Here is a 57,671-nt window from a genome sequence, read left to right as displayed (position 1 = left end):
CTGAAACCAAGGCGAAAGACATCCAACCTGAAGATGTTTCTGAAATCCTGCGTCATTGCATCAGTAGGAAACCTGCTTCCAAAGGACGTGGAATCCGCAAGACGGAGGCGAGCACGACGAATGGCAAGCTCACTGCGGCTAATCGACTTCGGGCTTATCTCCGAGCTGCGTTTTCGTTCGGCTTAAAACACGATCTCAACCCGTTAAGGGCTGGCGATGCAGTGCTGTTCGGGCTCAGATTCAACCCGGTTGCAGATCTGCCCACCATTGAAGGTGCGGAGCGTGCCAACACTGAGGCCCTCACCAAGGAGGAGTTGAGAGAGGTGATGCGAGCCGTCAACTCGCTAGAAGGGAATCGGCAGGCGATAGCTAGGGCGATGATCTATCTGGCAGGGCAGCGAGTGGAGATGCTCATGCGCTCGACTTGGGCTGACCTAATTGAAGATGCTGAGCACGGAAAGGTTCTTCGCTTGATTGACTATAAAGGTGGGAAAAACACCCCTCCGAGGGATCATCTTCTACCAATCTCTGGAAGGGTCGGTGAAATTCTCGAACCGCTACTGGAGATTCAGCGGGCGCCAGGGCCATTTTCCCTAAACGGTACCAGGCGGATGTCTGTAAACACGGCTCTAAAGATATTCTCCGGGCTCGGCGCGACATTGTCCAAACGGGGCCTAACTCGCTATTTCACCTGGAGAACGATGCGGGTAACCATCGAAACCCATTTGGCAGTGCTTGGAGTGGATGAGCAGCGAAGGGCATGGTTGCTCTCTCATGGGCGAAGTGGAGTCCAAGCAAAACACTACGACCGTTACAGCTACCTAAGAGAAAAGCGCGAAGACCTGGCCAAATGGGCTACCTACCTAGATGCAATGGTCGAAGGCATTGAGTAGGACTTGGGTTCACTCAGGCGCGCTTGTAGCATCAGGAAGCAGGCCAGCCGTTTAGCGTTGGCCGGAAAAAGCCAGCCAACCTCACGGGTGCGAAGATGAACTCAGCCTCAATGCTTCTGCTTGCCATTGGTTCCGTGCTCCTCACCATAACGGCGACTGGCGTGATCGGGTTGCTGCTGACAAAGCATTTAGACAAAAAGCGCTCGTCCCCCGGTTCGCTTAAAAAACACTAGATAGCTATTGCTCAATGCCGTAGCGCTTGGGTTCTAGTCCGCTACCGCTAGGATTCAGTTCTTGGCTAAGGAGGTAGCGAATCATGTCCCACGTGTTTTGTAACGGTTGCAAGCGGCTGATGGTTCCACGAGTAATCTTTAGTCGTAGCGTAGCGGGGGGCTGGGGATGGCGAATTGGTGGGGGAAAGCCAATCTCCAGCTGTTGCCCCTTTTGCTTGTCTGAGCATTGGAATGGGGCCGTCCAGCCAAGCCCGCGACGTGGCGGCGTGCTGATGAAAGTCCTGAGTGTTCCGCTGACCCTGATTATGTTCACGCTGCTCATCGGTGGTGCCAATGAGTTATCAACCTATCTGGGTGGGTCGGCAATCGTCCAGTGGATTGGCTTTATTGGAGCGGTCGTGGCGACTTACAAGTTCGGGCGCTGGTTCGTCAACTGAGCCCACCCAAGGACGTGTTAGTGGGCCAGTTTCGCCTGAACGGTGGGCGATACGCGCAGGCCGTGGCCGCACGTGGTGCCCGCGTAATGGCCGGCATCGAATCCGAAGCTCTGCGCGACGGAGTACACCGGGCGAAGCTCAATCATTTCACCGTGGAAGTTTAGAGAGCCTTGTCCGGTGCGGCTTCTGAGCTACTTCCACTTCCGTTTTCCATCTCGTATCGTTCACGCTAGAAGTTAGCAGCGTCAGGGCGGCCTGAAATTTCACCATGGAAGTTGTGGAGGCCCCATGTGGCGCGCGTTCCAGGCAACTTCCACAGCGATTTTTGGCGTGGAAGTGCTGACTCGAGAAGTTGGGGCGGGCCATAGTCGAAATTTTCAGGCGTGGAAGTTCTAGGAAGCCCGACTTTCGGGGCTTCCAGCTACTTCCGCCCCATTTTTCTATCGTGGAAGTGATTCATGTTGCTTGGGAAGTTGGGGCACCTTCCACATCTGGATGGAAGTTACGAAAACCCAGCAGCTACGGGGCTCTCAGCAACTTCCACTCTCTCTGACGGTGATAGTGGAGAGCTTCTCAGATGGCGAAAAAAGGGGACCCCATTCCGTACAGATATTAGAGGAACTCATTTTTTTGCATTCCCAGGGTGTCGCGAAGCGAAGTTATGGTGGAAGTAGCCGACACGGCCGAGCGGAAAGCGATGCGCTTGCGGCGTGTCTGAGCGATAGTGGCGTGGGACTACGGAGCGGCTGAACTAGCTGCGCGGTTTCGCTCCGCATGCGAGCTTTGCATCAATTCTCGATTGACCAACTATACGGGTCTCAATATCGTGAATGGTACGGTTTTGAAATCTGTATCCATACTCGTAAATCTATTTGATGGTCGCTGCACCGTAGCGCCACGTAAAGCTCTCACCGTTTCTCTAGGAAATGATGTGCAGGTACTCCGTGAGCGAGTCTTGGCATCGCTCAGGTGCATGCGCAGATGCGATGAACGACTGACGTTCGTCAGGTGTCTCATCACTGGGTAGACAAAAGCGATAGATGCTGATTGACTCACCCACCGGGATACCTATAATCCCGGAACTTTTTTAAGGCGTCCTTCGTGACGCCTTAAGCATGCCCAAGACACGCGCACAAGACGTGTCACTGGGCTATAGCGCAGAGATTCCAAGGGAGCTGAACGCGATGACGACTGATCGGTTGTTTGACAAGATTCGCAATCGGGTTGGCGAAACCCGAGACATGCGTGAGAACGCAGCGCGCATCCGCATGAATGCGCTCAACGAAAGACTAGAGCGTCAGCTCACTTCTCAAGCAATGACTCCTGAAGTGCTGGCCAAAGCCTGCAGCCTTTAAATCCTCTTGTAAAAAAAAGCAGCCAAACTGGCTGCTTTTTTTTTTGCGCGATCATATGACTCCATATCTCGTTTCTAGCTTTCAAATGGCAACGCTCAGCGCTCTGATCCGCGAGTGCTTCGGCTACGACTTCGCCGACATTTTCCTAAAGGACCAGGTCACTTATCTATTTAGCTACCTCAAGGGGAGTGACTGCGTCTCCATGCTACTGGAGCCGGAGTATATTGATCGCGAGTTTCTGGAGGACTATTCCCGTTACTACGTGAAGCGTTTCGGCAACGACAGCTATGAGTGCGGACGGATCCATTTTTTCAGCTGCAGCATTGACCACAAAAACCTGGATCTGCTTCTACAGGGGAAGGGTTCTGATGACCTTAGCCCTGAAAAGCTTCAGAAGCACTACCTAGGTTTTATGGTGGTGAAACCTCTCAGCCGCACATTCGTTGGTAAAACCTGCCTACAGCTCAATGGCGACAAAGGCGCTGGGGATGGCACTAAGAAGAAAATCGCCAAGAGATATGATGTCAACCTATTTGGGATCAAGCTTTTCGTCGAGTCGATCGCCTTTCAGGAGCAGGACAAGGTTGTAGCTGCTTGTGCCACCACGGCCATATGGACTGCACTGCACGCGCTTCCATGGAGAGACGTCAAGAGTGTGCCCTCTTGCAGTGAAATCACCATTAATGCGCTGAATTTTGTTGAGGGCTCCAACAACGGTTTTCCTAACAAGGAGCTAACCAACAAACAGATTCAACGATCCTTGGATGTGGAGGGCCTTCGCTACCATTCGACGCAGTTGCTGAAAGAAAACCGCGAGTGGTTTCAGGCATGTGTCACCTCCTATATCGATAGCGATCTGCCGTTAGTTTTGGTGGGAGATGTCCACACGCTCAGCCGACTAGGCACACCAGATGAGGAACGGTTCACCCTGAGCTGGAAAGGTGGTCATGCTGTGACTGTGCTTGGCTACGACTTTCGGGTCGGCTCAAACATTCTCTATGTGCATGATGATCGACTCGGGCCCTATGCGCGTGTAGAGCTAGTTGAACTGAAAGATTATCTGTTACCCGACCCTTTGGGCGAGCCAGAGGAGCGTTGGGCCTTAGCATTTCGCAAAACGCCCGACTTCGGTAAGACATGGTCGCAACCTTACGAAGTATTGGTTCCTGACGCTTGCATCGTGCCCGCAGAAAAGAAGGCCCGTCTGCCGTTCCAGTATGCCCACGGGACAGCCCAAGCCATTGCTGAGCAGGCCAATCTCTGGATAGAACCTTTGCTGGAATCCAAAGAGAACCTTCTTTCACCGGGCCCCTTAAGATTCAACATTAAGCTCTCTTCGATTTCCGAGGTGAGAGAGCACGTACGCGAACACACGTTGAAGTATAAGGGGGGCGAAAAGTTACTGGTTGAACATGGTGAGTGGCTCACTTTTACGGAGACGGACCTTGAGCGATGGCAAGAGCAACGCATTCGTATACTGACGATCCCAATGGCTAGGCTTCAGTGGGAAATTGATTTTTTCTGGGGGAGCAAGGAGATCTTCAAGGTTCTCTTGGATGCTACAGACATCCCACTGGGTGATGCTGTGTCCGGCGTGTACTCCAGCGATCCACTTTACGCTGAATTGTTTTTTGGGCTATTTCGCACTACAGCGAAAGCTGGGCGCGAGGCCGATAAAGCACATTTCTACGGATCGTTCTTAAAAGCACTGGAAGAGCTCGATCTCGATTATGAAAGTCACCTCAACAAGGCATACGGAGCGCTACGAGCGCCGCTCAGGCTGGAGGAGAGTGAGGTATCTGACACAGGGAAGGGCTTGAATCCGACACTGAAGCATTATTACGATCCCCAGGGAGAAGAGCTTGCTGCGGTATTTCCTGACATCGTCAACGATCCACTGAACAAGAATTTAATCTGGGCTATCGGACGCGATGGGAGTTTGTTCGTGGCTGAGGATATTGCCGAGCCCAAGCAGGGGCATCCGAGCATGACGGGACTGCAAGCTGCCAGAATCGCGGGCGAAATATGGTGGGCTCAGGAAAACGGGCAGGATGTCTGGCATGTCAATCATTCCTCAGGCCGGTACAGCCGAGACTACGCTGTACCCGAGAAATACCTCCACAACGCGGTGAGAAAAATTGCCTCGTTCTTTGAAGACAAAGCCGCTTTCGTATCCAGGGGAATCACTCGCCCCGACTTGGTGGAGCAACGGTTGCTGGGTAGCGCTGCGCAAGTTGAGTCCCAACCTATTCGGTAGCTCAGGCACGGAATTAGCCATTGGTGCGTGAAGGTATTTAACTCGTTTTCGTATTGAAGATGTGGCTAGTCGTTGGAGCCTTTCGCGACCAGCCTGACGCGGCATTTCACACAAAGCTACCTCTTGGCGATGCCAGCCATCCTCAACAGCTTTTCAGTTTCTCTCGAGGAGGCTGCGCTCGGGGTTCGTCTAGTTGCCCTATACCCTATCCATACATTCCAAAACCCAGCTCCAAACTGTCTGGATAGGGTCGGTAATCCAGTAATTTGGCATCTGTCCGACTGCCTTCAAAATCCCAGCCATACATATTCCTCAGGGGAGCAGTATGCGCGGACAACGGATCGGCTACATACGGGTCAGTACACTCGACCAGAACCCGGATCGACAGTTAGATGGCGTTCAGCTGAGCAAGGTGTTCATCGACAAAGCCTCCGGCAAGAACACTCAGCGTCTACATCTTGATGCGCTGCTCAGTTACGTCCGTGAGGGTGATACCTTGGTGGTGCATAGCATGGATCGCCTGGCTCGTAATCTGGATGACTTGCGGCGCATAGTGCAGCATCTCACGGGGCGGGGAGTGCGGATCGAGTTTGTGAAGGAATCGCTGGCATTCACCGGGGATGATTCACCGATGGCTAACCTGTTGTTGTCGGTCATGGGGGCGTTCGCAGAGTTTGAGCGAGCGTTGATTCGCGAGCGCCAGCGGGAGGGAATTTCTCTGGCGAAACAGCGCGGTGTCTACCTGGGTAGGAAAAAGGCTCTGAGCGACAATCAGGTTGAAGAGCTGCGGCGCCGTGTTGAGTCCCGAGAGCCGAAAGCTGCGCTGGCTCGGGAGCTCGGCATCAGCAGGGCCACCCTTTATGAGTACCTGCGGGCTGGGAAGTAAATTAGTACACCTTTCCTTGGTAGGGAAAAGCTCCCATCCAGAGAAGAGCTTGAGCCCAGTACTTCGGTGCTGTACTAAGCCAGGCTGCCTTTGTGTCGAGCGGTTTTGGGCACGGCTTATTGTCCAGGCGCACGCACAGCTTCGAGTTTGCTCAAGTAAGTGCCGCTATCCACGCCCGCGTTTGTTTAAGCGGCAAGCTAGCTTGCAGGCAAAGAGATGGCGGCGAGAACGTCATCTAGTGCTTAAGGCAGCTTACACGTAGCCTGTGAATTAGTAAGCGGAATGCTATGGGGCTCTTGAAGAATGGTGAACAGCGCTGACTTGATCATCCGAAGAGGCGTCGAACGCAAACTCTGGTACAAGTCCGACGACAGCCGAACCGAGCTGACGCAAGACGCCCTGCGTACGCGCACCGAGCCGCTGGTGATTCTCGGTGAGGCCGGGATGGGGAAGTCTCATTTGCTTGAATGGCTTGCAACCTTTCCGGGTTATGCACGATGCACGGCACGTCAGCTCATCAACCGTCATGAGCCAAGAACATTGCTGGGCGAAGCCCAGGTTTTAGTGATTGACGCCCTTGATGAGGTGAGCACACATAACGACGGCGATGCGGTCGACCTTGTGCTGCGCCAGCTCGGCAAACTGGGCTACCCTCGCTTTGTTCTCTCGTGCCGTGTAGCAGATTGGCGCAGCGCCACCGGGCTCGAGACTATTCTCGAACAATATGAAGACGTTCCCCTCGAACTGCACCTACTCCCTTTCAGTGAGGATGATGCCGTTACGTTCTTAAGCGCTGCGCTCGGGTCAGAGCCAGCCAAAGTAGTGGTAGAACATTTTGTATCACGTGGGTTGGAGGAACTGCTCGGTAATCCTCAGACTCTTGAGCTCATTGCCCGAGTCGCTGGGACGGGTAAGTTGCCTGAGACGCGCAGCGAACTCTATGGTCGCGCAGTCGAGATTTTGCGGGTCGAACATCGGGATGCAAAGGCCGACTATCAGCTCGCTCGAGAGGTAGGGCTTGATGCCGTTGGCGCGGCGTTTGCCGGTTTGATTCTTACAGGCTCAGAGACCATCGTCCGATCATCTGCGGCTAACACAGCGGAAGGAGAGTTACAGCTCGCGGACGCTATTTGTCTTCCCGACGGGGCACACATAAAAGCTATGCTTGGCACTCGGCTGTTTAAGGCTGATGATGCCGACCGATTCAGTTATCCGCATCGACGTCTCGGTGAATATCTTGGGGCTCGATGGCTTGCGAGGCACGCAGATACCCAGCATAAACGTAGGCGCCTTTTTTCGCTGTTTCACAGCTATGGACTCGTACCAGCAAGCCTACGCGGTATTCACGCATGGCTTGCTCGGGATCCCGCGCTTGCCCATGCGGTGATCACCGCTGATCCGATGGGCGTGATCGAATATGGCGACGCTGACGATCTTACGGTCGATCAGGCTCGCTCGCTAATCGATGCGCTGAAGCTGCTAGCCGCTGAAAATCCTCGCTTTTGCGATTGGGGTCCTTACTCGGTGCGCGGCATCGTACAGCCCGAGCTCATAGATGAAATACAGAGGCTGATCATCGCGAGGCAGACACCGTTCCGCTTACGGCTCCTTGTGCTTGAGGCTATCAGGGGGAAAACAACTGCTTTAGGGCTGAAGGAAGATCTGCAGAGAATTTTCCTTGAGCCACAGGAGATTTTCGCGATTCGAAGAGCAGCTGGAGAAGCGCTTGCCGGGTACGACTGTGACAGCGACTGGCCAGCCCTCCTTCGTGCCTTACACGATTACGACGACGAGCTCTCGACTAGATTGGCCATCGAATTGGCGCACGATGTCGGCTATGAACGGCTCGACAATAATCTGCTAGTCGATCTCGTGATTAACTACGCCCGAAATGATGGTCGTACAGTTGGCGTTTTGTTGGGGTTGGAAAAACACCTTCCGGAGCACAGGATCGCCGGCGTGCTTGATCAATTGGCTGTAAGGATGAATGCGCTTGGTAACCAGTACGAGCGCATCGGCAACGACACGCTAACCGGTTTTGCGTATCACCTAGTAGCTCGTGCTGTAGCGGCTGATGGCGTCAGCCCTGAGAGGTTGTGGGTTTGGTTAGAGCCATACGATTTCGATGTTGGGTACCGCCGAGAGTCCCGTCAACAGCTAGATGCCATCATTCGGAGCGATGAACGCATTCGCCGATCCATACAGCGGCACGTCCTGCTTGAGCTGCCCAGCGAGCACAGTCCCTGGGAGCTAGCGTGGCGGTTGAAGCAGCGGCTCCCCGCTTTCTGGCCGACTGCCGCGGATGTAGTCGCGTTACTTGAGGCGCTGGATCCTCTCGATCAAAGCGACGAACGTTGGCGTGATGTTATTCAGCTCACTCAGCATAGCGACGAGCTAGGTGCAGATGCTCGTACGGCAGCGAGGCCCTTCGCGGCGAACCGCCTTGATCACTTAGAGTGGATCGACAAGCTTGCCGCGCCCGTTGTACCCGAATGGCAGATCAAGCAGGCTGAACGGGAGCGCGTCCGACTAGAAGAACAAGCTGCTGCGCACGCTGAGCACCGTAAACATTATTCAGCTTGTATTGATCGGATGCGTGCAGGGGAATACAGCACGATCGTTGTTCCCGCCAAAGTTTATCTCAATCTTTTTAATGACGTGGGACCAGATGTGCCCGCCCATGAGCGCGTCTCGCAATGGCTTGGAAGTGATATTGGCATCGCCGCGCATATGGGATTCGAAGCTTTTTTGAGGGTCGATCCTCCTACGCCCACAGCGCGGGAGATTGCGGCGAGTCTTGCGCAAGGTAAGAGCTACCAAGCTGGATATATCCTGATTGCCGCGCTCGCCGAGCGTCTCCGAAAAGGCGTAGGTTTTGACGATCTGGCGGATGAGCGCTTGATGGCGGGTCTGTTCGAACTTCGCCATAGCTGTGTCGAAGATCACGCAGGAATCGTCGGGCTCAGAGAGGCAATCGAGGCCGCTGTTCAGGCTCGCGGTATCTGGGCGGAAGCGATGCGGCTTTATCATGAGCCTCAACTTCAGGCGCGGCGAGAATCTGTAGACGGCCTCTACACACTATTGCGAGACGAAGCTCATTCTGAGCTTGCCACCGATTTAGCTGCTGATTGGCTTGAGCGTTTTCCAGACATTCCGGCTGGCCCAGAAACAGAATTGATTGAGCGGGTCATCCGCTCAGGACGATTCGAAACACTACGGCGTGCCGCGTACGGTCGCACGGGGCTGATCGACGACGAGCGGCGGCGAACTTGGGATGCAATTGGGCTGATCGTTGATTTTGAGCAGACTGTAACGCGGCTTGAGACGTTGCCAATCGAACCTGAGTTGCTTTGGCATATACGGCACCGAGCTGGAGGACGTTTCGACGAAGGTGCCAATATTCCACTCAGTGCTGAGCAACTTGAATGGATCATCAAGACCTTCCGCCTGCTTTGGCCAATGGAAGACCGTCCTAATACGACCTCTTGGGGTGATACAAATCCCTGGAATGCTAGCGAGCATATAGTCCACCTCATTCGCCGTCTGGGTAACGACGCCAGCGAGGGCGCTGTCGCTGCGTTGAGACGTTTGATGAATGCGGCCACTGACAGCTATTCCGAATCGATCAGGATCGTATCTGCCGAACAAACACGCATTGGTGTCGAAGCTGCTTATGCCCCTCCCAGGCTTGAAGCGATTGGTGCAATCACACGTAATCTCCCTCCTGTATCAGCCGCAGATTTACAAGCGCTCGTACTTGAAGAGCTCTTAATCAGCCAAGCGAAGATTAAGAGCGACGACGCCGAATCATGGCGCGGCTTCTATGACGACAACGGTCTCCCATTCGAAGAGGAGCGCTGTAGGGATCATCTTCTCGGGCTGCTTCGCCAAGGGCAAATAGGGATCACGTTTGATCCAGAGGCTCATGTTGCCGCCGACAAGGAAGTCGATATCGCTTGCTCAGTAGGTGTACTGCGGATGCCAATCGAGGTGAAGGGGCAGTGGCATTCAGAGCTCTGGAAGGGTGCAGATATACAGCTAGACAGTCTCTACACGTGCGATTGGAGAGCGGAGGGACGAGGCATTTATCTTGTCCTCTGGTTTGGCGATCAGAAGAAGCCGAATAAGAAACTTAAGAGTTTTGGCCGAGGGGCAACGCAGCCACGGACAGCGGAAGAGCTGACAAATATGCTGATCGCCACGAGCAAATCGGCACGTGAGGGACGTGTCGCTGTCTTCGTACTAGACCTGACGCGGGTTGAGCAATGAGCCCTTGTCGCGGCGACAGCGGCGACAAAGGCGACATGGCTGATAGCTTACGGGGAGCGCGCGTAGCGACAGGGTGGCGACAAATGGCGACCGCTAAAAATTGTCGCCTGTAGTCGCAAGGATGTCGCCAGCCCAACCTCTCGGTGTCTCGGGTTTCGTCGCCAATGTCGCCGCTGTCGCCATTGGGTTGATTTGGAACTGTCGTCCGTCGCTGCTCAGAAGGTAGTGATGCTCCACCAGTACGGATAGCAGTTGGTCACGCTGTGCGGCGCTCTTGCGAGCGAATCGCGGCCCCTCCCGTTGTAATGCTCGCGACTCGAAGCTCTGCCAGCCTTTGGCGAACAACCAGTCGAACAAACGTTGCGCCTGTGTGAGGTGAGGTTCCGCCTTGGCAGGGCTGCACAAGCGCAGCGCTTCCGCGAGGTACCAGTGCACCAATGCAGCGGCGCGCTCAACAATTGGCTGCGTGATTACACCGGTCTGCTCGATGACGGCTAGAACGCCAGCGATGCGTAGGACATTCTCCGCACCTTTGGCGGCAGTTGGCTTGATCTCTTGCAGGTCACCGCCCTTGCCGAGTTCACCCTCGATCGCGTCATGGGTGGAGATCCAGGCAGCCAGCGCCCCATGGTCCAACGGCAGGGCCGGGGGCGACAGCTGACCCGATTCGTCAAGCGGCAGGGCGAGCGATAGCAGGTACGCCATGCACTGCCAGTAGCGCACCAGACGGGCATCTTTCAAAGGGTCTGCGTTGCGGTAGAAACGAGTTCCCGCGAGTGATGGAGGCCATGCCACTAGGAAGCGTGCCAGGATGCCTTGTCCTTGCATGATCGGACTAGCGAGCACCTCTTGCGCGACGATTGGCTGAATCATCATATGCAGGCTTAGGCGGCAGCCGCTGCGGGATGCGCTTTCACCTTCTGCGGCGCGAGTACGGGCGATTGGTGCACCGTCCCATAGCTTGGACAGGCCGGCAGCGGTTTTGAGCAAGTTCTCAGGCCTGCTGGCATGCCCGCCGAAAAATTGTCCACCCTCATCGCTGAACAGCCCTTGTGAAGGATGTCCGTGCAGCAATGACTTCTGCAGACCTTCCAGGGTTGGCTCCTCAGCCAGGATGAACGGCATCAGCGGCGGGGCCGGCTCTTCCAGCTTGGTCAGTTCTTCGGCCATAGCCTCAGGCGAGACCTTAGCCTTATCGAGCATCAATTCGCGGCAGCGCTGGTAGGCGTCGCGCTTATCGCGGTAACTCTTCTTCTCCGCTTTGTAATTGTCCAGCAACCGGCGTTGCCGGTCATGATGAGCACTCAGCGCCAGACGGTCGGCGGCGCTTTTTCGGTCCCCGGACTCTGCAACGGTCAGGACGAACAACGACAGCGGAATAACTTGCCCAGCACGCAGGACATTGGCGTGGGGCTGAGCCGCCATCGCGGCGGCAGCGAGGACAGATTGCGCGGCTAGCGCATCGGGAACTTGTACGGCCTCGATAATGGCAGCGGTAGCGCCTCCCAGCAGGGGGCCGAGGGCTTGCAGCGGATAGGGCTTGGCGGCATCCAGAGAGGGTTGTAACGGTATCGGCTCAGGGTATGTCGGCGCGGTCAAAAAGGCAGCGGTCATGCGTTGGCCTCCTGGCGCAGGCGCAGGTTTTGAGTTTGCAAAAGGTTTTGGCTGAGGCCATGCCCACGTCGCGAATCGAGCGTGTCTTCACGGACGTAGTTGGTAACTTTTCCGTGAGGGCGCAGCCGTCCGTACTGATGGCGCAGCAACGTTGCGTTGCTGCGGTCACAGATGGTTTGGGCTAGGTTCGAAGCATGGCGGTTAGCGGATGAGGCCTAGAGCCCGCTCAACCTGCTCGCGGTTCCATAGCATCCTGCGGCCAATTTGGAATGGCGGAGGGAAGCCGGGGGTCTTTCTGCGCATGCGCCATAACGTGGTTGGGCTGCAGTGCAGTAGCTTGCAGATTTCGGCGATGGTCAGGTAGGTAGGTTGTGACATGGCAGGTGCTCCTCGTTGATTTCTGGAAACACTGTGCCAATTCGTGAAATGGTTTTGGGCGTCAATCTGACCAGATTGTTGTCGGTTTAGAATTTAACCGAATCGGAGGACGAATCAGCCTTTGCGGAGCCTGGAAAGCGCGACTCTGGACTGTAGGAGTGCTGTCTAGCTATCTCGCTGGGTTCGTTTCCAAGCGTTGAGCAGCATAGAAGTGTTGAGCAAAGTGTTGAGCAAAAACGAAAAAGGCCCACCTTGCGGTGAGCCTAAGTCGTTGTTTTATATGGTGCCGGCACCAAGAGTCGAACTCGGGACCTACTGATTACAAGTCAGTTGCTCTACCAGCTGAGCTATACCGGCTAAAAGATGGGCGCCATTATAGCCATTGCTCGCGGCGAGTAAACTGTTTGTTGCCAGTTACTTGCAATGACCTCATCAACTCGCGGTGCGAATATCGAGCTCAGCAATCAGTAGCAGATTACGTGGGGTCAACTCTGTCGGGCAGAAGGTGCCCAGACGCACCGCATAACCGTTCTCGGCGAGCAATAGTGCGCGGTCGAGCAGCAGCCAAAGCTCCAGCGGTCGGCGGAACAGGCCGCGCAATAATTCAAGGTTGCGCACTTCGGCGAGGCGCTGCCAGCCACGTCGTTCGAGTTGGGACCATGCCTCGTTCTGCGGCGGGGGAAGACCTTTGAGCGTGGCGAGGTCGCGGCAGTATTGCTCGAAGCTTTTTTTCAGCCAGGTGCTTGGGAGCGAGGGTGTGGGTAGATAGCTATCTTCCCCGCGCAGCGCTCGTTGCAGCAGATCGAAGGCCAGGCGCCAGGCCATCGAATGGTCGCGTTGACGGCGCTCGCGGGCACCGGCGGTGACCGTTTCGCTGAGTGGCAGGCCGAGATCCTCTCGCGACAAGGTAAGCGATGACCGCCGCGCGATGCCGGATAGCGCCTGGTAGTTGCCGTCCTGAATGCGGTTGTAGCAACACGGTGCGACCGCGAGTTGACGGCAGCCTTGCTCGATGCCGAGCCGGAGCAAACGTACATGCAGGTCGCCACACGCGTGCAGGGCAATCGGTGTGTGTGCTGGGCCCAAATGCTGCGCCACCGCATCGCTCATTACATCCTGCTGCCGATGGTTCGCCTCGATCCCTAACCGCTGACTCAAGCGGGCACCCGCCTCGACCAGCCTGACGTCACGCTCCAGACAAGTCAGGGTTCCTCCGAGCGCGGCCAATTGGCGACCCAGATGGCCTTTGCCGGCGCACCAGTCCAGCCAGTGCTGCGGGCGTTCGCTGAAATTGAGCGTCGAGCCGAAAGCCTGGATCTGCGACCATTTGCGCCCGGGTACGTCCACGGCTTGGCGGGCATCGATGCTTGGGTTTCGTAGCGTGGGCAATTGATCTACGCGACCGAGCGCCATCGCTTGTTCGGCCAGTTCCGGGAATGGGGCAGGCGCTGCGAGCTCGGTGGGATGGTTGTGGGCGGCTTCGGCGTCATCCAGCGAACGGCTGCGCAGCCATTGGGCCAGATGCGGGTGGTCCGCTTCCCACGGTAGTTGCATATGGGTGAAGGGTCGCGGCCGCCACAGTGCTTGATGCCGCACAAGAAACGCGTCGAGCTGCCGGAAACGTTCGGCGAGTTGCGAGTAGCTGAAGGAATTGGAGGACATTGAAGATGTTCGATTGGCGACTTCGAACTATATGATCGCGCTGAAACCGCTGGCCGAAAAGCGAGACGCCCGTCGAAACGGGCGTCTGCGTGCTGCTATTTGCCGTAAATCTGTTCTGGCAGCCAGGTGATCAGGCCCGGGAACTGGTAAGCGATCACCAGCAACAGGAGCTGAATCAGGATGAACGGCACCACACCTTTATAAATGGTGCTGGTAGGAACCGACTTCGGTGTGACCCCGCGCAGGTAGAACAGGGCGAAACCGAAGGGCGGCGTAAGGAACGAGGTCTGCAGGTTCAGCGCGATCATCACGCCAAGCCATACCGGGTCCAGCCCCATGGCCAGCAACACCGGGCCGACGATCGGCACCACCACGAAGGTGATCTCGATGAAGTCGAGGATGAAGCCGAGCAGGAAAATCACCAGCATCACCAAGAAGAACGCCCCAAGGACGCCGCCTGGTAGTTGAGCGAAGACGTCTTCGATCAACACTTCGCCACCGAAGCCGCGGAACACCAGCGAGAACAGCGACGCCCCAATCAGGATCAGGAACACCATGGCGCTGATTTCGGTTGTGCCGTAGGCCACGTCGCGCAGTTGGCCGAAGTTCAGCTTGCCCTTGTAGAACGCCAGAACCATTGCACCCAAGGCGCCTAGCGCGGCGGCTTCGGTCGGGGTCGCGTAGCCGGCGAGGATTGAGCCAAGTACGGCGCTGATCAGCAGTAGCGGGGGCACCAGCGCTTTGATCAGCTTGCCCCACTCGATCGGCCCGAGTTCTTCCTGCGGCAGGGCCGGCAGTTTCTTCGGCTGAAAGATCGCCACGCCGATGATGTAGAGAATATACAGGCCGACCAGCAGCAGGCCGGGGAGGAAGGCGCCGACGAAAAGATCACCGACCGATACGGTCTTCGGCGAGAAGATGCCCATTTTCAGCTGCGCCTGCTGATAGGCGCTCGACATCACGTCACCCAGCAGAACCAGCACGATCGAAGGTGGAATGATCTGGCCCAGCGTGCCGGTAGCGGCGAGCGTACCGGTGGAGATTGCCGGGTCGTAGCCGCGGCGCAGCATCGTCGGCAGCGCCAGCAGGCCCATGGTCACCACCGTGGCACCGACGATACCAGTGCTGGCGGCGAGCAGTGCGCCGACCACGCAAACGGAAATCGCCAAGCCGCCGCGCAGGGTGCCGAACAGCCGAGACATGGATTCGAGCAAATCCTCGGCCACCCGGCTTTTTTCCAGCATCACACCCATGAACACGAACAGTGGCACCGCCAGCATCGTCTGGTTGTTCATGATGCCGAACAAACGGTTTGGCAATGCACTCAGGAAGCTGCCGTCAAACGTGCCGGTGAGTATGCCAATACCGGCGAACAGCAGCGAGACGCCACCCAGCGTAAAGGCCACCGGATAGCCGGCCATCAACGCCACGCAGATACCGACGAATAGCAGAATCGCCATCAACTCAGCCATGCTTCACCTCCGGCTCCGGCAGGCGTCCGGTAACGAGGTAGGCAGCCTTGATGATTTCGGAAATGCCTTGCAGCGCCAGAGTGAAAACCAGAACCAGGATGATGCTTTTCTGTACGAAAACGAACTTCAGACCGCCCGTTTCGCTGGAAGCTTCCAGCGTCGCCCAGGAATTGCTGACGTAATCCCAGCTGGCCCAGCCGAGAAACAGGCAGACCGGAAGCAGAAACAGCAGCGTGCCGAGTACTTCGACCAATGCCTGGTAGCGGGCGCTGAAACGCTGGTAGAAGATGTCGACGCGAACATGGCCGTTGCGTTGCAGGACCCAGGCGGCTGTGCCCATGAAGACCAGCGCGTGAGCGTAGAGAACGGCCTCCTGAAGTGCGGTTGCGCCGATGCCGAAGCCATAGCGCAGCACTACCACCAGGGCGGTACCGACGACCAAAAACATGGTTAGCCAGGCGCAGGCCTGACCGAAGCGGGCATTCGCAGCATCGATAAGGTGTGCGACACCTAGCAAGGGAGGGGCGTGTTTCAACATGGCAGATCCTTTATTGTTATGGCCCAGACGGCCCGCGATTCTAGGCGGCTGCACGCTGGCGTCGCAACCGGCAGTACTACGTACGTAGTCTTTGTACGTAGTCACGGTGCTTGAGTGATAGATAGCCATATGATAGCTAGAACTACCTGAATTCGGGGTTCCGGTATTCAGCCATACAACAACAAGGAGTTACTCATGAAACGTCGTCAAATTCTGGCCGCCGCGGGTGTTGGTCTGGCCGCTACCGCATTGGCCGGTTGCAACAAGGAAGCCGAAACCGCTACTAAGTCCGAAGGCAGCGCAAGCGCCGAAAAATTCACCTGGAAGATGGTCACCTCCTGGCCGAAGAACTTCCCAGGTGTGGGCGTCGGCGCTGAGAATTTCGCCAAACTGGTCAATGAGATGAGCGCTGGCCGTCTGACGGTCAAAGTCTATGCTGCTGGCGAGCTGGTACCGGCGTTGGAAGTGTTCGATGCGGTATCCCGTGGCACCGCCGAGATGGGTCACGGCGCGCCGTATTACTGGAAGGGTAAGGTTCCCGCCGCGCAATTCTTCTGTGCGCTGCCGTTCGGCCCCAACGCCCAGGAAATGAACGCCTGGCTGCATTACGGCGGCGGTATGGAACTTTGGGAAGAGGTTTACAAGCCGTACGGCGTTCTGCCGATGGCGTGCGGCGCGACCGGCGTGCAGACTGCTGGCTGGTTCAACAAGGAAATCAACTCAGTCCAGGATTTCCAGGGCCTGAAAATGCGTACCCCGGGTCTTGGCGGTGAAGTGCTGACCAAGATGGGCGGCACCGTGGTCAACATGCCCGCTGGTGAAATCTTCACCGCACTGCAGACCGGTGCCATCGACGCCACCGAGTGGATCGGCCCGTACAACGATCTCGCCCTAGGTCTGCACAAGGCATCGAAGTATTACTACACGCCGGGCTGGCAGGAGCCGAACGTCACGTTCGAGCTGGACGTCAACCTCAAGGCCTGGGAAACCCTGCCGGACGACCTCAAGGCGATCGTTCGTGCCGCTGCCCGCGCCGTCAACGGTGACATGCTCGACGACTACAACGCCAAGAACATGGAAGCGATGGAGCAACTGCGCGAGCAGGGTGTTGAAGTTCGCCGTCTGCCGGACGACGTGCTGGCTCGTTTGAAGGAAGTCGCTGCCGAAGTGGTAGACGCGTCCGCCGCCGCCGATCCGGTCGCGGCCAAGGTCTGGGAGCAGCAGAGCGCCTATCTCAACCGTCTGTACGAATACGCCGAGCTGAACGAGAAAGACATCTACAACATTCGCGGCTGATTCGCGCGAGACGCAACACGAAAGCGCCGCCCAACCGGGCGGCGTTTTTCATTTCTGGGTAATCAGCTTTCCAGGGTCGCGCTCAGGCTGATCTGCGCATTGAGCACTTTGGACACCGGGCAACCTTCCTTCGCCTGATTGGCGATCTGCTGGAACTGGTTGTCGTCTGCGCCTGGAACTTTGGCCTTCAGGGTCAAGGCGATCGCGGTGATGGAAAAGCCCTCGCCATCCTTATCCAGAGTGACTTCCGCGGTGGTGTCGATACGCTCGGCGGTGAGCCCGGCCTGACCGAGCATCATCGACAGCGCCATCGAAAAGCACCCGGCGTGAGCCGCGCCGATCAGCTCTTCGGGGTTAGTCCCAGGCGCGCCTTCGAATCGAGTATTGAAGCCGTAGGGATTGTCCTTCAGCGCGCCACTCTGGGTGCTGATGGTGCCTTTGCCGCTTTTCAAGTCGCCTTGCCAGACGGCGGATGCGGTTTTCTTCATGATTCCTCCGAGTTCTTCGAATGAGCGGCGGTGGTTGGTCGACGCGTGAATGATCGCGGCAGCGCGGCCGCTTGCCGGCCGGCGCTGCTTCGGCGGCTACTGCTGTTCGGCGGCGAGAAGTGCGCTCGCCAGCTCCATGTCGCTGGCTTGGAGCTGCGGCTGCTCGCTGCGCACTTTCAGGAGCATGGCTTCGAGGTAGGGACCCCGGATGGCGCCATCGCTGGCGACGAAGCTACCGGCGTCCTCGCGTGCGGCAGTGACCTGTTTGTCGTCGCGAAAGGTCATGTAGGTCGAAGCGGTGGTCGCTCCCGACGAAAGAATCTGCCGGACAAAGCCGTCGTCCGCCATCACCGTGCCGAAGGGAATGCAACTCAACGCTACGGTTACCAGTATCGTTTTACGCATGGTCGATGCCTCCGCTTGATCGTTTTCTAACTTGATCGTCCATTAGAAGAGTATCGAGCGATCAGCAGAGTTCCTGGCGAGGCGCTATCCGCTGCGCTCGATCAGCTGGCGAACCTTGGATCCAAGCATGTCGATGCTGAAGGGTTTGGCGAGCAGATCCATGCCAGGTGCGAGGAATTCGCCGCGAACCTCAGCGTTCGGTGCATAACCGGAGATGAACAGTACCCTCAGGTCAGGCCGGTGCTGACGGGCGATCTCCGCCAATTGACGGCCGTTGATGCCTGGTAGGCCGATGTCGCTGACTAGCAAATCGATACGCCTGTCGCTCTGCAGAAAGGGCAGCGCGGTGTCGCCGTCCAACGCTTCGAGCACTCGATAGCCGAGCTCCACCAGTACCTCGACTACGAGCATGCGCACCGCGGCTTCATCTTCCACCACCAGCACGGTTTCGTTGGCCTGCGCGCCCTGTGCCGTCACCTCGGTACTTTCGCACTCAACGAGCTGTTCCGGCTGTGCCTGATTGCGCGGTAACAACAAGGTGATCAGCGTGCCCTGGCCGAGCGTACTATCGATGCGCACATGGCCGCCGGTCTGCTTGACGAAGCCATATACCATCGACAGCCCTAGGCCAGTGCCTTGGCCGATGGGTTTGGTGGTGAAGAACGGATCGAAGGCCTTGGCAGCCACTTCCGCCGGCATGCCGGAGCCAGTGTCCGCCACGCTGAGGACGACGTAATCGCCCGGCTCGGGGCTGTCGGGTTGTGAGCCGTTGATCCGCACACAGTCGGTCTGAATGGTCAGCCGGCCGCCGTCGCTCATGGCATCGCGGGCATTGATCACCAGATTGAGCAGGGCGTTTTCCAGTTGATGAGCATCGGTAAAGGCCAACCAGGGTTCCGGTTGCAGGCGAGTCTCGAATTGGATGTGCTCGGCCATGGTACGGCGCAGCATTTCCTCCATCGACTGCACCAGTTGGTTAACGTCCACCGGCTTCGGGTCCAGCGATTGGCGACGGGCGAAGGCCAGCAGGCGGTGGGTCAGGGCTGCGGCGCGGTTGGCCGAGCTGGTGGCGGCATCGACATAGCGGCCGAGATCGTTCACGCGACCGCTGGCGACACGGCGCTGGATCAGATCGAGCGCGCCCAGTACGCCGGTCAGCATGTTGTTGAAATCGTGCGCCAGGCCACCGGTTAGCTGGCCGATGGCTTCCATTTTCTGTGCATGACGCAGGGTTTCCTCGGCACGCTCACGCTCACCCATTTCCAGATGCAGCAGGTGGTTGATTTCCGCCAGCTCGCGTGTGCGCTCGGCGACGCGTCGTTCGAGGTTATCGTTCAGCTCGCGCAGCGCTTCTTCGGCTGCCACCTGAGCGGTGATGTCGGTGTTGGTGCCGAACCAGTGGATGACTTGGCCGAAGTCGTCGCGAATGGGCAGGGCGCGCGAAAGGAACCAGCGGTACTGGCCGTCCTTGCCACGCAGTGGGAAGGTTTCCTCCCAGATCGAGCCAATGGCCACGGCGCGCTTCATCGATGCGCTGACCCGGACGTGATGATCAGGATGATGCACTGACCGCCAGCCCAAAGCGCGCATGGCTTCCAGCGTGGTGCCGGTGTAGTCGTACCAGCGCTTGTTGTACCAGTAGATGCGGCCCGCCGGATCGGCCATCCAGGCGAACTGGCTCATGTTGTCGGCGAGGGTACGGAACTGCTCTTCGCTGGCGCGCAGCGCACGTTCGGCACGCATGCGCTCGTCGGCGGTCCAGGCGCGGTCGGCGACTTCGCGGATGAAGGAGATATCCTCCTCAGCCCATTGCCGCGGGTGGTCCTGCAGCAGGATCAAGGCGGCGCTCAAGCGGCCCTGTTCCTGCAGCGGCACACAGACCAGGCTCTGGATGCGCCGCAGCCGAAGGCTCGAGGCCTGCGCGGCGGTGCGGGTGTCGTGCAGCACGTCTTCGACGACCACCAGCTCGTCGTTTTGCAGGTCGTAGATGAAATCACCGTATTCGGCGAAGCACATGCGCTCGCTGTAGTCGCCCAGCGCGCCATCGCTCCAGTAGCGCTCGACGGTGGCGTATTGGCCGCCGGGATCGATACTCAGGAAGGCCGCTCGGGTCACGTTCAACGTCATCCCTAGCGCACGCACGGCAGCGGTGACGATGGTGATGCTGTCCGGTTGGCCGCGCAGCAGATCGCCCAACTCCATCAGCACCGATTGGCGCTGCTCGGCCTGTTGGCGTTCTCTGATCTGCTCCTCGAGCAGGGCATTCATGCGCAGCAGTTTCAGTGCCGCGTTGCGCTCGGCGGTGATTTCCCGCGCGGTGCCAAGCAGACGGGCCTTGCCGTCGGCATCGAGCAGGCGGCGGCCTCGGTTGGTCAGCCAGCGGAACTGGTCGATGGCCTCGTCATAGACCCGATAGTCGAGATTAAGCTCGCCGCCACCGACGCCTTCGAGGGCGTTGCGGAACGCGTCGAGCAGAGTGCGCCGATCATCTGCGTGCACGCGCGCGAGGAATTCATCGACGGTCAGTTCCGCTTCGTTCGGGGCGACGCCGGCGAGTGCCTTGAGCTGTGCATCCCAATGCAGGGAGTTACGCTCGAAGTCGTATTCCCAGACGCCGATCGAGGCGATTTCGTTGGCCAGGCTTACCCGCTGTTCGGCTTCGAGCAGGGCCTTGCGCGCCCGCGCGCGGTCGGCGGCGGCACGGATGCGTTCGGCCATTTCGCGGACAAGCGAAGTATCCGTCTGGCTCCAGGATCGCGGTCGTTTGCTGCCGAAAAGCAGGAAAGTGCAGTCCGAAGTCTGCTCCAACAGGGGGGCCAACAGCAGGCTTCGATGGCCGAGGTGCTCATGCAGGGCGCCGCAATTATCGCGGCAGCCGGTTTCATCGAGCAGGTCCTCGAAGGGCACGACGAGGCCTTGCGATAGACGCAGGCGCAGGGCCTGCGCGCAACCGCCGAGCGGGTATGGTCTGGTTCGATCGGCTTTCGTTGCTTGAGGCCACTGCTGTTCGATGATGAAGCTATCGTGCTCGTCGAGATGACCACGGGCAATGCACTCGACGCCGATCAGCTCGGCTAGCCGCTCGGCCATCACATCCGTCAATTCGATGCGATCGCCAGCGTCCTGTAAGTGATCGCTGAGTTCGAGCAGATAGCTCTGCTGCGCTTCGCCGCGGGCCCGTTCGCTGATGTCGGTAAAGGTGCAGATTGCACCCTGCAGCACCCCGTCGCGGTACAGCGGTGCGACCCGGTACTCCACCGGCAGACTGCTGCCGTCCTGGCGAAAAAATAGCTCGTATTTGATATGTGCCGGCTCGCCAGTCCTGGCGGTACGCTGAATCGGGCAGTCTTGCTCCGCATAGGGCGAACCGTCCGGATGACTATGGTGGATGACTTGGTGCAGCTGGCGGCCCAGTACCTGATTCTTGCTGGGAAAGCCGAGCAGCCTGACGAACGCCTCATTGCACAGCGTGACAAGGCCGCCGGTATCGATGGAGTAAAAGCCCTCGCTCGCCGAGTCCAACAACCGACGGGTGAACGCCTCGCTCTCGAGCCGCTCGATCTCGGCACGGCGCCGCTCATGTATGTCCTGAGCAACCAGCACCCAGTGCAGCAGCTGCCCGTCGCAGTCGTATACCGGTGCGCCACTGCCCTGGAACCAGCGAGGATCGCCATCGACTCCAAGCAGCGGCACTTCGAAGTTGCCGGGCTTACCGCTTTTCAGTGCACCGCGCCATTGCTGCATCACAGCGTCGCGGTGATCCTGCGCGACCGCTGCCAGCCAGCCCATGCCGGCCGACTCTGCTGCCGACAGACCGGTGAATTCGCACCAGTAGCGATTGCAGAAAATCAGCGAACCGCCGGCGTCGCACTGCCAGATCACCTGGGGGCTTAGATCGACCAAGGCACGGTAGCGCTCTTCGGCCTCGCGAACCGTTGCTCGCTCGTGCAGCCGTTCGGTCAGGTCGCGCAGGATTTTGACGAAGCCCTGACGTTGGCCCTGCTCATTCTTGAGCGGCATCAGCACGCCGCTGGCCCAGAATTGACTGCCATCCTTGCGTCGATGCCAGCGTTCGTCGATCGCCGAGCCGTCTTGGACTGCCGTCTCCATCTCGCCTTCCGGCACGCCTTTGGCGATGTCTTCCTCGGTGAATATCCGGCTGGTATGACGGCCGATGATCTCCTCTTGCCGCCAGCCGAGGATTAGCTCGGCGCCCTGATTCCAGCAACTGATGATGCCTTGGGAATCGGTGGTGAGAATCGCGTAGTCCACCGCGCTGTCGAGGATCTGCCGGTTGCGCTCGTTGTGGTCACGGCTGCGGCGCAGCTCGAGCAACGCCATGACCTGACGGGCCAGCGCCTGCAGGTGCGCCAGCTGCCGCTCCGACAGTTGCCGCGGCTGGTTGTCCATCACACATAGGATGCCGAGCGGAATACCTTCCGGGGTGCGCAGCACCACAGCGGCATAGAAGCCGGACAGACCATCTGCGGACGGCTCGTCGGCGAGATTCTCGATGACCAGCGGTTGCGAGCAGGTGATCGCGCGGGCGCAGAGCGCTTGATTGAGCGAACCGACGATGTCGTCGAAGCCGACGAAGGCCTTGGTCCACTGGCGCTCCTTGTCGATGAATACAATGGCCGCGACGGAGCTGCCACACAGCTCCGTCGCGAGCAGTGCCAGGTCGTCGAAGGCCTGTTCCGACGAGGTATCGCGAATGCGATAACGGGCTAGCGCTGCCAGTCGGTCAGCTTCGTTCCATGTGTTGACACTGTTTTCGGCGTTCACTTCTGCTCGTCTATCCGTGGCGGCAAGAGGGTGGTGTCCCAGGCGGGAGCACCGGCATGTGGCGGGTGCAATTATCTGCAGGCTGTTGTCGTTGCGAAAGATACCTGGGGCGGAACTTGTAGTAAGTAGACCTCGGTCTACGGGCCGTCTGCCAGAGCCGTCGGTCTGGTCGTGAACGGCTGTGGTCCTGGCTGATTTTAGTCCGGTTGGCAGGCCTGCCAGCATCGTTCATCGCAGCGGCTCTTCGAGTAGTTGATGCCGGTCGGCAGCCTGGAGCGCGGCCAGCAGATCGGGGTCGCGGCTGTAGATGTCCGGACGATAGCGCGGCTGACCCGTGCTGTCCGCTTCGGCTGTCCAGTAGGCGAGCAATACCGGCGTCGGCTCGGCCAAACGAAACTCATGGGTCTGGCCTGATTCGAGCAGGCGGGCGAAGCGTTCGCGCTCGCCGTCCGTGAGTAACAGGTCGACCAACTGCATCACCGATTCGACCCGGACACAGCCGGAGCTGAACGCCCGCTGCCAACGGGCGAACAGGCCTTGGCTAGGGGTGTCGTGCAGGTAGATCGAGTAGGGATTGGCGAAGCGAATGACCAGACGACCGAGCGGGTTGTCCGGCCCTGCCGCCTGACGCAGAAGAATGCCGCCGGGGTTGCTCCAGTCGATCTGCGAAGGGTCGAGCAGGTTGCCCTGGTAATCGAGGACCTGCATGTTCTGTTGCGCGAGATAATCCAGGTTCTCGCGGATCTTCGGTAGCTTGTCCTCGCGCTGGATCGTCGGCGGCACTGTCCAGGTTGGGTTGAGCGTAAGCCGGGTGACACTCGACTTGATCGCTGGGGTTTGCCGTGTATCCCGGCCGACCTGGCTTCGCGCCTCCCATTGCGGCCGGTTGTTGCGAAAGTAAATGACACGTCCGCCGGCAATATCCACCAGCAGCGAACGCGCCTCGATATCGCGAGACAACCAGCGAAACCGCTCGAGATTGATCTTCAATTGGTTCAGCCGATCGCTTGGCGTGGCGTTCAGCGCGGCAAGGGTGTCGGCGCCCAGCACCCCGTCGTCCTTCAGTGCATGGCGGCTCTGGAACGCCATGAGCGCATGCTCCATGGATTGGCTATAGAGCGACTCAGGGTCGCCTGCGGGGAGACTGTCGTCACGCAGATAACCATCGCTAACCAGCCGCTGGCGCAGCAGGGGCACTCGCGGATCCAGCATACCGGGACGCAAGGTCTTGCCTGGCGGGATCGGCAGCCACTGCGGCGGGTCTTCGGTACGTAGCCGGAAGTGGGCTTTGCGCAGGTTGTGGTACTGCTCAAGGGAAGGGCGCGCCTTGGCGAAGGCTTGCTCGATGTGTTGCAGCCCGTCGTCAGCGACGTTCAACAACTGCGCGTCCGCCTCCTGCTTGGCCGCTGCGTCGGCGCTGCGCCAGACCGGTTCGAGGCGATCCTGCGGCAGGCGGCCATGGGCCAGGTGTTGTAGCGCCAGAAGATAAGCATGGGTGGCGAGCATGTCGCTGCACTCGCGATGCAGCGGCTCGGTCGTGGCGGTCTGCATCGCCCGACGAATGGCTTCGGGGTGGTAGATCGCCGGGTTCAGGCCGTCATCGACCATCCCGTCGAGCTGGGCGAGCAGTTCGTCGAGCTGCGCGTAAGAGGTCCACAGCGCCTCGAAATGATGCCGGTGGTAGAGCTCGGTCAGCCGTTGCAGAGCGGTTTGGTCGAGATCGGCGAGCGGTTTTCCGCAGGCGCTGGGTAGCATCTCGAGTGCGTTACGGATGGGGCTGTTCTGTTCACTGCTGGGCTCTGCCGCTGCCAGCAAGGGCGCAAACAGCAGGACGCTAAATAGACGAAATGCATGTTTTTTGTACAACGCTTCGCTCCCGGCCATCCCACCGACTGCTAGACTGCGCCGCTGATCCGGCTGCGGCTTCTGGGAAAACCAGGCCCATTCGGGCCCTACAACATGTTCTGTCAGACGTAGTGGGACCGTTTTCGGTCCCGTCTGACCTGTTTCGCTATTGCCTGCTCGGGCCTGGTAGCGAGTATGGGCGTCGGTCGAAAGGGAAGTTCGGCATTGGCGTCGGTGAGGTAGTTCAACACATGATGGTTTCGCTCCGACGCCTCTGCCTTATGGCAGGCCTGCTTTTGTCAGCTCCGCTTCTGGCCGCCAACCTTTCCCCTTCAACCCCTTCGTATCAGCCTCTCGTGGACGATTTGTCCCAGGTGGCGCCAACCTTGAATCTCCAGGTTCTTACCCACGCTGTGGCGGCCATGCAGTGCGCCGTAAACAATGGTGCCAGCCCGGCACAGCGGCTGGCGGTGATCGATTTTTCCCTGCCGTCCTCAAAACGCCGGCTCTGGATCTTTGACCTGCAGCGGGGGCGATTGTTGCTGAAAGATTTCGTCGCGCACGGAATGAAGTCTGGTGGAAACCTCGCTACCCGCTTCTCCAATGTAGTCGGTAGCCATCAATCGAGCATCGGTCTGTTCCGCACCGCCGAAAGCTATAGCGGCAAGCACGGCTACTCGCTGCGCATGGATGGTCTCGAGCCCGGCGTGAACGATCTGGCCCGCGAGCGCGCCATCGTCATCCACCCGGCCGATTACGTGAATCCCGCCTGGATCGCCACCCAGGGCCGCATCGGCCGCAGCCAGGGCTGCCCGGCGGTCCGCCCGGAAGTGGCACGGATGGTGGTCGATAGCCTCAAGGGTGGGCAGTTCATGTTTTCCTGGTATCCGGATCAACAATGGCTGCGGTCATCGGCGTACCTGAATTGCGAGCCATCGCGGGTCGCGGGGATATTGGCAGCGCGGCAGGGGTGACTCAGCGGCGAGGCTGGTAGGGTCGAACTCGTTCGACTTTTGCAAAGCTCGGCCGAATGAATTCGGCCCTACGGTGACGGCAAGACGGCAAGACGGCAAGACGGCGAACGAAGCGCCAGTCTGGCGTAGGGTGGATCACGCTTCATCGATCCACCGGGTGGCGATCCATCGGGGCGGAGTCTTGGTGGATGTAAAAAGCGACATCCACCCTACGATTTGTCCAGCCTCCAGCTGCTTACTTTTGTTCACTCTGCGGTGTCACCCGCAGCACTTCTTCCAAGGTTGTCAGCCCTGCCGCAATTTTCTGCGCGCCGGACAGGCGAAGGCTGTGCATGCCGTCCTTGAACGCCTGGCGGCGCAGGGCGATGAGGTCGGTGTCGGCGGTAATCAGCGGCTTGATCGCATCGTTGAGCAGCATGATCTCGTAAACGCCCGCACGTCCTCGATAGCCGGTATCGCGGCACTCAATACAGCCGACCGCCTGTTGCGCATGGCTCGGCAGCGGCGCGTTCCAGGGCTTGGTCAGAGCTTGCCAGTCATCCGCGTCGAGCTGTATCGGCGCCTTGCAGTGCGGGCATAGCGTACGCACCAGGCGCTGGGCCATGACGCCAAGCAGTGTGGCGCGTAGCAGATAATGCGGCACGCCCAGTTCCAGTAAGCGAGTAATGGCGCTCGGCGCGTCGTTGGTGTGCAGGGTGGACAACACGAGGTGCCCGGTCAGCGCCGCCTGTATCGCCATCTCCGCGGTTTCCAGGTCGCGGATCTCGCCGACCATGATGATGTCCGGGTCCTGGCGCATCAGCGCGCGCACGCCACTGGCGAACGTCAGGTCGATGTTGTGTTGCACCTGCATCTGGTTGAAGGCGCCCTCGATCATCTCGATCGGGTCTTCGATGGTGCAGACGTTCACTTCCGGCGTCGCCAGTTGCTTGAGCGTGGTGTAAAGCGTGGTGGTCTTGCCCGAGCCGGTGGGGCCGGTGACCAGGATGATGCCGTTGGGCTGGCCGGTCATGCTTTGCCAGCGACGCAGATCCTCGGCGGAAAAGCCCAGCTGGTCGAAGCCCTTGAGCAACACGTCCGGGTCGAAGATTCGCATCACCATTTTCTCGCCGAAAGCAGTCGGCAAGGTCGACAGCCGCAGCTCCACTTCGCTGCCATCCGGGGTTTTGGTCTTGACCCGGCCGTCCTGCGGCTTGCGCTTCTCGGCGACATTCATCCGACCCAGGGTCTTCAGCCGGCTGACCACCGCCATCGCCACTTGCGGCGGGAATTGATAGACGTTGTGCAATACGCCATCGATGCGAAAGCGCACCGTACCCTGCTCGCGCCGCGGCTCGATGTGGATGTCGCTGGCGCGCTGGTCGAAGGCGTACTGAAATAGCCAATCGACGATGTTCACCACGTGCGCGTCGTTGGCGTCCGGTTCCTGATCGCTGGCGCCGAGGTTAAGCAGCTGCTCAAAGTTGCCGGTGCCGCTGACCTTCTGGTCGTTGGCCGAGGCACCGCTGACCGACTTGGCCAGCCGGTAGAACTCCACAGTGAAGCGCTGCAGGTCCACCGGATTGACCACCACCCGCTTGATCGGCCGCTTCAGTACGTGAGTGAGGTTCGCTTCCCAGCTTTTTACGAAGGGCTGGCTGCTGGCGATGGTCACCGCCGAGCTGTCCGCTGCTACCGCGAGGATCTTGTGCCGCTGGGCGAACGCATAGGACATTAACGGGGTGACGGCTGCGACGTTGATCTTCAGCGGGTCGATGCGCAAATAGGGCTGCCCGGCCCGCTCGGCGAGCCAAGCGGTAAGCGTCTCCAGGTCGAGCTTCTTGCCCGGGCGCGTCAAGTCATCGAATTGCTGCGCGGCGAGAAACTCCAACGGATGCTGCTGGCTGGCCGCCGTGCTGCGTCGCAAGGTCAGGCACTGCTCGGCTGTCTCCTGGAGCAGGCGCCCCTCGGCGACCAGGTCGCGCAGCAGGTCGTTGAGGTCGAGGAAGCGATCCTGAGCAGCTGAGTTCAATACGGACATGGGCTCTTCGGTCGTGGCTGGAGCGAAGGTCAAGCTTGCCGCGAAACGCGCGTTCTGTCTCTCTAGCAGTTCAGCTTTGCGGATTCGTCGGTGCGTCGCCGATGAATGACGGCGCCTCTGGGAATGCCGTGGGGAAAACAGGGGAAATGCTGCTTTTGGCATCGTCCGTGACCACCGCTCGATGAGTGTCACCGGTGGATCGGTGAAGCGAGATCCACCCTACGTTTACTCTGTTTGTAGGGTGGGCTTCAGCCCACCAGAGTCGCGGCGGGCCTGCAACAGGCAGGCAAGGCTTTGGTCACGGCAGCGTGTGCGAACAGCGGTGGGCTAAAGCCCACCCTACGCTTTGGCCCCCACACAGTTTCGTAGGGTGGGCTTTAGCCCATAAGAGACGGGGGCATAGGCCAGGTGCCGATAAGGGCGCTTTACGATAAGCGGTGGGCTAAAGCGGAACGTCGTCCGGCCCACCCTACGCTTAGCGCCAGTCTCTAGCGCTACGCCTTCTTGAGCAACTGCTTCCAGGGTTTGAGCGTCCACACCGTGCGGGCTTGTTCGATGCGTGCTTCGAGCAGTTCGTCGTTCAGCGGCTGCTGAGCCAAGTCGTAGAGCTTGGCCAACTCTCCATAGAGACGATCGGCTTCCGGCAATTCCAACGTCGTGCGGGCCAGATGCAGCCAGACCAGCAGCCGCTCCATGCGCGGACGCTGCTCCGCCAGGTCCTCCGGTTGCTGCTGGTAGCGTTGCAGCTGCAGTGCCTCGGCTTCTTCGCCCAGATGGCGTGGCAGCCAGTTGCCCAGCTCGGCAGCGCCCTGGCGATTACCGCGGTTGTTACGTTCAGCGGTCCAGCCACGTTGAAGCAGCCACAGCGATGCTGTCAGCGAAAACAGGCCCCAGCGCGGCTCGGCTAGCTCAGCGGCGAACTGCTCGGGCGCCGCCTGGCGCACGCTTTCGTCATCGCGGCCGGCTTCGATTCGCGGGCGCCAAGCCTGAATCAGCGCGTCGAGCTGTTCGCGCAGTTCACGGCTGGTGGCGCGCGGTGCGGCCTGACCGAGGCTGCCGAGCAGGGCCCGGAGTTCGATCAGTTGCTGCAACCATTCCCCGAGCAGCTTCCAACGGCCATTGAAGCGATACTGCTCGGCCAGCCGCTGGCTATTGCCGAGCAGCTGCCAGGCCAGCGCGGCAAAGGCGTCATCCAGTGGCATCATCGCCTCGAGGTGCGGTGCCGGCAGGCTCAGCGAATAGCTGTCGGTGTCGTACAGACGGTAGCCGCGCTCGGCCTTGCTGATATCGCAGGGCATGAGCGCCAGGTCGGCGGCGAGCTCAGCGGCCAGTTCCAGCAGCGCTTCGGGCTCGCCTTGGCGAAGCTCCAGCTCCAGCTCGCAGATTTCCTCGCTCTGCTTGCCGACCACCACTTTGCCCAGGTCCAGTGCCGCTTCGATGACGACCTTGGCCTTGCCGCGGCCCCAGGCGATCTCCGCTTTCTCACGAACGAAATCGGTGGTGAAGATCGGCTTGAGTGTCTTCTTGTCCAACTCGGCAAGACTGGCCGGCCAGCAATCATCGGCGAGTTTTTTCAGATCGAGCTTGGCCTTGTCCAGGTACCAGTCCCACTCGTTGCGCTCGGACAGCCCGGCAACGCTCTGACCGCGGCTTTTCAAGGTCTGGATGAACTGCTCGCCATCGCGGCGCAGACGCAGCGCGACCTTTGCCTGAGCAAGTTCGCGCTCGGGCGTGTCGTAGTACTGGTTGAACAATTCGTGCCGCTGCCAGCCGCTCTTGTTGCGTTTCTTCAGCAGCGGATGGTCACGCAGGGCCGCGAGAGTTTCGCGACTGGCGCGCAGTTTGATTTCGGTTTCTTTCTGCATGGTGCCCAGATGATGCCTATGTTTGAGTGTGACCGTTGTCACGCGGTAGCGGCCCTTTGAGGTCATCCGTATACTTGCCGCCTTCTGAAGCCGGGGTGTTCCCTATGCCAATCAATCCTTTCGTCAGCCTGTTCGGGCGTTCGCCAATCGGTCCGATGCAACAGCATATGGCCAAGTCCCACGAGTGTGCCGCCAATTTGGTACCGCTGTTCCAAGCGATCACGGCAGAAGACTGGGAACGGGTCGAGCAGATCCAGAAAGAGATGGCCCAACTGGAAAACGAGGCCGACAAGCTCAAGAAGAGCGTGCGTCAACACCTGCCGAAAAGCCTGTTTCTACCGGTGCCGCGCTCGGATCTGCTGGAGCTGCTGAGTGTACAGGACAAAATTGCCAACCGCGCCAAGGACATCGCCGGGCTGATGCTGGGTCGCTGTATGACCGTACCGCCGGCCATGCAGCCTGAAATGCTGGCCTTCGTGCAGCGCAGTGTGGATGCCAGTTGCCAGGCGTTGAAGGCGCTCAAGGAACTGGACTCGTTGCTCGAAACCGGCTTTAGCGGCCGCGAAGCCACGTTGGTTGAAAGCATGGTCGAAGAAATTGGCGAAATCGAGCGTGAGACCGACCGCATGCAAATCACGGTGCGCCGCGCGCTGTTCAAGCTGGAAAAGGAATTGCCTCCAGTAGACGTGATGTTCCTCTACAAGATCATCGAATGGATCGGTGACGTAGCTGACCGAGCCGAGCGTGTCGGCAACCGTCTGGAACAACTGCTGGCGCGCTAAGGCGCCAGATCCTTTCTGGGTCCCAAAGGTAATTTTTATGTCTCTTATTTCGGACTACGGCCTCGTACTCCTGATCCTCGCCTGCGCGTTTGGTTTTTTCATGGCCTGGGGCGTCGGCGCCAATGACGTGGCCAATGCCATGGGCACCTCGGTGGGCTCTCGGGCGCTGACCATCAAGCAGGCGATCCTGATCGCCATGATCTTCGAGTTCTGCGGGGCCTATCTGGCCGGCGGCGAGGTGACCGAAACCATCAAGAACGGCATCGTCGACGCGGAAGTCATATCGCCGGATCTGATGGTACTTGGCATGATGTCGGCTCTGCTGGCAGCCGGGACCTGGCTGCTGATCGCCACCACGAAAGGTTGGCCGGTCTCCACTACCCATTCCATCGTCGGCGCGGTAATCGGATTTGCGGCAGTCGGCGTGTCCATGGATGCGGTGCAGTGGGACGCCATCGGCCCGATCGTCGCCAGCTGGGTGGTCACGCCGCTGCTGTCAGGCATTGCTGCTTTTGGCCTGTTCATGAGCGTGCAGAAGCTGATCATCAATACTGATGAGCCTTTCCGCAACGCCAAGCGCTTCGTGCCGCTGTACATGTTTCTCACTGGCTTCATGGTCGCGCTGATGACCGTGACCAAGGGCCTCAAGCACGTCGGTCTTGAGCTGAGCAGCAATCAGGGCATTTTGCTAGCGTTTGGCATAGGCCTGCTGGTCATGCTGGCCGGCATCGCGTTGTTGTCGCGTATCCAGGTCGATACCGAGGCGGACAAGACCTTCCACTACGCCAGTGTGGAAAAAGTTTTCGCGGTTTTGATGGTCTTTACCGCCTGCTCCATGGCTTTCGCTCATGGCGCTAACGACGTGGCTAATGCGGTCGGCCCGTTGGCGGCCGTGGTCGGTGTGATCCAGTCCGGGGGCGCTGCGGAAATCGCGGCCAAATCGGCGGTCCCTGGTTGGGTGCTGTTGCTGGGCGCGGTCGGTATCGTCATCGGCCTGGCCACCTACGGCTACAAAGTCATCGCCACTATCGGCAAGGAAATCACCGAGTTGACGCCCAGCCGCGGCTTCGCTGCTGAGCTGGCCACCGCGACCACTGTTGTCGGCGCCTCGGCCATCGGCTTGCCGGTATCAACCACCCACACACTGGTCGGTGCGGTATTGGGCATCGGTATTGCCCGTGGTATCGGTGCGTTGAATCTTGGTGTGGTCGGCTCGATCTTCATGTCCTGGATCATTACCCTGCCGGCCGGCGCCGTCCTTTCGATCATTTTCTTCACTATTCTTCAGGCGATCTTCGTCTGATCTCCCGACCGGTCTCGGTCCGCCACGGCAGTTTTTACCCGAACGGGCACGCTGCCGTGGCGTGTTTCATGTTTCACTGAGCGCCTTCGTTTCCGTCTTTCAGGAGGCTGTCGGTGCCCATCCCCTCGCTCAAAGGCCAATTTGCCGCGCTTGTGGCCGCACCTTCGGTGAGCTGCACCCAGGCGCATTGGGACCAGACTAACCGCCCCGTGATCGACCTGCTCGCCGGCTGGTTGAGCGATCTCGGTTTCAGCTGCGAAGTCCAGCAAGTCACGCCCGGCAAGTTCAACCTGCTCGCCAGCTATGGCAGCGGACCGGGCGGCCTGGTGCTGGCCGGGCACAGCGACACCGTGCCCTTCGATGCCGAGCTGTGGACTGCTGACCCGCTTCGGCTGCGCGAGGCCGACAATCGCTGGTACGGCCTCGGCAGCTGCGACATGAAGGGTTTCTTCGCGCTGATCATCGAAGCCGTGCTGCCGCTGCTCGATCAGCCGTTCAGACAGCCGCTGCTGATCCTCGCCACCTGCGACGAGGAAAGTTCGATGTCCGGCGCTCGGGCTCTGGCCGATGCCGGAAGGCCGCTGGGGCGCGCGGCGGTAATCGGCGAGCCCACCGGTTTACGGCCGGTTCGCCTGCACAAGGGCATCATGATGGAAGGCATTGAAATTCATGGGCAGAGCGGCCATTCCTCCAATCCCTCTTTCGGCCATAGCGCGCTGGAAGCCATGCATGACGCCATGAGCGAGCTGATTACGCTGCGGCGCGAGTGGCAGGTGCAATACCAAAACCCGCTGTTCGACGTGCCCCAGCCGACCTTGAATCTTGGTTGCATCCATGGTGGCGACAACCCCAACCGAATCTGCGGCCACTGCTCGCTGGAATATGATCTGCGGCCTCTGCCCGGCATGGAGCCGGAACATTTGCGCGACGCCATTTCCCAGCGTTTGCGCCCTGTGGCCGAAAAGCATCAGGTGAAGATCGATCCGGCACCGCTGTTTCCCAGCGTGCCGGCGTTCGATCAGCCGGCGGACGGCGAGCTGGTCAAGCTGGCCGAGCGCCTGACCGGCCATGCCGCCGAGGCAGTGGCCTTTGCCACCGAAGCGCCTTATCTTCAGCAGCTCGGCTGCGAGACGCTGATTCTCGGCCCTGGCGATATCGCCTGTGCCCATCAGCCGGACGAATACCTGGACCTCGACAGAATCGAACCCACCGTGAGGCTGTTGCGCGGAATGATCGAACACTACTGCTTGCAGCCAGGCCGAGGATAGGAGCAGGTTCGGCGGTCTTGGATCGCAACATGAATCTGCTCCCTGCATCCCTCACTCGACCCGGCTTCCGGACTGAAAAAGCGGTTACCTAAGGCTTCTGCAATGCACGATTACGTCACCTGGCTTCGCGACTCATCGCCCTATATCAATGCGCACCGCGACGGTACCTTCGTGGTCATGCTGCCGGGCGATGGCCTGGAGCACCCTAATTTCGCCAACATCGTTCACGACTTGGTACTGCTGCACAGCCTTGGCGTGCGCCTGGTACTGGTGTTCGGCTCGCGCCCACAGATCGAAGCGCGCTTGACCGCTCGCGGCATCGAACCGCGCTTCTACCGCGACCTGCGCATCACCGATTCGGCGACATTGGAATGCGTGATCGATGCCGTTGGCCATATGCGCATCGCCCTCGAAGCACGTCTGTCGATGGATATGGCTGCCTCGCCGATGCAGGGCGCGCGGCTGCGTGTGGCCAGTGGCAATTTCGTCACGGCGCGCCCGATCGGCGTAGTCGATGGTGTGGACTTTCACCATACCGGCGAAGTCCGCCGCGTCGATCGCAAGGGCATCGGACGTCTTCTCGACGAACGCACCATCGTATTGCTTTCGCCGCTGGGCTATTCGCCTACCGGAGAAATCTTCAACATCGCCTGCGAAGACATCGCCACCCGCGCCGCCATCGATCTGCAGGCCGACAAGCTGGTGCTCTACGGCTCCGAGCGCGGTCTGCGCGACGCGAACGGCAAGCTGGTGCGTGAGCTGCGCCTGCAGCAAATTCCGGCGTATATCGACCGTCTCATCGGGACCTATCAAGCCGAGCTGCTCGACGCCGCGGCACAGGCGTGCAAGGGTGGCGTGCGCCGCAGCCACATGATCAGCTATGCCGAAGACGGCTCGCTGCTGAACGAGCTGTTCACCCGCGACGGCGGTGACGGCACATTGGTCACCCAAGAGCAGTTCGAACAGCTGCGCGAGGCGACCATCGAAGACGTCGGCGGCTTGATCGATCTGATCACGCCGCTGGAAGAGCAGGGCATTCTGGTGCGCCGCTCACGTGAGGTGCTGGAGCGCGAGGTGGAGCAGTTCAGCATCGTCGAGCGCGACGGATTGATCATCGCCTGCGCCGCGCTTTATCCGATCGCCGATTCCGACTCCGGTGAGCTGGCCTGTCTGGCAGTCAATCCCGAGTACCGCCATGGTGGCCGCGGCGACGAACTGCTGGAGCGCATCGAAGCGCGGGCGCGCCAGCTGGGGTTGAAAACCCTCTTCGTGCTCACCACGCGCACAGCGCACTGGTTCCGCGAACGTGGTTTCGAGCCCAGTGGGGTCGAGAGATTACCGGCGGCGCGAGCCTCGCTGTACAACTTCCAGCGCAACTCGAAGATCTTCGAGAAGAAGCTGTAAAAAGCATCAGCCTGTAGGGTGGGCTTCAGCCCACCAGGAATCGCTGCCGGCGACAACAGGCCAGGCGAGGCAATGATAGGCGCGTAGAAGCAAGCGGTGGGCTAAAGCCCACCCTACGAGGCTTGCAGCTGCGGTTATTGCGTCAAACTGCGCTGGTAATCCTCGACGAAACTGTCGAAATCCTGCGCATCTCCTTCCATCTCGGCTTGCTGTGCCAGCGAGTCGTGTGCGGTGGTGTCGAACCAAGCCATGTCGGCTTCAGGCAACGCTTGGCTGCGGAAGTATTCGGCGTGCTGGCGGGTTTGGCGCAACGAGAACTGGCTGAAACTTTCGCCGCCACGGCGCAGCTCTTCGAGCACCCGAGCCGAAGGAGTCAGGTTGCTATCAGCGACCTTCGCCTGTTGCTCGGCGAGCGCCTGCGCGTGGTGATCGCCGCCATGGCTTCGATCCAGCAGCTCGGCCACCTTGTCGATCTCGCCGATAAGCTCGGTCGCCCAAGCCTGCAGGCCGACGTTTTCATTACCGCGGCGCAGTTCCAGTTCTGGTTTGCGGCCTTCCTTGACCACCTTGAGGAAGTTGTCGTTGCTGGCGCCGCACTCGCTTTCGACCAAACAGGGACTCTGCTGTAGCGTGCAAAACAGCAGGAAGGCATCGAGAAAGCGCGCTTCGTTGACGTCGATACCCAGAGGAAGAAAGGGATTGATGTCCAGACAGCGCACTTCGATGTACTGGATGCCCCGGGCACGCAGTGCATGCAACGGACGCTCGCCGGTTGCGGTAACGCGCTTGGGGCGGATGTTCGAGTAGTACTCGTTCTCGATCTGCAAGATGTTGGTGTTGAGCTGCTGCCAATGGCCTCCGGCGTCCTTGGTGCCCAGCACCACGTACTCTGGGTAGGGCGTCGAGACCGCCTTATGCAAGCTGGTCGTGTAGCTCGGCAGATCGTCGTAGCAGGGTGTCAAGCCGGCCTGGGCATTGCTCTGGTAGCCCAGATCACTCATGCGCAGGCTGGTGGCGTACGGTAGATAGAGAGTCTGGTCGTCGAGCTGCTCGAGCTGGTGCGGGCGGCCGCGCATGAAGCTGGCATCCAGCGCCGGCGAGGCACCGAACAGATACATCAGCAACCAACTGTAGCGGCGGAAATTGCGAATTAGCGCGATATAGCGCCAGGACTGGTAGTCCTGCTGCGGACGGTCGTCCCCCTCATCGGCTTGCAAAACGGACCACAACGCCTCGGGCAGCGAGAAGTTGTAATGGATGCCGGCAATGCACTGCATGGTCTTGCCATAGCGTAGCGCCAGGCCTTGACGGTAGACGTGCTTGAGCCGGCCGATGTTCGAGGTGCCGTATTCGGCGATCGGAATCTGCTCCTCTTCCGGCAGATGCCCGGGCATCGACGGACTCCAGAGGAATTCGTCGCTCAGCTTGCTATAGGTGTAGCGGTGAATGGCGTCGAGCTCGGCCAATGTCCGCTGCGGATCGGTTTCGGTGCCGGTGATGAACTCCAGCAGCGCTTCGGAATAGTCGGTGGTGATCTTCGGATGTGTCAGCGCCGATCCCAGCGTGCGCGGATGTGGAGTCATGGCGAGTTCGCCGTCGCCATCCACGCGCAGACATTCGCGTTCGATCCCGTGCAGGCATTGCGAGAGCAGCGACAGGTTATGGTGCTCGGCCAGCAACGCCAGGCGGTGGGAGAGAAGATCGCTCAATTGGGAATTCCTTCACGCGTCAGTCGGCACAATATGAGGGTGGATCGAACGCTCTACAAGGGCCCGCAATACTTCGACCGCGCACCGCTGCAGAGCGTTTCCAACGCAACCCCACGCCAGGCGTGCCGGCGCACGTATCAAAGGCAGGCGAAGGTCGATTGTGCCTTGGCTACGAGCTTCTCGCCTTGGTGTACTTCGGCCTCCAATACCTGGGTACGACGCCCGCTATGCACCACCCAGGCGCGGCAGGTCAGCTCGCCCTCGGTGACCGGGCGGATGTAGTTGACCTTGCACTCGAGGGTCACGCTGTTCGGCTCGCCATCATTGAGGCTGTGGCTGGCTTGGCCCATGGCCGTGTCGATCAGCGAAAACAGCGCGCCACCGTGCAGCTTGCCGTGCAGGTTGCGTAAGCCGTCGTGCATCTCCAGGCGTAGCACCGCTTCGCCATTCTCGGCTTTGAGAATTTCCAGGCCCAGCAGGCGCCCGAAGGCGCTGCTGCTTCCTATTTTTTCGACTTCGCGCATGTCACTTCCTCAGGCTCTTGGCGTTGGCGAACAATGCCGCCATCGCGTTGTTTGCAGGCGCCGGCTTGGTTTCCGGTTTGGCTGGCTTGCGCTCGCCGCGCGCCTGGCCACCACGGTTGTTGCCACCGCCACGCATGTTGTCCGCTTTCTCACCGGGGGTGTCGCTCATGCGCATGGACAGGCCGACGCGTTGACGTGGGATGTCCACTTCCATGACCTTGACCTTGACGATATCGCCGGCCTTGACCACTTCGTAGGGGTCTTTGACGAACTTCTCCGACAGCGCGGAGATGTGCACCAGACCATCCTGATGCACGCCAACGTCGACGAACGCACCGAAGTTGGTCACGTTGGTCACGACGCCTTCGAGCACCATGCCGGGTGTCAGGTCGCTGAGCTTCTCGACACCTTCCTGAAACTCGGCGGTCTTGAACTCGGGACGCGGATCGCGGCCGGGTTTTTCCAGTTCCTGAAGGATGTCGCTGACCGTCACGAGGCCGAAGCTCTCGTCTGTGAACTGCTTCGGATCGAGGCGCTTGAGGAAGGTTGAATCGCCGATCAGCGAACGGATGTCGCGGCCAGTGTCGGTGGCGATGCGCTTGACCAGGGGATAGGTTTCGGGGTGGACGGCGGAGGCGTCCAATGGATTGTCACCGTTCATCACACGGAGGAAGCCGGCGGCTTGTTCAAAGGTCTTGTCGCCCAGGCGCGGCACCTTCTTCAGCTCGCTACGTGCCTTGAACGCGCCATTGGCATCACGGTAGGCGACGATGTTCTGCGCCAGTGTGGTGTTCAGACCGGAAATACGCGCCAGCAACGCCACCGAGGCAGTATTGACGTCGACGCCGACGGCGTTCACGCAATCCTCGACGACTGCATCCAGCGAGCGCGCCAGTTTTAGCTGGGAAACGTCGTGCTGGTACTGGCCGACGCCGATGGCCTTGGGCTCGATCTTCACCAGCTCGGCCAACGGGTCCTGCAGGCGCCGCGCGATGGACACCGCGCCGCGAATCGAGACGTCCAGGTCCGGAAATTCCTTGGCCGCCAGTTCCGAAGCCGAGTACACCGAGGCGCCCGCTTCGGAGACCATCACCTTGGTCAGCTTGAGGCCAGGCACCTGCTTGATCAGGTCGGCCGCCAGTCTGTCGCTTTCGCGGCTGGCGGTGCCGTTGCCGATGGCGATCAGATCGACGCTGTGCTTGGCGCAGAGCTTGGCGAGGACGGCCAGCGTGCCGTCCCAGTCATTGCGTGGTGCGTGCGGGTAGACAGTGGCGGTATCCAGCAGCTTGCCCGTAGCGTCGACTACCGCGACCTTGCAGCCGGTACGCAGACCCGGATCGAGACCAAGGGTGGCGCGCGGGCCGGCCGGCGCGGCCAGCAGCAGGTCGTGCATGTTACGGGCGAAGACGCCGATGGCATCGTCTTCGGCCTTGTCACGCAGCTCACCGAGCAGGTCGGTTTCCAGATGAGTGTAGAGCTTGACCTTCCAGGTCCAGCGCACCACTTCGCCGAGCCACTTGTCTGCGGCACGGCCATGGTTGGCGATGCCGAAGCGCTCACCGATCATCACCTCGCCCGGGTGCATGGTTCCAGGTGCCTCGTCACCGACTTTCAGGCTGACGCTGAGCACGCTTTCGTTGCGTCCGCGGAAGATCGCCAGGGCGCGGTGCGACGGCGCGCTCTTGAGCGGCTCGTCGTGCTCGAAGTAGTCGCTGAACTTGGCGCCTTCGGCTTCCTTGCCCGGAACGACACGAGCGCTCAGGGTCGCGTTGTGGGTGAGGAAATCGCGCAGCTTGGCCAGCAGGTTAGCGTCTTCGGCGAAGCGTTCCATGAGGATGTATTTGGCGCCTTCGAGCACTGCCTTGGTATCGGCGAAGCCCTTCTCTGCATCGATGAAGCGCGCGGCTTCGCTTTCGGGATTTAGCTCGGGGTCGGCAAAGATCGCATCGGCCAGCTCGCCGAGGCCGGCTTCCAAGGCGATCTGGCCTTTGGTGCGGCGCTTCTGTTTGTAAGGCAGGTAGAGGTCTTCGAGGCGGGTTTTTGTATCGGCGAGGTCGATCTCGCGCTTCAGCTCGGGGGTCAGTTTGCCCTGCTCCTCGATGCTGGCGAGGATCGACGCGCGGCGGTCATCCAGCTCGCGCAGGTAGCGCAGGCGCTCTTCGAGCAGGCGCAACTGGGTATCGTCGAGGCTGCCGGTGACTTCCTTGCGGTAACGGGCAATGAAGGGCACGGTGGAACCTTCGTCGAGCAGCGCTACGGTGGCGGCAACCTGTTGCGGGCGCACGCCCAGTTCAGCGGCGATACGGGAATTGATGCTGTCCATGAACCTACCTGGGTCAGTCAAACCATGCAGGCCGAGCCTGCGCGAAAGGGCGGGATTAAAGCAGCGGCGAGCCGCCAGCGGCAAGCGCGGAATGACCAGCGCAGGCGCTTGAGGACGAGCTGTGAATGACGCTGCCTGCTTGCTGACGAAAAATCTGCTAACAATGGCCGTCAGTTGCGCTGTCACTACTGTGCGCATAATGCGCCGTTGATATTTCTGGGAGTTTCCATGAGCAGCACTGCGCCCGCCAGCGAAGGCGAAAAAATCCTGATTGTCGATGACGACGCGCGACTGCGTCGTTTGCTCGAACGCTTTCTCGAGGAGCAGGGCTATCGCGTGCGAACCGTGGAAAGCGCCGAGCAGATGGACCGCCTGCTCAGTCGCGAGCTGTTCCATCTGGTCGTGCTGGATTTGATGATGCCGGGTGAGGATGGCCTGTCGGCTTGCGCCCGACTGCGTGAAAGCGGCAACCAAATTCCGATCATCATGCTCACCGCCAAGGGCGACGAGGCCAGCCGCATTCACGGACTGGAGCAGGGGGCCGATGATTACCTGGCCAAGCCCTTCAATCCTCGCGAGCTGCTGGCGCGCATCCGTGCGGTGCTGCGTCGACAGGCGCCGCAGGTGCCGGGCGCACCGGGCAGCGAGGACGAGACGGTGTCCTTCGGTGATTACGAATTGTTCCTCGGCACCCGCGAATTGAAGAAGGGCGACCAGGTACATATGCTCACCACCGGCGAATTCGCCGTGCTCAAGGCCCTGGTGCAGCACGCACGCGAACCATTGACCCGCGACAAGCTGATGAATCTCGCGCGTGGCCGTGAATGGGACGCGCTGGAACGTTCCATCGACGTGCAGATTTCCCGTCTGCGCCGGTTGATCGAGCCCGACCCGTCCAAGCCGCGTTACATCCAGACGGTCTGGGGCGTGGGCTACGTGTTCGTGCCGGACGGCAACAAGTAGGTCGGCCGCTTCATGTTCGTAGGATGGATGCCGTGCGCATCCGTTCTGGTTTCACCCGTCGGCCAGTCGCTCTGGGTCGCTCGCTATATGGCCTTCGCGCCGTTGCTCCCGTATCAAGTGTCGTAGGGTGGGCCGGGCGGCGCTCCGCTTTAGCCCACCGCGCTCGCTCGACTTTGCAGGCTGAAGCGGAGCGCCGCACGGCCCACCTACACGTGAAAGCCCACGTCGCTGTGCTTTTTCGTACAGCTTCTAGCGTTCTTAATCGGCTTTTATTTATGAAAACCCCGCTCTGGTTCCCGCAAAGTTTCTTCGCCCGCACCCTATGGATGGTGTTGATCGTCGTGCTGTTCTCCAAGGTACTGATGCTGGTGTACCTGATGATGAACGAAGACGTCATGGTCGATCGCCAGTACAGCCACGGCGCCGCGCTGACCCTGCGAGCCTATTGGGCGGCCGACGAAGAGAACCGCGAGCGCATCGCCGAGGCAGCCGGGCTGCAGCGGGTAACGACCGAGGAGGTGCCGCCCAGCGAATACCACTGGCCCTACACGGAAATTTTCCAGAGACAAATGCAGGCCGAGCTTGGTGTCGAAACCGATGTGCGGGTGCGTATCCAGCCGCAGACGGCGATCTGGGTGCGCGCGCCGAGTTTGGGGCCGGACTGGCTCCAGGTTCCGCTCTACGCCTATCCACTGCGCGGGCAGCGGATCTGGAGCGTACTCGGCTGGTTCCTCGGCATCGGCCTGCTATCCACCGCCGCGGCGTGGATTTTCGTCAGTCAGCTCAACCTGCCCCTCAAGCGCCTGGTCTACGCAGCCCGGCAGATCGGCAAGGGCCGCAGCGTGCGGCTGCCCATCAGCGACACACCGAGTGAGATGACTGAGGTCTACCGCGCTTTCAACCAGATGGCCGAGGATGTCGAACAGGCCGGTCGCGAGCGCGAACTGATGCTTGCGGGGGTCTCCCACGACTTGCGGACACCTCTGACCCGCCTGCGCTTGTCGCTGGAGCTGATGACCAGCGAAGCCGAGCTCACCGAAGACATGGTCCGTGATATCGAAGACATGAACGCGATTCTCGACCAGTTCCTCGCCTTTATCCGCGACGGCAGTGACGAGCCGGTGGAAAGCGTCGATCTCGGAGAGCTGGTTCGCGAAGTGGTAGTGCCCTACAACCAGTATGGAGAGACCGTGCGCCTGTGCGTCGAGCCGATGCCGCAACTCGCGCTGCGACGAGTATCGATCAAGCGCCTGCTGGTTAATCTCATCGAAAACGCTTTGCGTTACGGCGGACACGGCGTCGAGGTCGCCGCGCATGTGTCCGGCGACAGCAACGCCCCGTACGTGGTACTCAGCGTGCTCGACCGTGGCACCGGCATCGATCCGAACGAGCTGGGGGAAATCTTCAACCCCTTCATCCGCGGCGATCGTGCGCGCGGCGGCCAGGGCGCCGGCCTGGGGTTGGCGATCGTCAAACGCATCGCTTCGCAGCATGGCGGTGTGATTGAGCTACGCAACCGCGAGGGCGGCGGGCTGGAGGCGCGGGTCAGTTTACCGCTCGGGCTAGTGCTGCCTCGCCAGGCGCGACCCTGAGCGCCAAAAATCAGGCGCCATTAATAACTTCATTCATGATGCCAATGTAATGTCAATATAATGGCAAAATGATCTTCCTGAATTTGTAAAGTTCCTAGAGAATACGCTGCCCAGGGGACGGATCAGCGAGACTCACCATGGCTGTCAAGCGTAATTCTTCGTTTCGTCGCAACAGTCGCGGTATTAATTCTCAGCGGTTTGCACCTAATCGCATTACCGCTGCGTTGATCGCTTCTTTCGGAGCGTTCCCTGTCGGAGCCCTTGCTGGCAACACCATCACCCTGCATAACGGCAGCTATGCCAACCCCAATACGGGCGTTCTGCTCAACGATCTCAAGACCCAGACGACCATAACCGTTTCGGGTGCGGTGACCGATATCACCACTCAGTCGGTGCGCGGTCAGACCGGCTTCAACTCCTTCGGTCGCTTCGAAGTCGACACCGGCAACACCGTTAATCTGCATGTGCCGGGCGGTGCGTCCAACCTCGTCAACCTGGTGCATGACGCCAAGGCTGTGGTTAACGGTACGCTTAACGGCCTGAAGGACGGCAAGATCGGCGGCAATATCATCTTTGCCGACCCGCACGGCATGGTCGTCGGGGCCAGCGGCGTAGTGAATGTCGGATCGCTCACCGTGACCACCCCGAGCACCCAGGCGATGACCGACCTGATGCTCGCCGCAACGGGTGCGAAAGTGGGCGGCGTCAACATGGTCAGCGACAGCGCGACCGCCGATCTGGTCGATGCACTCAAGGACGGCACGCTGGACCGCTCCTCCAATGGTGCGGTCGAAATCCAGGGCCAGGTCAACAGCAATGCCAGCATTAATCTGTTCGCTGCATCCGCAGTGATCGGTGCTGCCGCTCAGCTCCAAGCAGGCACCGATGCGGCCGCTGCCGTCTTCGCCAGCACCGTGAACGTCGACGACGTCGCCATCGGTGCCGGCGTCGCTCTGGAAAACGGCACGATCAAGATCGTTGCCGCTGACAGTGTGGAGATCAGCGGCGAGCTGGCCGCGTTGATGGCCGACAACAGTGGCGGCAGCGTTCAGGTCAAAGCCGGCAAGCGCGTTGAACTCAAGGGCGACGCCAAGCTGTTGGCCAACGGTGAGTTCAACAAGAACGGCGGTAACGTCACCGTCGAGGCACCGTCGATCACCCTCAGCGATCGAGCCCAGATCAACACCCGCACCACCGGTACCGGCAAGTCCGGGAATATCACCCTGACCGCCAACAGCGACCAGAGTTTTTCCGGCGACGAAGCGCAGACCGTCGAGGAGCTGAAAACCCAGTTGGCCGATCAGGCCAAGGTCATCCTGGCCGCCCACCTGGGCAAGGCCGAGGTCACCATCGGTAAGGACGCCAAGCTCGACGCCGGCCATGCCAACGGCACGGCCAACGCTGGTGACGTCACTGTGACCGCGGTCGGCTTCGACAAGCAGATGAGCGGCTACGCCGATGCGGCGGCCTCCATCGACGTAGCCGGGAGCATCACCGGGCGCGACGTCATTCTGCGAGCTGCCAGCGAATCCCGCGTCACCGGTAGCCTGCTGGGCAGCCTGTTCAGCAGCGACGCGTTAGGCGCCGATTTCGCCAAGCTCAAAGAAGCCAACAACTGGAGCGACGCCGAAACCTGGTCGAACATCATCGACACCCTTGGCGATGCCAGCAGCCAGACTGCCCAGGCCAGTGATCTGGGCACCCTCGGCCTCGATCCGACCAACTGGAGCGAATTGGCCGCGCTGTTGCCATTCCTGACGGCCGCCATCGCCAACGCCGATGCCGATGTCACGATCGACTCCTCGGCCGTGATCCAGGCGCTCCGCGACATCAAGGTTCAGGCCGACAGCACCCGCTACGTCGACACTTCCACCGGTGCGATCCCGGGACTCAGCGGCAAGCTGCCGTTTAACCTCGGCGCTGCCTACGGTCGCCTGAGTGGCACCACCCAAGTCGATGTCGCCAGCGGCGCCCGCCTGACCGCTGGCCAGGATCTGGTCATCAACGCGCTGAGCGACAATACCCTCAAGCTTGAATCGACCGCGACCAATTCGAAGGATGGCGACGGCAAGCAGACCAGCACCGCCGGCTTCGCCTTCGGCATGGCCCACACGGACATCGACACCCTCGCCACGGTGAACAAGGGCGCAGTACTGAGCGTCGGCCGTGATGCCTCGCTGACCGCGCTGACCGAGCAGGAGCTGAGCAACCAGGTCACCTTCAAGTCCATCGGCGAAGGCGCCGTCGGCGGTCCAGCGATCGCGCTGACGCTGTTCGACAGCACCACCCGTGCGGTCTGGAATGCGGACCTTGCCGGCACGCGCAATCTCGACGTGTCGGCCATTAACATGGTCTACGAGCAGAGCAACAGCTCGAGCGTGCAGGCCGGAAAGGCCCTGGAAAATTTCGTCACCACCAAGGCGATCAATACCGCCAAACCGCTCACTGACTACCTTGCAAGCAAGGTAAAGCCGCTGTTCGGGATGAGCCCCAATCCCAGCGAAACCAAGCCGACCGAGAGCAAGTTCCGCCTGGCCTCGGCGCTGGCCATCGGTATTGCCGATCACGAGGCCGAGGCAATCATCGGCAGCAACGGCACGGCGCCGACCCTGTCGCTGACTGGCGATCTCAGCGTGCAGGCGCTGCAGCAGCAGAGCGCGCTGCATAACTCGGCGGAGAGCACCGTCAACGCCAATGCCGACAAGGACGACGGCACTAAGGTCTCGCTCAGCGTCGCCGCGGTCTACAGCCAGCTGCAGCAGCAAACCCGTGCGCTCATTGGCGACGGCAGCACCATCACCGCCGGGCGCATCGGCCTTGGCGCGCAGAATATCCAGCTGCTCGACCTCAACGGCCTGGACCGCTGGGGTTCGCTGAACGACATCTACAGCAACCTCAAGCTGCTCGCCGGCAGCCTGCCAGACGTGCCCGGCATGCTGTCCACCAGCTACGCCAACTCCACCGGCGAAGCCGACAAGCTATCGATGACCGGCTCCTTCTCGGTGCTGATCAACGACCTCGATGCCACCGCCTGGGTCGGCGACAACGTCAAGCTGACCGCTACCAATACCAGCGCGGACAGCTGGAGCAACAAGCCGCTCGATGTGCTCGACAAGCTGTACGACGAAGACGGCGATGAGCTCGACCGCCGCAAGGACCTGCGGGACCTTAGCTGGACCTGGGCCGGCCCGCTGGCTGTACAAGCCAAGAACGAGGTGCAGCAGCTCGGCATCACCGGCAACCTTTGGTGGTCACTGTTCAACAACAATTCTGACGGCGGCGCGGTCGGTGCCGGCGTTAACGTCCAGGTCTCAGGCAACCAGGCCATTGCCGGCATCGGTGCCAACGGTACGCTCAAAGCCAAACGGATTACGGTAAACGCCGAACAGGACGAGCTGCTGATCGGCATCAGCCCGTCGGCGGGCAAGGGCGCCAGCGTCGCCGGCAATGGCGCGGTGGTGGTCAACGTGGCTGATGCCACCGTCCATGCCTCGATCCACAACAGCACCGCCGTCGATGCCGATCAGGTCAGTGTCGAAGCCAATCACAAGCTGGGCATGTGGAGTGCCGCCGGGGCGCTGTCCTCGTCGGAAAACACCGGCGTCGGTGCCAGCGTGGCGGTCAATTACCTCGACACCGATGTGCTCGCGCTGGTTGGTGACAACCGGGCCTGGCGTCCGTCCGACGTGCTCGGTTCAGGGATCAACAGCCTGACCAAGGCCACTTGGAAAGTCGACGAAGTGCTGGTCAACGCCGAGAGCACCGGACAAGTCGGCGCCTTCTCGGTGGCCGGCGCGATGGCCAAGACCGAAGAAGAAAAGAAACAGCAGGAAGAGCTGGCGGCAAAGGACGGCGGTGGGGATTCCGGCTCGACGCAACTGGCCAGCGGTCTGGGCGATGCGTTGCTACAGACCCTGACCAATGGCATCACCGGCGTCACTGATGGCTTGTCCGCGGCGAAGACCGAGGCGACCAAGGTCAAGGACACCATCGTCGACGTGCCGGACAAGCTCAAGGGCTATTGGGACAAGTTCACCGGGCTGTTCAGCAAGGACAGCGGCGGCAGCGACTCCGGCGGGCAGGAACCCGGCAGCAAGCTGACCCTGGCGATCGCAGGCTCCGGCAGCGTCAACGTGTCCGGACAGAAGACCCGCGCCCATCTCGGCGACATCGTGCTCGATCCGCGTGACCCGGCCAAGGGCAGCAAGGTCACCGTGCTGTCGCTGAACCAGACCAACCAGTTCAGCGGTTCGGGCGCCGGTGCGCTGACCCTGGCGGGCGGCAAGAAGAGCGAATTCAGTTCGGCCATTTCCGGCGCTGTCGCCTACAACCACCTGTTCAACGTCACCGAGGCGCTGCTGACCGGTGCCACTTTGCACAGCAACGACCTGCTCAAGGTGCAGGCGGCCAGCGGTGGCGACCAGATCGCCATGGGCCTTGGGTTGTCGGTGTCCACGGGCGGCAACACCAATGTCGCCGTGGCGCTTTCCGGCTCTGGCGCCGTGGTCGCCAATACCACTCGTGCGGCGGTAGAAAACAGCCGCGTAGAGCAGCGCAGCGAATCGGTCGACGGCATCGCCGTAACCGCCTATGACCGCTCGCGCCTGCTGATTGGCGGCGGCGCGTTCGCCGGCAGCAATGGCAAGGGCGGCAGCGCTGGCGGTGCCATGGCGCTGGGCCTGGTATTGAACAAATTGCAGGCCGAATGGCTGGGGAGCACGGCGACCGGCTTCAAGCGCCTCGACGTCTCTGCCAACAGTGCCTCGCGTGTACTCGCCGGTGCCGTCGGCGCGGCCATCTCCACCGGGCAGGAAAGCGGCGCCGGCTCCGGCGCACTGTTCGTCGTGGTGATGAACAACGACGTTACCGCCAAGGTGGATGCCAAGAACGGTACCGCCTCGTCCCTGACCGGCGGTGCGGTAAATGTGAACGCTCAAAGTGTGTCCGGTGCACAGGCGCTGGACAGCCTGTTCAGCACGGCCGCGCAGACCTCGCTGGCCGACGCCGGGCTGGACCTTGATGGTTCGAGCACCACCGAGGGCATCGACGGTCAGGTGGCCACCGACGACGACCTGTTCGATGAAGGTGGCGACGCCGGCACTACCAGTTCACACAACCTGTTCACTGGCGAGCTGGCCGGCGAAGCGGTGCTCGGCATCGCCGGCAACCTCGCAGCCACCGGTGGCAAGGCCGCGGTCGGCGGCGCGTTGGGCGTGGTCTATACCGGCAGCGACTACAGTGCCAGCGTGGCCAATACGGCCATCGACCTGACCGGCGACCTGAATATCGCCGCCAGCAACAACACCGACGTACTGGCCGCCGCCATCGGCGCTGCTGGCGGAAACGGCACCGCGGTGTCCGGCTCGGGCACCATCGTCATCGCGCGCGGCAGTGTCGAGGCCACACTCGACATGACGGGACGCACGCTCAAGGCCGACGACCTGAGCGTCACGGCTGTGAAGAGCGGCGGCTCCTATTCGCTCGCCGGCAACATCACCGGCAGCAGCCAGAATGCCTCAGTCGGCGGGGCGTTCAGCCTCAGCGACATGCAGCAGACGGTCGATGCGCGCATCGCCAACGGCACCTACACCCTGACCGGCGATGCCTCCCTGCGCGCCGGCATGCAGAGCCGCATCATCACCGCCGCATTGTCCGGCGCAGTCTCCGGCAGCGGTGTCGCCGTGGGCGGCGCGTTGACCTACAACCGCATCGCCGACACCACCACTGCGCTGTTGCAGAACGCAACCATGAGCGCGCGCAACCTGGCCATCGCCGCCAGTCAGCCGGATCTGGGCGCCAGCATCTGGTCGGTCGCTTTCAATCTCGCCGCGGCCGGCGGTAGCGCCGGGGTCGGCGCGGCTGTGGCGGTCAACCTGATCGATGCCGAGCGCACGGCCAAGCTGGCGGATAGCACCGTCAACCTCACCGGCGACGCCACCTTGAGCTCCGCGCTGGATGGCGAAATCTGGGGCCTGGGCGTCGACGCGGCCGGCGGCAACACCGCGGGCGTCGGCGGTTCCTTCGTGGTCAACAACATCAACGGTAGCGACACCGTTTCGGTGGAAAACAGCACGCTGACCACCAGTGGCAGCGGCAAGGCGCTGACCGTGGATGCCAGCGGCGGCAATGGTCTGACCATCGCCTCGCTGACCGGCTCGATCACCGGCGGCGGCACCGCGGCGGTGGGCGGCGCGATCTCGGTCAACCGCATCGGTGCTGACCGCACCGCGCTGGTAAAAGGCAGCACCATCAGCGGCTTCTCCAGCGCCAGCCTGCTCAGCGGCGTCGAACAGACGATTTACGCCATTGCGGTGGCCGGCGGCGGTGCCGGTACTGTCGCGGTAAACGGCTCGTCGACCAGCAACATCCTCGACGGCGACGAGCGCGCAGCCATCGAAGGCGGCACCTTCACCGTGGGTTCGCTGAACGTTTCGGCCGCCGTAGGCGAGCGCACCATCTGGAGTCTGGCCGGTGCAATCAGTGGCGCCGGGACCACGGCCGTGGGCGTGGCCAATGCCAACAACATCATTCTCGCTAAGCGTGACGCGGAAATCCTCAACGCCACGCTGAATCTGACGGGCGCGCTGCAACTGGAAAGCGGCGGGGCGGCGCACATCCGCTCGGCGGCGGTCGGCGGCGGTGGTGCGGGCACGGCGGCGGCGGGTGCCTCCATCGCGGTCAATGTCATTCAGGGCGAAGAGAACGCCCTGCTCAGCGGCAGCACGGTCAGCGGTGCCTCGGCGGTCAACGTCGAGGTGATCGAGGGCGACGCCGACATCAAGACCCTGGCCGGCAACGTTCAGGGCGCTGGCACGGGCGCCGGGGCCGGTGCAGTCGCCGTCAGCACCATCGAGCAGAAGCGTCAGGCCAAGGTGGTGGACAGTCTGCTGACCCTGTCCGCCACGGCGCCCATAACCGTGCAGGCGGCCACTCGCGCCCGCATCGACACCGTCGCGGTATCCGGCGCAGGTGCCGGTACGGGCGCTGCGGTGTTCTCCAACACCAGCAATAACATTGCGGCAGTCACCCTCGCCAGCGTCGAAAACAGCGGCGGTACTGCCGGCAAGCTGAGCCTGCTGAGCAGCGACAGTTCGACCATCAACGCTCTGGCCGGCGGCGCCGCTGGCGCCGGTACTGTCGCAGTCGGCGCGGCTACGGCAATCAACCGGGTCGACAGCGAGATCGAATCCAGGCTGACCGGGAGCAAGGGCACCGGCTGGGACCTGTCGACGCTGCTGGTGGACGCCGATTCCGCAGCGACCATCCGCTCGGCCGCCATCAGCGGCGGCGGCGCCGGCAACGTGGCCGTGCTCGGCTCGTTCGCTACCAACATCATCCAGACCCAAGCCCGCGCCCACCTCGGCGGCGGCGCCAGGGTCATCGCGCAGAACAACCTCGGCGTCAGCGCCAGCAACCTCGACAGCATCATCGGCATTGCCGGCGCCGCGGCCGGTAGCGGCAACGCCAGCGTCGGTGCTTCGGTCACCGTCAACCTGATCGAAAGCCAGACCAGGGCCTACATCGACGGCAGCACCACCGAGGTCAGCGCCCTCGGCAAAGACGCCAGCGACACCCTGGAAATCGACAGCGGCGAGCTGCTAAACGCGCCGTCCGACGATCACGAATACTGGGCCAGCAGTGGCCAGTTCAACCCGGTACCGAACCTCGGAATCGGCAAGCGCAACATTACCGGCCTTGCGGTGCAGGCCAGCTCGCTGCAGCAGGTCGGGCAGATGTCGGTGACCGCCTCGGCGTCCTTCGTGCCGCTCTACAGCGGCGCAGTCGCCGGCCTGAGCAACACCAGCGTGATCGCCGGCAGCACCAGCGCCTACATCGATTCGGCCAAGGTCAACCAAGCCAGCGGCGCGGGCAGCGCGCAAAACGTGCGCGTCGGCGCCAACAGCCACAGCTTCGGCGCCAGCTATCTGGCCAGCCTGTCGTTCTCGCTGGGCGTCACCGCCTTGTCCGGCACTCTCGACAGCACCGTAATCAGCCGCGAAACCCGCGCCTACCTGCGCGGCACCACGCTGGCCAGCAAGGGCGCCGCCGAGGTCAACGCCGGCTCCAGCCAGTACGCCAGCAGCGTGATCGCCAGCGCTGCCGGGGGCATCACCGGTGGCGCCGGCAGCGCCGGCCTGCTGGTGCTCAAGGGCACCACCGAGGCGCTGGTCGATGGCGGCAGTGCGCTGACCGTCGGCTCGCTGAAGGTGAAGGCCTCGGCCCTGCAGCAGCTCTCGCCGAGTGCGGTGGCCATCGCCGGCGGCGCGGTGGGGGCGGGCGGCACCTTCGTCATGGTGTACAACCAGAGCCAGACCCGCGCCTGGGTCGGTGAGGCGCTGACGGCTCCGTTGGCCAACGCCAACACCACGGTGCAGGGCGCCGGTGCGGCGGTGAACATCGAGGCCAGCAACGACACCCGTCTGCTGCTCAACGCGGCCGGTGCCAGCGGCGGCGGTGCCGCACTGGCCGGTTCGGCGGCCATCAGCGTGATCGAAACCACCACCGAAGCCGGCGCCAGTCAGGCCGACTTCGGCACTGACGCAGCCAAGCTCGGCAGCCTCACCGTTAATGCCAAGGACAGCGTCAGGGCGATGAGCAATGCCGGTGCCGCCTCGGTGGGTGCACAGTCCATCGGCGGCAGCGCCAACGTGCTGGTCGCCAACAGCGCCACCCGCGCGCTGTTCGACCGCAGCAGTCTGAAGGCCACCGGCGCGTTCAACGTCAAGGCGCTGCGCGAAGGCGATTTCCAGCTCAACACCGTCACCGCCGGCGCCGGCTCCACCGCGCTGGGCGGCAGCATCGGTCTGTTGCTGCTCGGTTCCGGCTCGACCACCGTGACGGCCGGCGGCCAGACCAGCAACCCGCTGGACGAACTGGACAAGGGCGGCAACGGCACCCTGAGTCAGGCCAACAGCCTCGGCAACGCCGACAAGTCCGGCGACCTCAGCTATCAGGATTACGTGTGGAACTCGACCAGCCAGGAGTACGAACTGGTCACGGTCAAGGACGGCGCTGCGAAAACCTCGGTCAATAGCAGCAGCAAGAACGATCTGGTCGATCGCCTCAGCGCCAGCAGCACGCGCAAGCACGAAACCGTGGCGCGGGTCAGCGACAGCAGCATCACCGCTGGCGGCGCCAGCGAGGTCAGCGCCCAGGACAAGCTGTACAGCCGCAATCTCGCCGGCAACGCCGTGCTCGGCATGGACGCGGCTGCCGGCGGCGCCTTCGCCTTCACGCTCTCCAATGCACTGGTCACGGCGGAAATCCTGTCCAGCACGCTGAACACCGGCAGCCTCTCGGTGAAAGCCGAAGCGCTGGGCCTGAAGAGCGACCCGGCAGTGACCGTGCAGAGCCTCAGCGGCAGCGCGGGCTTTGGCGTCGGCCTTGGCGCCTCGGTCGGCGTCGCGGTGATGAACAACAAGGTCAACACCAACCTCGGCGGCAACCTGACCGCCAGCGGCGCGCTGAATGGCAGCGCCAGCGACACCCAGGCGGTCAAAGTCGATGCGCTCGGCGCCTCGGCCGGCGTCGGGGTCGGCGCGGGGTTGGTGCTCGGCGTCGCCGCGCATGACAGCCAGGTCGGGCTCAGCGTCAGCCCGAACGCGGTACTCACCGCCAACAGCATCAACCTGTCCGCCACCTCGGCCGGTCCTGTGACGCTGACCGCACGCGGCGCGGCCGGCGGCATCCTCGCCGGCGTCAATGCCAGCATTCTGGTCGCCCGCGATCAGAGCAAGGCGAAAGTGGACGTCGGCACCAATGCACGACTGCTGGCCAGCAATGGGCTGACGCTGAAAGCGTTGGCGATGCCGAAGGTCAGCGCCGAGGCACTGGGGGTTTCCCTCGGCGGCTACCTGTCCGCCGGTGCCACGGTGATCGATGCCCTGGCCAAATCCGAAGCGCTGCTCAAGCTGGGCGCCGGTGCGCGCCTGCAGGCGGCGCAAGCCAGCCTCACCAGTCAGGTGGCCCGCAATGGCAATGCCGATTCGGTGAATGTTGACGGCCTCGGCGTGGCCGGCGGTGTCGGCGTTTCCGCCAACGCGGTGGTGGCCAAGGCCCGTAACGAGAGCTCCAGCCAGCTGATCAGCACCGACTCCACGGAGTTCGTCGGCGTAGGCAACGCCAGCCAGTGGAGCTTCCTGGCCGCTACCGACATCCGTCAGTACGCGGAAACCACCGGCGCGGCACTCGGCCTGCTCACCCTCGGTGCGCATGTCGCCGAAGCCAGCGCCAACGCCACCACCCAGGCGCTCGTCAATGGTCGCTTCAGCGGCGGCATCGGCAAACTCAGCGTGGCCGCCAGCGCCTCGGTGGACAACGAAGCCCATTCCACCGCCGGCCAGGGCGGTCTGGTCAGCGGTGCGGCGTCCATCGCCAACACCGATGACAACAGCACCACCAAGGCTTACCTGTACGCGCGCGGCACCGGCAGCAGCCAGGCCAGCCTCGGCGCGGTCACCCTGTCGGCGCTGCATCAGTCGCGCTTCAACGCCTTCGTCAACAGCGTCAACGCCGCGCTGGTCGGCGCCAGCGGTGCCCATGCGCAGAACCGCCTGGACCTGAAGACCAGCGCCGAGCTGGCGAGCAATTCCTACCTGACCAGCAGCGCCTACGACCAGAGCGCGCGCGCCGAGGTCACCAAGCCCGACAGCGGCGGCTATAACGTCGAGTCCGGCTCCGGCGGCGTGGTCGATGCCGCGGCGGCACTGAGCACCACCACCATCAAGCTGACCACCCAAAGCCTGGTCGGCAGCAACGTGCGGCTGCGCCTCGATGGCGACTGGCGTAACCCCGAGCACCTGCGCATCCAGGCGTTCAACAACGTGTTCGCCCGCGACAAGGTCAAGCTCGACAGCGGTGGTGCGATTTCCATCGCCAAGGCGGTTTCGCAGATCGACGTCAGCCAGGCGAATGCCAAGGTCGACATCGCCAGCAGCGCTGACATCTACAGCGTCGGCGACCTGATCCTCTCGGCCAGCGGCAACTACGACATCGACGCCCGCGCCAACGCCAAGACTTACGGTTTGGCCGGCGCCGCCATGGGCGAAAGCCTGGCGAGGGTCAGCGCCCAATACGACGTTCTGGTGGGCAGCAACGCCAAGCTGTTCAGCTATGGCGACACCAAGTTCTATGCCGGCTACAGCATCGCCGGCACCATGAACAAGGCGACCCTGACCGCGCGCACCGACCTGTGGAACAACACCGCCTTCCCGGTGGTGAACGACCCGGAAGCGGACGCCACCTATATCCGCAACAGCAACGTCACCGTTTCCAGCGGCGTCAGCGCGCGCAGCGTGGGCGACATCTACGCCTACGCCGGCAAGGGCTACAGCGTGCTGGTCGGTCAGGGCGTGGGCAAGGATCTCTACCGCGAAGCGGCCGCCGCGCTGCTCAACGCACTGGGCGGCAATGTGTCGCTGGACATCACCGGCGGCTCGACCAACAACGGCGGCACCGCCAACGTGACGGTCAACGGCCAGTTCGACACCGGCGTGTACAGCAAGCAAAGCCTGCAAATCGACGGGCTGAAGTACTACCTCAACGGCGTCGAGATCAATCCGGCCAACGCCGGCAGCATCGACCTGCAGGACTCCGACGTGGTCACTGTCGCGCCGATTGTGTCGAAGATCAGCGATGGCATCACCTACAGCATGCGCAGTGGCGAATACTCGCAGCTGATCAGTTCGCGTATCGAAACGCTGCGCGGGCAGATGGCCAACTACGGCCTCTCACCGTTCGAGAAGGCTGCCTTCCAGGCGGAGTTGAACCTGCTGCAGCAGACGCTGGCGAAGATCTACGAGCAGATGGGCGGCAACCCGGCCACCGGTTCGCTGCCGGGCAAGCTGCAGGTGTGGATCCTCGACGTCGATCCGATCCTGGCGCGGCCGGGCAATATCTATGTCACCGGCGACGCGCTGGTCGGCTCCGGCAAGCTCAACGCGCCGGGCGACGCGAAAATCGAGATCGTCAACAACAGCGCCGCCTTCCTCAGCCTCAAGGGCCTGGAGATTCCGGATCGCGAAGGCGGGCAACTGCTGTTCAACGACGTCAAGGTCGGCAGCAACGCCAACATCAACGCGCTGAACAAGACCCTCTCCGGCGCCGGCTTCAGCAGCATCCAGGTGGCCGAGAACTCGCCCAGCCCGCAGATCACGGTGACCAACACCTACAACCCGGCGAACGGCGTCAGCGATGCCGGCGGGCTGAAGGCGCCGGCACCGGATATCTACGTCAACGGCCAGATCCTCAACAAGCGCGGCGAAATCGCCATCACCGCCGCCTACGGCAGCATCTACGCCAACGCCGACATCCGTGGCCAGACACTCAAGCTCAGCGCCGGCCAGGACTTCGTCCTCAACAACACCGACGGCTTCACCCATATCGGCGGCGACCCGGCGAAGAACAACAACGGCAGCACGCTGAACGGCTCGGCCTCCAGCACCGTGGCCGGCAACAACGTGGTCATCAACGCGCTGTACCTGAACATCAACGGCCTGGTGCAGAGCGGTGTCGCCGACTGGAAAGTCACCATCAACGATGGCGACCTGGCCAACCTCGCCAGCCTGCGCAATGCCTGGAAGAACGGCGGCGCGGCCGTCGTGCAACTGGTACAGACCGACGCCCGCACCGGCACCGTGGGCTACAGCTACGACTTCCGCAACGAGAGCCTGGTGCTCGACAAGGTCGAGGTCGCCGGCGGCTACATGGAGCTGACCGGGCACATCCTCAGCACCGGCAACGGCCAGCTGAAGGTACTCGACGGCTACAACCAGGTCGCGGTGGTGAACAACACCGGCAGCCAGCTGCGCATCAGCGGCATCGACCTGGGCAGTGGCGTGGAGGGCACGCTGCGGATCAACGATGTCGGCCGCGTGTCCGGCTCCACCGATGGCGTGTGGTCGACCATCTACACCCATGTCGGCGACCAGGTGCAGCGCTACGAAGGCTGGAGCGACGCGGTGAAGACCACCTCGGCCTTCCTCAAGGGCACCAGCAACGGTCGCGACACCACTTACAGCACCACCGCCGGGCGCACCTACGTCTGGCTGCAGGGCCGCGACACCAGCGAGACGACGACCAAGGTCGAGTACTGGGACAAGTTCTGGGACTTCATCCCGACCGGAGACGGCACGCTGCTGAGCCTGGATGTGAAGAAGGGCGATAGCACGCCGATCGCCGGCGCCGAGTATATGGGCTCGTCGCCGTTCTACATCGACACCAGCAAGATTCCGATGGGCGATATTGCCAATTGGGCGCGCCTGGTGATGCTGTCGGCAAAGGACCCGAACAACGCCGAGCTGGTTGCTTACCGCAGCTATTACTCGCTCAGCGAAGGCCAGGTGCTGACCCAAAAAGATCAGCGCTACACCACCGATGCCAAAGAGCTGATCAACGAAAGCATGGGTGGCTACTGCAAGAAACATTTCATCTGGTGTCAGGTGTACCGCACCACGCGTACCCGCGTGTATCTGGAAGGCTTCAAGGAGATCGACCGCTACACCGTTCGCGCCGACTCGCCGATCAACATCAGCTTCATCGGCTATGAGGCCGGCAAGGTCGACCTGACCTCGAAAGGCAGCGTGACGATGCTGGGTTCGATCTACAACCAGAACGGTGCGACCAACATCACGGTCAGGAACGGCGGGAGCCTCACCCAGGCCAACGACAGCGCGATGATCGCCGCCAGGGACCTGACCCTGAACGTCGCCAACGGCATCGGCGACAGCATCCAGGCGCTGCGCGTGCAGGTGGGCAACAACCTCTCGGCCTACGCGGCGGCCGGCAACATCAACCTGCAAGCGCTCAAGTACACCGCGAACCAGGGCGTCAATCTGAGCCGCCTGGAAGCGGCCAATGGCAACGTCACCCTGGCGGCGCAAGGCAACATCAGCGCCAACGGTGGCGTGGTGGTAAAGGGCAAGTCGATCACCCTGGACGCGTCCGGCAGCATCGGCAGCAGCACCGCGCTGCTCAACCTCGATACCGGCAGCCCCAGCAGCGACAACCCGGCCCTGCTCAAGGCGTCCGGCACTACCGGGGTGTTCGTCGAGGAAGTCAGCGGCGACCTCTGGCTCGACCAGATCGTTTCCACCGGCGGTGACGTGGCGATCAAGGTCCGCAACGGCGACCTGCTCGACGGCAACAGTGACGTCAGCTACGACGAGCGCGGCCTGAGCGAGTTGCAGGACCTCTGGGACAGCATGGGCCTGACCGGCAGCCAGGCCAGCGCGGCCCTGGCCGAGCAGAAGCAAACCCTGATCGACGCCGGCAACCAGCGCTACGCCCGTTACTGGCAGCTGCGTCAGCTGACCCAGAATCCGGACGGCAGCTGGCAGGCGGCCATCTTCGACGAAAACCAGGCCAAGCTCGGCGCGGCACAAGTCGATCAGCTCAAGGCCTTGGGCTGGAGCGACGCTAAGATCACCGCTGAGCAGACCCGCCGGATCGACGACTACAAGGCGATGAACGCCGAGTTCGGCGCCCAGGCGTACAGCACGTCCTACCAGTACGCGCTCGAGGCCGGCGACAGCCAGGCGCTGGACAGCACCGCCGCCTGGACCAGTGACCAGCTGCGTTATTCGATCGCCTCCAGCCTGCTCAACCGCGGCAGCAGCTCAAGCGCGACCAACGAGACGATGAACGTCCAGGGCCGCAACGTCAGCCTCGATGCCAACCGCATCGGCAAGCTGCTCGACGCCGACGTGGTCATCGACCTCAGCGGCGGGGCCGCCAGCCTGACCACCGCCCAGCGTGCCGCGCTGGCCGGGGCCGAACAGGATGACATCTACTTCGACGCGTCCAACCCGCTGCGTTTCAGCATCGCCCAGCGCGACGACGTCAACGTCACCGCCACCGGCACCATCAGCGCCACCGCGGACGGCGACATCTACCTGGGCGGCCAGCAGGACTTCAACATCTACAACGTCGACGGCCAGACCGTGCGCATCAAGACCGATGGCAACATCGAAAGCGCCAACGGCGGCAACGTGGTGGTGAAGGGGCATGACGTGGTGCTGGAAGCCGGCAACGGCTCGATCGGCGCCAACGGCGGACTGCACACTCAGGTCACCGGCAACCTGACGGCCCGCGCCGACCTGCTGCACCTGATCAACCACGGCAACCTGAGCATTCAGCGACTGACCGGCCTCGATTCGCTGACCCTGAAGGTGCTCGGCAACCTGACTTCGGCCAGCCAACTGGGCGAAAACCTGCTGGGCGGCTCGGTAAACCTCACCGTAACCGGCGACGCCGGCAGCGAAGACGATCGCGTGCAGATCGGCACGGGCGGGGTCAACGACGAGATCGTTCTGGATATCGACGGCAACGCCTGGATCGGCGGCCTGCAAGGCACGGCCAGCAGCGCGGGCATTCTGCGCCTGGGCGATGCAACCGTCGGTGGCGCTCTGGACATCGGCCAGACCCGCGACCTGACGCAAACCGGCGACTGGAGCCTCGGCGGCCTGTACGCCACCCTCGGCGGCAACTGGACCATGGCTGACGGAAGCTCGGTAACGGCAGCCAACGGGCTGTTCGCCCGGGTCAACGGTGCGGCCACGCTGGCCGACCTGGTCACCACCGGCACCAACGCCAGCCTCGATATCGAGGCCTACACCCTGGCCGCCACCTCGGCGGGCGACAGCTGGAGCAGCGCCAACACGCTGCGCCTGCGCGGTTATGGCGACATCGGCAGCAGCGCGCTCTACGCCACGCTGGCCGGCGAGAACCTGGACGTCGGCAGCACCACCGGGCGGCTCTACGCCAATCTGGCGGCCGGCATCCGGGGCGGCTCGCTGGTCACCGCGGGCGATCAGTTCCTGGTCAGCCGAGGCACGCTGGAGCTGACCTCGGTGAGCAGCCTCGCCGGCGCGGTGCAACTGCGTGGTGCCGGGCTGGTGGACATCGCCAGCCTCAGCGCGCGCGACGATCTCGACCTTGCTGGCGCCAGCCTGCGGCTCGGCAATGCACAGAGCCTCGAAGGCGGGCTGCTGATCGACCTCTCCGGCAACCTCGAAGCGGACACCCTGGCCGCCCACGGCAACTGGATGCTCGACGCGGCGAGTGCAACGGTCGGCAGCGCCACCGTTGGCGGCAACGTGCAGCACACCCTGAGCGGCGACCTGCAGTTAGGCG

General features: G+C 61.5%; 30 protein-coding genes and 1 tRNA gene (1 of these 31 running past the window's edge). 16 read left to right on the top strand and 15 right to left on the bottom strand.

Going from position 1 to position 57,671, the window contains the following annotated elements; genetic code table 11:
* From NAV33_RS18315 to NAV33_RS18285, 7 genes are all read left to right on the top strand, one after another.
* Positions 1 to 893: the 3' portion of a tyrosine-type recombinase/integrase gene (locus tag NAV33_RS18315; protein WP_255982690.1), read on the top strand. 508 nt of this gene lie to the left of the window's left edge; 893 of the gene's 1,401 nt are visible here — the last part of the coding sequence; its start codon lies beyond the left edge, outside the window; it ends in the stop codon at positions 891 to 893.
* A 505-nt stretch (positions 894 to 1,398) separates the two neighbouring features.
* Entirely contained in the window at positions 1,399 to 1,563 is a 165-nt protein-coding gene (locus tag NAV33_RS18310; protein ID WP_255982688.1) for a hypothetical protein, read from the top strand.
* A 20-nt stretch (positions 1,564 to 1,583) separates the two neighbouring features.
* Positions 1,584 to 1,727, top strand: a complete 144-nt coding sequence (locus tag NAV33_RS18305; RefSeq protein WP_255982686.1) for a hypothetical protein — start codon at positions 1,584 to 1,586, stop codon at positions 1,725 to 1,727.
* Positions 1,728 to 2,678: 951 nt separating this feature from the next.
* Positions 2,679 to 2,918 (top strand): hypothetical protein, encoded by a 240-nt coding sequence (locus NAV33_RS18300; RefSeq protein WP_255982684.1) that lies wholly within the window; start codon positions 2,679 to 2,681, stop codon positions 2,916 to 2,918.
* 55 nt (positions 2,919 to 2,973) lie between these two features.
* The gene (locus tag NAV33_RS18295; protein ID WP_255982682.1) at positions 2,974 to 5,175 is read left to right on the top strand and encodes a hypothetical protein; all 2,202 of its coding nucleotides are present in this window, start codon (positions 2,974 to 2,976) and stop codon (positions 5,173 to 5,175) included.
* 325 nt (positions 5,176 to 5,500) lie between these two features.
* Positions 5,501 to 6,061, top strand: a complete 561-nt coding sequence (locus NAV33_RS18290; protein ID WP_255982680.1) for a recombinase family protein — start codon at positions 5,501 to 5,503, stop codon at positions 6,059 to 6,061.
* A 303-nt stretch (positions 6,062 to 6,364) separates the two neighbouring features.
* Positions 6,365 to 10,330, top strand: coding sequence for an NACHT domain-containing protein (locus NAV33_RS18285; protein ID WP_255982678.1), 3,966 nt, complete (start codon positions 6,365 to 6,367; stop codon positions 10,328 to 10,330).
* Positions 10,331 to 10,423: 93 nt separating this feature from the next.
* Here NAV33_RS18285 and NAV33_RS18280 read toward each other — a convergent pair whose 3' ends face one another.
* The 6 genes from NAV33_RS18280 to NAV33_RS18260 all read right to left on the bottom strand — a co-directional run bounded on the left by NAV33_RS18280 (position 10,424) and on the right by NAV33_RS18260 (position 15,994).
* Complete coding sequence (locus NAV33_RS18280; protein WP_255982676.1) at positions 10,424 to 11,944, bottom strand: YfjI family protein; 1,521 nt, start codon at positions 11,942 to 11,944, stop codon at positions 10,424 to 10,426.
* Positions 11,945 to 12,145: 201 nt separating this feature from the next.
* Complete coding sequence (locus tag NAV33_RS21530; protein ID WP_423836674.1) at positions 12,146 to 12,322, bottom strand: helix-turn-helix transcriptional regulator; 177 nt, start codon at positions 12,320 to 12,322, stop codon at positions 12,146 to 12,148.
* Positions 12,323 to 12,603: 281 nt separating this feature from the next.
* Positions 12,604 to 12,679, bottom strand: a tRNA-Thr gene (locus NAV33_RS18275).
* A gap of 75 nt (positions 12,680 to 12,754) precedes the next feature.
* Positions 12,755 to 13,984 (bottom strand): methyltransferase, encoded by a 1,230-nt coding sequence (locus tag NAV33_RS18270; RefSeq protein WP_255982674.1) that lies wholly within the window; start codon positions 13,982 to 13,984, stop codon positions 12,755 to 12,757.
* A gap of 95 nt (positions 13,985 to 14,079) precedes the next feature.
* Complete coding sequence (locus NAV33_RS18265; RefSeq protein WP_255982672.1) at positions 14,080 to 15,456, bottom strand: TRAP transporter large permease; 1,377 nt, start codon at positions 15,454 to 15,456, stop codon at positions 14,080 to 14,082.
* A complete protein-coding gene (locus tag NAV33_RS18260) occupies positions 15,449 to 15,994 on the bottom strand; it encodes a TRAP transporter small permease subunit (RefSeq protein ID WP_255982670.1) in 546 nt (181 codons plus the stop codon). The genes NAV33_RS18265 and NAV33_RS18260 overlap by 8 nt, the downstream gene beginning before the upstream one ends.
* 195 nt (positions 15,995 to 16,189) lie before the next feature.
* On the opposite strand from NAV33_RS18260, the gene NAV33_RS18255 reads away from it, so the two are divergent.
* Positions 16,190 to 17,290, top strand: coding sequence for a TRAP transporter substrate-binding protein (locus tag NAV33_RS18255; RefSeq protein ID WP_255982669.1), 1,101 nt, complete (start codon positions 16,190 to 16,192; stop codon positions 17,288 to 17,290).
* Positions 17,291 to 17,352: 62 nt separating this feature from the next.
* On the opposite strand, the gene NAV33_RS18250 is transcribed toward NAV33_RS18255, so the two are convergent.
* From NAV33_RS18250 to NAV33_RS18235, 4 genes are all read right to left on the bottom strand, one after another.
* The gene (locus NAV33_RS18250) at positions 17,353 to 17,778 is read right to left on the bottom strand and encodes an OsmC family protein (protein ID WP_255982667.1); all 426 of its coding nucleotides are present in this window, start codon (positions 17,776 to 17,778) and stop codon (positions 17,353 to 17,355) included.
* A 96-nt stretch (positions 17,779 to 17,874) separates the two neighbouring features.
* The gene (locus NAV33_RS18245) at positions 17,875 to 18,183 is read right to left on the bottom strand and encodes a DUF2388 domain-containing protein (RefSeq protein WP_255982665.1); all 309 of its coding nucleotides are present in this window, start codon (positions 18,181 to 18,183) and stop codon (positions 17,875 to 17,877) included.
* Between the two features lie 84 nt (positions 18,184 to 18,267).
* The gene (locus NAV33_RS18240; protein ID WP_255982663.1) at positions 18,268 to 22,968 is read right to left on the bottom strand and encodes a PAS domain S-box protein; all 4,701 of its coding nucleotides are present in this window, start codon (positions 22,966 to 22,968) and stop codon (positions 18,268 to 18,270) included.
* A 228-nt stretch (positions 22,969 to 23,196) separates the two neighbouring features.
* The gene (locus NAV33_RS18235) at positions 23,197 to 24,834 is read right to left on the bottom strand and encodes a L,D-transpeptidase family protein (protein ID WP_255982661.1); all 1,638 of its coding nucleotides are present in this window, start codon (positions 24,832 to 24,834) and stop codon (positions 23,197 to 23,199) included.
* 230 nt (positions 24,835 to 25,064) lie between these two features.
* Between NAV33_RS18235 and NAV33_RS18230 the strand changes: the two genes are divergently transcribed.
* A complete protein-coding gene (locus NAV33_RS18230) occupies positions 25,065 to 25,787 on the top strand; it encodes a murein L,D-transpeptidase catalytic domain family protein (protein ID WP_255982659.1) in 723 nt (240 codons plus the stop codon).
* 235 nt (positions 25,788 to 26,022) lie between these two features.
* Here NAV33_RS18230 and NAV33_RS18225 read toward each other — a convergent pair whose 3' ends face one another.
* Positions 26,023 to 27,807: a GspE/PulE family protein gene (locus NAV33_RS18225; RefSeq protein WP_255982657.1), complete on the bottom strand. Its 1,785-nt coding sequence runs from the start codon at positions 27,805 to 27,807 to the stop codon at positions 26,023 to 26,025.
* 494 nt (positions 27,808 to 28,301) lie between these two features.
* Positions 28,302 to 29,672 carry an inorganic triphosphatase gene (locus tag NAV33_RS18220; protein WP_255982655.1) on the bottom strand — a complete coding sequence of 457 codons (1,371 nt, stop codon included), beginning with the start codon at positions 29,670 to 29,672 and terminating at the stop codon, positions 28,302 to 28,304.
* Between the two features lie 104 nt (positions 29,673 to 29,776).
* On the opposite strand from NAV33_RS18220, the gene NAV33_RS18215 reads away from it, so the two are divergent.
* The 4 genes from NAV33_RS18215 (at position 29,777) to argA (ending at position 34,429) form a co-directional block, all read left to right on the top strand.
* A complete protein-coding gene (locus tag NAV33_RS18215; RefSeq protein ID WP_255982653.1) occupies positions 29,777 to 30,454 on the top strand; it encodes a TIGR00153 family protein in 678 nt (225 codons plus the stop codon).
* 37 nt (positions 30,455 to 30,491) lie between these two features.
* The gene (locus NAV33_RS18210; protein ID WP_255982651.1) at positions 30,492 to 31,757 is read left to right on the top strand and encodes an inorganic phosphate transporter; all 1,266 of its coding nucleotides are present in this window, start codon (positions 30,492 to 30,494) and stop codon (positions 31,755 to 31,757) included.
* A gap of 113 nt (positions 31,758 to 31,870) precedes the next feature.
* Positions 31,871 to 33,025, top strand: a complete 1,155-nt coding sequence (gene argE / locus NAV33_RS18205; RefSeq protein WP_255982649.1) for an acetylornithine deacetylase — start codon at positions 31,871 to 31,873, stop codon at positions 33,023 to 33,025.
* 102 nt (positions 33,026 to 33,127) lie between these two features.
* Complete coding sequence (argA, locus tag NAV33_RS18200) at positions 33,128 to 34,429, top strand: amino-acid N-acetyltransferase (RefSeq protein WP_255982647.1); 1,302 nt, start codon at positions 33,128 to 33,130, stop codon at positions 34,427 to 34,429.
* 134 nt (positions 34,430 to 34,563) lie between these two features.
* On the opposite strand, the gene gshA is transcribed toward argA, so the two are convergent.
* The 3 genes from gshA to NAV33_RS18185 all read right to left on the bottom strand — a co-directional run bounded on the left by gshA (position 34,564) and on the right by NAV33_RS18185 (position 38,985).
* Positions 34,564 to 36,138 (bottom strand): glutamate--cysteine ligase, encoded by a 1,575-nt coding sequence (gene gshA, locus NAV33_RS18195; RefSeq protein ID WP_255982645.1) that lies wholly within the window; start codon positions 36,136 to 36,138, stop codon positions 34,564 to 34,566.
* Positions 36,139 to 36,275: 137 nt separating this feature from the next.
* A complete protein-coding gene (locus tag NAV33_RS18190; protein WP_255982643.1) occupies positions 36,276 to 36,662 on the bottom strand; it encodes a PaaI family thioesterase in 387 nt (128 codons plus the stop codon).
* 1 nt (position 36,663) lies between these two features.
* Positions 36,664 to 38,985, bottom strand: a complete 2,322-nt coding sequence (locus NAV33_RS18185; protein WP_255982641.1) for a Tex family protein — start codon at positions 38,983 to 38,985, stop codon at positions 36,664 to 36,666.
* Positions 38,986 to 39,213: 228 nt separating this feature from the next.
* Here NAV33_RS18185 and ompR point away from each other — a divergent pair, with 228 nt between their 5' ends.
* The 3 genes from ompR to NAV33_RS18170 form a co-directional block, all read left to right on the top strand.
* On the top strand, positions 39,214 to 39,948 hold the full coding sequence (ompR, locus tag NAV33_RS18180) for a two-component system response regulator OmpR (protein WP_255982639.1): 735 nt from the start codon (positions 39,214 to 39,216) through the stop codon (positions 39,946 to 39,948).
* A gap of 275 nt (positions 39,949 to 40,223) precedes the next feature.
* Positions 40,224 to 41,540, top strand: a complete 1,317-nt coding sequence (locus tag NAV33_RS18175; RefSeq protein WP_255982637.1) for an ATP-binding protein — start codon at positions 40,224 to 40,226, stop codon at positions 41,538 to 41,540.
* A gap of 137 nt (positions 41,541 to 41,677) precedes the next feature.
* Positions 41,678 to 57,671, top strand: a 15,994-nt coding sequence (locus NAV33_RS18170; protein ID WP_255982635.1) for a leukotoxin LktA family filamentous adhesin, incomplete at its 3' end; no start/stop codon positions are given.

The sequence above is a fragment of the Stutzerimonas stutzeri genome (assembly GCF_024448715.1).
Classification (GTDB): domain Bacteria; phylum Pseudomonadota; class Gammaproteobacteria; order Pseudomonadales; family Pseudomonadaceae; genus Stutzerimonas; species Stutzerimonas stutzeri_AR.
The sequence above is the reverse complement of the archived record's forward strand: the minus strand, read 5'-3'. Positions and strand labels throughout refer to the sequence as shown.

Excerpts from the sequence above, each read along its gene's own strand:
- NAV33_RS18310 (WP_255982688.1), top strand. The coding sequence starts at position 1,399 with ATGAAAGTCCTGAGTGTTCCGCTGACCCTGATTATGTTCACGCTGCTC.
- NAV33_RS18300 (WP_255982684.1), top strand. The coding sequence starts at position 2,679 with ATGCCCAAGACACGCGCACAAGACGTGTCACTGGGCTATAGCGCAGAG.
- NAV33_RS18295 (WP_255982682.1), top strand. The coding sequence starts at position 2,974 with ATGACTCCATATCTCGTTTCTAGCTTTCAAATGGCAACGCTCAGCGCT.
- NAV33_RS18290 (WP_255982680.1), top strand. The coding sequence starts at position 5,501 with ATGCGCGGACAACGGATCGGCTACATACGGGTCAGTACACTCGACCAG.
- NAV33_RS18285 (WP_255982678.1), top strand. The coding sequence starts at position 6,365 with ATGGTGAACAGCGCTGACTTGATCATCCGAAGAGGCGTCGAACGCAAA.
- NAV33_RS18280 (WP_255982676.1), bottom strand. The coding sequence starts at position 11,944 with ATGACCGCTGCCTTTTTGACCGCGCCGACATACCCTGAGCCGATACCG.
- NAV33_RS21530 (WP_423836674.1), bottom strand. The coding sequence starts at position 12,322 with ATGTCACAACCTACCTACCTGACCATCGCCGAAATCTGCAAGCTACTG.
- NAV33_RS18270 (WP_255982674.1), bottom strand. The coding sequence starts at position 13,984 with ATGTCCTCCAATTCCTTCAGCTACTCGCAACTCGCCGAACGTTTCCGG.
- NAV33_RS18265 (WP_255982672.1), bottom strand. The coding sequence starts at position 15,456 with ATGGCTGAGTTGATGGCGATTCTGCTATTCGTCGGTATCTGCGTGGCG.
- NAV33_RS18260 (WP_255982670.1), bottom strand. The coding sequence starts at position 15,994 with ATGTTGAAACACGCCCCTCCCTTGCTAGGTGTCGCACACCTTATCGAT.
- NAV33_RS18255 (WP_255982669.1), top strand. The coding sequence starts at position 16,190 with ATGAAACGTCGTCAAATTCTGGCCGCCGCGGGTGTTGGTCTGGCCGCT.
- NAV33_RS18250 (WP_255982667.1), bottom strand. The coding sequence starts at position 17,778 with ATGAAGAAAACCGCATCCGCCGTCTGGCAAGGCGACTTGAAAAGCGGC.
- NAV33_RS18245 (WP_255982665.1), bottom strand. The coding sequence starts at position 18,183 with ATGCGTAAAACGATACTGGTAACCGTAGCGTTGAGTTGCATTCCCTTC.
- NAV33_RS18230 (WP_255982659.1), top strand. The coding sequence starts at position 25,065 with ATGATGGTTTCGCTCCGACGCCTCTGCCTTATGGCAGGCCTGCTTTTG.
- NAV33_RS18225 (WP_255982657.1), bottom strand. The coding sequence starts at position 27,807 with ATGTCCGTATTGAACTCAGCTGCTCAGGATCGCTTCCTCGACCTCAAC.
- NAV33_RS18220 (WP_255982655.1), bottom strand. The coding sequence starts at position 29,672 with ATGCAGAAAGAAACCGAAATCAAACTGCGCGCCAGTCGCGAAACTCTC.
- NAV33_RS18215 (WP_255982653.1), top strand. The coding sequence starts at position 29,777 with ATGCCAATCAATCCTTTCGTCAGCCTGTTCGGGCGTTCGCCAATCGGT.
- NAV33_RS18210 (WP_255982651.1), top strand. The coding sequence starts at position 30,492 with ATGTCTCTTATTTCGGACTACGGCCTCGTACTCCTGATCCTCGCCTGC.
- argA (WP_255982647.1), top strand. The coding sequence starts at position 33,128 with ATGCACGATTACGTCACCTGGCTTCGCGACTCATCGCCCTATATCAAT.
- NAV33_RS18190 (WP_255982643.1), bottom strand. The coding sequence starts at position 36,662 with ATGCGCGAAGTCGAAAAAATAGGAAGCAGCAGCGCCTTCGGGCGCCTG.
- NAV33_RS18185 (WP_255982641.1), bottom strand. The coding sequence starts at position 38,985 with ATGGACAGCATCAATTCCCGTATCGCCGCTGAACTGGGCGTGCGCCCG.
- ompR (WP_255982639.1), top strand. The coding sequence starts at position 39,214 with ATGAGCAGCACTGCGCCCGCCAGCGAAGGCGAAAAAATCCTGATTGTC.
- NAV33_RS18175 (WP_255982637.1), top strand. The coding sequence starts at position 40,224 with ATGAAAACCCCGCTCTGGTTCCCGCAAAGTTTCTTCGCCCGCACCCTA.